The 53,594-nt window shown below is 58.5% G+C and carries 59 protein-coding genes, 1 tRNA gene, 1 other RNA gene and 2 riboswitches (1 of these 63 running past the window's edge); of the genes, 36 read left to right on the top strand and 25 right to left on the bottom strand.

The features are described from left to right. Positions 1–15: 15 nt before the first annotated feature. Positions 16–91: transfer RNA gene (locus ACKF11_RS14855), tRNA-Phe, on the bottom strand. A 167-nt stretch (positions 92–258) separates the two neighbouring features. Here ACKF11_RS14855 and cobT point away from each other — a divergent pair. From cobT to cobC, 3 genes are read left to right on the top strand one after another with little or no spacing between them, the layout of a single operon-like run. Continuing rightward, positions 259–1,326 carry a nicotinate-nucleotide--dimethylbenzimidazole phosphoribosyltransferase gene (gene cobT, locus ACKF11_RS14850; protein ID WP_407997701.1) on the top strand — a complete coding sequence of 356 codons (1,068 nt, stop codon included), beginning with the start codon at positions 259–261 and terminating at the stop codon, positions 1,324–1,326. Beyond that, a complete protein-coding gene (locus ACKF11_RS14845) occupies positions 1,323–2,069 on the top strand; it encodes an adenosylcobinamide-GDP ribazoletransferase (RefSeq protein ID WP_407997700.1) in 747 nt (248 codons plus the stop codon). The genes cobT and ACKF11_RS14845 overlap by 4 nt, the downstream gene beginning before the upstream one ends. Before the next feature lie 16 nt (positions 2,070–2,085). After that, a complete protein-coding gene (cobC, locus tag ACKF11_RS14840; protein WP_407997699.1) occupies positions 2,086–2,661 on the top strand; it encodes an alpha-ribazole phosphatase in 576 nt (191 codons plus the stop codon). A gap of 35 nt (positions 2,662–2,696) precedes the next feature. On the opposite strand, the gene cobD is transcribed toward cobC, so the two are convergent. After that, positions 2,697–3,677: a threonine-phosphate decarboxylase CobD gene (gene cobD, locus ACKF11_RS14835; protein WP_407997698.1), complete on the bottom strand. Its 981-nt coding sequence runs from the start codon at positions 3,675–3,677 to the stop codon at positions 2,697–2,699. Continuing rightward, on the bottom strand, positions 3,670–4,641 hold the full coding sequence (cbiB, locus tag ACKF11_RS14830) for an adenosylcobinamide-phosphate synthase CbiB (RefSeq protein ID WP_407997697.1): 972 nt from the start codon (positions 4,639–4,641) through the stop codon (positions 3,670–3,672). Before cbiB ends, cobD begins: the two co-directional genes overlap by 8 nt. 14 nt (positions 4,642–4,655) lie before the next feature. Here cbiB and ACKF11_RS14825 point away from each other — a divergent pair, with 14 nt between their 5' ends. From ACKF11_RS14825 to ACKF11_RS14805, 5 genes are all read left to right on the top strand, one after another. Further along, entirely contained in the window at positions 4,656–6,116 is a 1,461-nt protein-coding gene (locus ACKF11_RS14825; RefSeq protein ID WP_407997740.1) for a cobyric acid synthase, read from the top strand. Between the two features lie 21 nt (positions 6,117–6,137). Then, positions 6,138–8,006 (top strand): hypothetical protein, encoded by a 1,869-nt coding sequence (locus tag ACKF11_RS14820; protein ID WP_407997696.1) that lies wholly within the window; start codon positions 6,138–6,140, stop codon positions 8,004–8,006. Between the two features lie 487 nt (positions 8,007–8,493). After that, a complete protein-coding gene (locus tag ACKF11_RS14815) occupies positions 8,494–8,751 on the top strand; it encodes a ParD-like family protein (protein WP_309566998.1) in 258 nt (85 codons plus the stop codon). Continuing rightward, a complete protein-coding gene (gene map / locus ACKF11_RS14810) occupies positions 8,751–9,539 on the top strand; it encodes a type I methionyl aminopeptidase (protein WP_407997695.1) in 789 nt (262 codons plus the stop codon). Before ACKF11_RS14815 ends, map begins: the two co-directional genes overlap by 1 nt. Further along, the gene (locus ACKF11_RS14805; protein WP_407997694.1) at positions 9,536–9,997 is read left to right on the top strand and encodes a DUF2753 family protein; all 462 of its coding nucleotides are present in this window, start codon (positions 9,536–9,538) and stop codon (positions 9,995–9,997) included. Before map ends, ACKF11_RS14805 begins: the two co-directional genes overlap by 4 nt. Positions 9,998–10,021: 24 nt before the next feature. On the opposite strand, the gene ACKF11_RS14800 is transcribed toward ACKF11_RS14805, so the two are convergent. Next, entirely contained in the window at positions 10,022–10,441 is a 420-nt protein-coding gene (locus tag ACKF11_RS14800; protein WP_407997693.1) for a pyridoxamine 5'-phosphate oxidase family protein, read from the bottom strand. A 164-nt stretch (positions 10,442–10,605) separates the two neighbouring features. Here ACKF11_RS14800 and ACKF11_RS14795 point away from each other — a divergent pair, with 164 nt between their 5' ends. Next, on the top strand, positions 10,606–11,214 hold the full coding sequence (locus ACKF11_RS14795) for a hypothetical protein (RefSeq protein ID WP_407994431.1): 609 nt from the start codon (positions 10,606–10,608) through the stop codon (positions 11,212–11,214). On the opposite strand, the gene ACKF11_RS14790 is transcribed toward ACKF11_RS14795, so the two are convergent. Together ACKF11_RS14790 and ACKF11_RS14785 are read right to left on the bottom strand one after the other, a co-directional pair. After that, positions 11,201–12,631: a PepSY domain-containing protein gene (locus ACKF11_RS14790; RefSeq protein ID WP_407997692.1), complete on the bottom strand. Its 1,431-nt coding sequence runs from the start codon at positions 12,629–12,631 to the stop codon at positions 11,201–11,203. The two genes, ACKF11_RS14795 and ACKF11_RS14790, sit on opposite strands and share 14 nt — an antisense overlap. Before the next feature lie 22 nt (positions 12,632–12,653). Further along, on the bottom strand, positions 12,654–14,744 hold the full coding sequence (locus ACKF11_RS14785; RefSeq protein ID WP_407997691.1) for a TonB-dependent receptor: 2,091 nt from the start codon (positions 14,742–14,744) through the stop codon (positions 12,654–12,656). 209 nt (positions 14,745–14,953) lie between these two features. After that, a riboswitch (cobalamin riboswitch) is annotated at positions 14,954–15,165 on the bottom strand. Positions 15,166–15,291: 126 nt separating this feature from the next. Here ACKF11_RS14785 and ACKF11_RS15325 point away from each other — a divergent pair. From ACKF11_RS15325 to ACKF11_RS14775, 3 genes are read left to right on the top strand one after another with little or no spacing between them, the layout of a single operon-like run. Continuing rightward, the gene (locus tag ACKF11_RS15325) at positions 15,292–15,390 is read left to right on the top strand and encodes a hypothetical protein (protein ID WP_510338919.1); all 99 of its coding nucleotides are present in this window, start codon (positions 15,292–15,294) and stop codon (positions 15,388–15,390) included. Continuing rightward, on the top strand, positions 15,356–15,628 hold the full coding sequence (locus ACKF11_RS14780) for a dienelactone hydrolase family protein (RefSeq protein ID WP_407997690.1): 273 nt from the start codon (positions 15,356–15,358) through the stop codon (positions 15,626–15,628). Before ACKF11_RS15325 ends, ACKF11_RS14780 begins: the two co-directional genes overlap by 35 nt. Next, positions 15,615–16,049, top strand: coding sequence for a dienelactone hydrolase family protein (locus ACKF11_RS14775; RefSeq protein ID WP_407997689.1), 435 nt, complete (start codon positions 15,615–15,617; stop codon positions 16,047–16,049). The genes ACKF11_RS14780 and ACKF11_RS14775 overlap by 14 nt, the downstream gene beginning before the upstream one ends. A 15-nt stretch (positions 16,050–16,064) precedes the next feature. Here ACKF11_RS14775 and ACKF11_RS14770 read toward each other — a convergent pair whose 3' ends face one another. Next, a complete protein-coding gene (locus ACKF11_RS14770; RefSeq protein ID WP_407997688.1) occupies positions 16,065–16,277 on the bottom strand; it encodes an RNA-binding S4 domain-containing protein in 213 nt (70 codons plus the stop codon). 112 nt (positions 16,278–16,389) lie between these two features. Between ACKF11_RS14770 and ACKF11_RS14765 the strand changes: the two genes are divergently transcribed. Both ACKF11_RS14765 and ACKF11_RS14760 read left to right on the top strand, forming a co-directional pair. Beyond that, the gene (locus tag ACKF11_RS14765) at positions 16,390–17,016 is read left to right on the top strand and encodes a DUF4202 domain-containing protein (RefSeq protein WP_407997687.1); all 627 of its coding nucleotides are present in this window, start codon (positions 16,390–16,392) and stop codon (positions 17,014–17,016) included. Between the two features lie 41 nt (positions 17,017–17,057). Then, positions 17,058–17,288: a hypothetical protein gene (locus ACKF11_RS14760; protein ID WP_407997686.1), complete on the top strand. Its 231-nt coding sequence runs from the start codon at positions 17,058–17,060 to the stop codon at positions 17,286–17,288. Here the strand turns inward: ACKF11_RS14760 and cobU are convergent. The 10 genes from cobU to ACKF11_RS14710 all read right to left on the bottom strand — a co-directional run bounded on the left by cobU (position 17,285) and on the right by ACKF11_RS14710 (position 28,974). Then, the gene (cobU, locus tag ACKF11_RS14755; protein WP_407997685.1) at positions 17,285–17,821 is read right to left on the bottom strand and encodes a bifunctional adenosylcobinamide kinase/adenosylcobinamide-phosphate guanylyltransferase; all 537 of its coding nucleotides are present in this window, start codon (positions 17,819–17,821) and stop codon (positions 17,285–17,287) included. The two genes, ACKF11_RS14760 and cobU, sit on opposite strands and share 4 nt — an antisense overlap. Before the next feature lie 2 nt (positions 17,822–17,823). Beyond that, positions 17,824–18,639, bottom strand: a complete 816-nt coding sequence (locus ACKF11_RS14750; protein WP_407997684.1) for a cobalamin-binding protein — start codon at positions 18,637–18,639, stop codon at positions 17,824–17,826. Continuing rightward, positions 18,636–19,292 (bottom strand): 5,6-dimethylbenzimidazole synthase, encoded by a 657-nt coding sequence (gene bluB, locus ACKF11_RS14745; protein WP_407997683.1) that lies wholly within the window; start codon positions 19,290–19,292, stop codon positions 18,636–18,638. Before bluB ends, ACKF11_RS14750 begins: the two co-directional genes overlap by 4 nt. A gap of 167 nt (positions 19,293–19,459) precedes the next feature. Then, on the bottom strand, positions 19,460–19,774 hold the full coding sequence (locus tag ACKF11_RS14740) for a DUF2149 domain-containing protein (RefSeq protein ID WP_407997682.1): 315 nt from the start codon (positions 19,772–19,774) through the stop codon (positions 19,460–19,462). Then, on the bottom strand, positions 19,771–20,223 hold the full coding sequence (locus tag ACKF11_RS14735; protein WP_309567013.1) for a MotA/TolQ/ExbB proton channel family protein: 453 nt from the start codon (positions 20,221–20,223) through the stop codon (positions 19,771–19,773). The genes ACKF11_RS14740 and ACKF11_RS14735 overlap by 4 nt, the downstream gene beginning before the upstream one ends. 23 nt (positions 20,224–20,246) lie before the next feature. After that, the gene (locus ACKF11_RS14730) at positions 20,247–24,569 is read right to left on the bottom strand and encodes a cobaltochelatase subunit CobN (protein WP_407997681.1); all 4,323 of its coding nucleotides are present in this window, start codon (positions 24,567–24,569) and stop codon (positions 20,247–20,249) included. Further along, a complete protein-coding gene (locus tag ACKF11_RS14725; protein WP_407997680.1) occupies positions 24,566–25,843 on the bottom strand; it encodes a cobyrinic acid a,c-diamide synthase CobB in 1,278 nt (425 codons plus the stop codon). The genes ACKF11_RS14730 and ACKF11_RS14725 overlap by 4 nt, the downstream gene beginning before the upstream one ends. A gap of 4 nt (positions 25,844–25,847) precedes the next feature. Next, complete coding sequence (gene cobO, locus ACKF11_RS14720) at positions 25,848–26,462, bottom strand: cob(I)yrinic acid a,c-diamide adenosyltransferase (RefSeq protein WP_407997679.1); 615 nt, start codon at positions 26,460–26,462, stop codon at positions 25,848–25,850. Continuing rightward, positions 26,459–27,028: a hypothetical protein gene (locus tag ACKF11_RS14715; protein WP_407997678.1), complete on the bottom strand. Its 570-nt coding sequence runs from the start codon at positions 27,026–27,028 to the stop codon at positions 26,459–26,461. The genes cobO and ACKF11_RS14715 overlap by 4 nt, the downstream gene beginning before the upstream one ends. Before the next feature lie 74 nt (positions 27,029–27,102). After that, positions 27,103–28,974, bottom strand: coding sequence for a TonB-dependent receptor domain-containing protein (locus tag ACKF11_RS14710; protein ID WP_407997677.1), 1,872 nt, complete (start codon positions 28,972–28,974; stop codon positions 27,103–27,105). 116 nt (positions 28,975–29,090) lie between these two features. After that, positions 29,091–29,313, bottom strand: a riboswitch (cobalamin riboswitch). A gap of 117 nt (positions 29,314–29,430) precedes the next feature. Here ACKF11_RS14710 and ACKF11_RS14705 point away from each other — a divergent pair. The 3 genes from ACKF11_RS14705 (at position 29,431) to ssrS (ending at position 30,189) form a co-directional block, all read left to right on the top strand. Further along, positions 29,431–29,631 (top strand): hypothetical protein, encoded by a 201-nt coding sequence (locus ACKF11_RS14705; protein WP_407997676.1) that lies wholly within the window; start codon positions 29,431–29,433, stop codon positions 29,629–29,631. Beyond that, a complete protein-coding gene (locus ACKF11_RS14700) occupies positions 29,628–29,936 on the top strand; it encodes a cell division protein ZapA (RefSeq protein WP_407997675.1) in 309 nt (102 codons plus the stop codon). The genes ACKF11_RS14705 and ACKF11_RS14700 overlap by 4 nt, the downstream gene beginning before the upstream one ends. 72 nt (positions 29,937–30,008) lie before the next feature. After that, positions 30,009–30,189: non-coding RNA, 6S RNA (ssrS, locus tag ACKF11_RS15320), on the top strand. 31 nt (positions 30,190–30,220) lie between these two features. Here the strand turns inward: ssrS and ACKF11_RS14695 are convergent. Further along, positions 30,221–30,580, bottom strand: a complete 360-nt coding sequence (locus ACKF11_RS14695; RefSeq protein WP_407997674.1) for a DUF2237 family protein — start codon at positions 30,578–30,580, stop codon at positions 30,221–30,223. 67 nt (positions 30,581–30,647) lie between these two features. On the opposite strand from ACKF11_RS14695, the gene ACKF11_RS14690 reads away from it, so the two are divergent. Next, a complete protein-coding gene (locus tag ACKF11_RS14690) occupies positions 30,648–31,106 on the top strand; it encodes an EVE domain-containing protein (protein WP_407997673.1) in 459 nt (152 codons plus the stop codon). A gap of 69 nt (positions 31,107–31,175) precedes the next feature. Continuing rightward, positions 31,176–31,619 carry a ferric uptake regulation protein gene (locus ACKF11_RS14685; protein WP_407997672.1) on the top strand — a complete coding sequence of 148 codons (444 nt, stop codon included), beginning with the start codon at positions 31,176–31,178 and terminating at the stop codon, positions 31,617–31,619. Positions 31,620–31,681: 62 nt separating this feature from the next. Here ACKF11_RS14685 and ilvA read toward each other — a convergent pair whose 3' ends face one another. After that, complete coding sequence (ilvA, locus tag ACKF11_RS14680) at positions 31,682–33,193, bottom strand: threonine ammonia-lyase, biosynthetic (RefSeq protein ID WP_407997671.1); 1,512 nt, start codon at positions 33,191–33,193, stop codon at positions 31,682–31,684. Positions 33,194–33,365: 172 nt separating this feature from the next. Here ilvA and rpiA point away from each other — a divergent pair, with 172 nt between their 5' ends. The 3 genes from rpiA (at position 33,366) to ppx (ending at position 36,407) form a co-directional block, all read left to right on the top strand. Beyond that, positions 33,366–34,025: a ribose-5-phosphate isomerase RpiA gene (rpiA, locus tag ACKF11_RS14675; protein ID WP_407997670.1), complete on the top strand. Its 660-nt coding sequence runs from the start codon at positions 33,366–33,368 to the stop codon at positions 34,023–34,025. Positions 34,026–34,146: 121 nt separating this feature from the next. Then, entirely contained in the window at positions 34,147–34,854 is a 708-nt protein-coding gene (phoU, locus tag ACKF11_RS14670) for a phosphate signaling complex protein PhoU (protein ID WP_226757426.1), read from the top strand. Positions 34,855–34,907: 53 nt separating this feature from the next. Further along, positions 34,908–36,407: an exopolyphosphatase gene (gene ppx, locus ACKF11_RS14665; protein WP_407997669.1), complete on the top strand. Its 1,500-nt coding sequence runs from the start codon at positions 34,908–34,910 to the stop codon at positions 36,405–36,407. Positions 36,408–36,488: 81 nt separating this feature from the next. Here the strand turns inward: ppx and ppk1 are convergent, their stop codons facing one another. From ppk1 to ACKF11_RS14650, 3 genes are all read right to left on the bottom strand, one after another. Next, positions 36,489–38,570, bottom strand: coding sequence for a polyphosphate kinase 1 (gene ppk1, locus ACKF11_RS14660; protein WP_407997668.1), 2,082 nt, complete (start codon positions 38,568–38,570; stop codon positions 36,489–36,491). Positions 38,571–38,621: 51 nt separating this feature from the next. Then, on the bottom strand, positions 38,622–38,894 hold the full coding sequence (locus ACKF11_RS14655) for an oxidative damage protection protein (protein WP_309566872.1): 273 nt from the start codon (positions 38,892–38,894) through the stop codon (positions 38,622–38,624). A 90-nt stretch (positions 38,895–38,984) separates the two neighbouring features. Then, complete coding sequence (locus ACKF11_RS14650) at positions 38,985–40,985, bottom strand: TonB-dependent receptor (RefSeq protein WP_407997667.1); 2,001 nt, start codon at positions 40,983–40,985, stop codon at positions 38,985–38,987. Here ACKF11_RS14650 and ACKF11_RS14645 point away from each other — a divergent pair. Next, a complete protein-coding gene (locus ACKF11_RS14645) occupies positions 40,957–41,166 on the top strand; it encodes a hypothetical protein (RefSeq protein ID WP_407997741.1) in 210 nt (69 codons plus the stop codon). The genes ACKF11_RS14650 and ACKF11_RS14645 overlap by 29 nt on opposite strands. A gap of 26 nt (positions 41,167–41,192) precedes the next feature. On the opposite strand, the gene ACKF11_RS14640 is transcribed toward ACKF11_RS14645, so the two are convergent. From ACKF11_RS14640 to ACKF11_RS14630, 3 genes are all read right to left on the bottom strand, one after another. Next, positions 41,193–41,501, bottom strand: a complete 309-nt coding sequence (locus tag ACKF11_RS14640) for a hypothetical protein (protein ID WP_407997666.1) — start codon at positions 41,499–41,501, stop codon at positions 41,193–41,195. 105 nt (positions 41,502–41,606) lie between these two features. After that, positions 41,607–42,188: a superoxide dismutase gene (locus ACKF11_RS14635; RefSeq protein ID WP_407997665.1), complete on the bottom strand. Its 582-nt coding sequence runs from the start codon at positions 42,186–42,188 to the stop codon at positions 41,607–41,609. Between the two features lie 141 nt (positions 42,189–42,329). Continuing rightward, positions 42,330–43,415 carry an NAD(P)/FAD-dependent oxidoreductase gene (locus tag ACKF11_RS14630; protein ID WP_407997664.1) on the bottom strand — a complete coding sequence of 362 codons (1,086 nt, stop codon included), beginning with the start codon at positions 43,413–43,415 and terminating at the stop codon, positions 42,330–42,332. Positions 43,416–43,543: 128 nt separating this feature from the next. On the opposite strand from ACKF11_RS14630, the gene ACKF11_RS14625 reads away from it, so the two are divergent. The 13 genes from ACKF11_RS14625 to ACKF11_RS14565 all read left to right on the top strand — a co-directional run. Then, positions 43,544–44,542, top strand: coding sequence for a KpsF/GutQ family sugar-phosphate isomerase (locus tag ACKF11_RS14625; protein WP_407997663.1), 999 nt, complete (start codon positions 43,544–43,546; stop codon positions 44,540–44,542). A gap of 3 nt (positions 44,543–44,545) precedes the next feature. After that, positions 44,546–45,070, top strand: a complete 525-nt coding sequence (locus ACKF11_RS14620; RefSeq protein WP_309566885.1) for a KdsC family phosphatase — start codon at positions 44,546–44,548, stop codon at positions 45,068–45,070. Positions 45,071–45,079: 9 nt separating this feature from the next. Further along, entirely contained in the window at positions 45,080–45,793 is a 714-nt protein-coding gene (lptC, locus tag ACKF11_RS14615; RefSeq protein WP_407994470.1) for an LPS export ABC transporter periplasmic protein LptC, read from the top strand. Positions 45,794–45,851: 58 nt separating this feature from the next. Beyond that, on the top strand, positions 45,852–46,358 hold the full coding sequence (lptA, locus tag ACKF11_RS14610; protein ID WP_309566944.1) for a lipopolysaccharide transport periplasmic protein LptA: 507 nt from the start codon (positions 45,852–45,854) through the stop codon (positions 46,356–46,358). An 85-nt stretch (positions 46,359–46,443) separates the two neighbouring features. Continuing rightward, positions 46,444–47,166: an LPS export ABC transporter ATP-binding protein gene (gene lptB, locus ACKF11_RS14605; RefSeq protein WP_407997662.1), complete on the top strand. Its 723-nt coding sequence runs from the start codon at positions 46,444–46,446 to the stop codon at positions 47,164–47,166. A 19-nt stretch (positions 47,167–47,185) separates the two neighbouring features. After that, on the top strand, positions 47,186–48,652 hold the full coding sequence (locus ACKF11_RS14600; RefSeq protein ID WP_407997661.1) for an RNA polymerase factor sigma-54: 1,467 nt from the start codon (positions 47,186–47,188) through the stop codon (positions 48,650–48,652). Positions 48,653–48,681: 29 nt separating this feature from the next. Next, positions 48,682–49,008 carry a ribosome hibernation-promoting factor, HPF/YfiA family gene (hpf, locus tag ACKF11_RS14595; RefSeq protein WP_309566889.1) on the top strand — a complete coding sequence of 109 codons (327 nt, stop codon included), beginning with the start codon at positions 48,682–48,684 and terminating at the stop codon, positions 49,006–49,008. 109 nt (positions 49,009–49,117) lie between these two features. Continuing rightward, positions 49,118–50,077: an HPr(Ser) kinase/phosphatase gene (hprK, locus tag ACKF11_RS14590; protein WP_309566890.1), complete on the top strand. Its 960-nt coding sequence runs from the start codon at positions 49,118–49,120 to the stop codon at positions 50,075–50,077. Positions 50,078–50,080: 3 nt separating this feature from the next. Further along, positions 50,081–50,923: an RNase adapter RapZ gene (rapZ, locus tag ACKF11_RS14585; protein WP_309566891.1), complete on the top strand. Its 843-nt coding sequence runs from the start codon at positions 50,081–50,083 to the stop codon at positions 50,921–50,923. 47 nt (positions 50,924–50,970) lie between these two features. After that, the gene (locus tag ACKF11_RS14580) at positions 50,971–51,381 is read left to right on the top strand and encodes a PTS sugar transporter subunit IIA (protein ID WP_309566892.1); all 411 of its coding nucleotides are present in this window, start codon (positions 50,971–50,973) and stop codon (positions 51,379–51,381) included. Next, the gene (locus tag ACKF11_RS14575; protein WP_309566893.1) at positions 51,374–51,643 is read left to right on the top strand and encodes an HPr family phosphocarrier protein; all 270 of its coding nucleotides are present in this window, start codon (positions 51,374–51,376) and stop codon (positions 51,641–51,643) included. The genes ACKF11_RS14580 and ACKF11_RS14575 overlap by 8 nt, the downstream gene beginning before the upstream one ends. A 44-nt stretch (positions 51,644–51,687) precedes the next feature. After that, positions 51,688–53,427: a phosphoenolpyruvate--protein phosphotransferase gene (gene ptsP, locus ACKF11_RS14570; protein WP_407997660.1), complete on the top strand. Its 1,740-nt coding sequence runs from the start codon at positions 51,688–51,690 to the stop codon at positions 53,425–53,427. Positions 53,428–53,474: 47 nt separating this feature from the next. Next, on the top strand, positions 53,475–53,594 hold the start of the coding sequence (locus ACKF11_RS14565; RefSeq protein ID WP_309566895.1) for a DUF4870 domain-containing protein. Its footprint extends 222 nt past the window's final position; the window shows 120 of its 342 coding nt (coding positions 1–120); it begins with the start codon at positions 53,475–53,477; its stop codon lies beyond the right edge, outside the window.

Below are 53,594 nucleotides of genomic sequence, written 5' to 3'. Positions count from 1 at the left end.
TTGGGGTTCGAATTTTGGTGGCCAGGGGCAGAATCGAACTGCCGACACGCGGATTTTCAATCCGCTGCTCTACCAACTGAGCTACCTGGCCATACTACTTACTTATTACGTTGGCTCTTGAGCTCACGCAAGGCCAGCATTATAGCAAACTTCGGCGTTTCGTCTAGCTGGGATCGAAAAAATTCGTGTTTTATTCCCGTGGTTTAAAAAAGTTGCGTGCTCGGGTATGCTCCAGGCTTGATTTAAAAAGTAAATTTCATGAGTCACCAACCACTGCCATTGCCAGAATTTGCGATATCCCCATTGGACCACGGTCTGAAAGCCGCGCTGCAAGCCAAGATCGACAATAAAACCAAACCGAGAGGTGCATTGGGCCAGCTTGAAGGCCTGGCGTTGCAGCTTGGCCTGATCCAGCAATCATTGACGCCTGTCCTGCAACGTCCGGCCATGCTGGTGTTCGCGGGCGACCATGGGGTGGTCGAGGAAGGCGTCAGCCCATATCCAAAGGAAGTCACGCGGCAGATGGTGATGAACTTCCTGAATGGCGGCGCGGGGATCAATGTGTTTACGCGCCAGTATGGGATGCGGATCAGGATTGTGGATGCCGGGGTGTGCCATGAGTTCTCGGCGCATCCGGAGCTGATTCGTGCCAAGGTCAGCATGGGAACCAGTAACTTCCTCAAGATGCCCGCTATGTGCCCGTATATGTGCAACCAGGCCCTGGTCAACGGTTACAAGCTCGCACAGGCGGAAGCCGGTGCCGGCACCAATGTGATGGGGTTCGGTGAGATGGGAATCGGCAATACCACTTCCGCTTCGGCCATTGTCGCGGTGCTGTGCAATTTGCCGGTGGAGCAATGCGTCGGCCGCGGCACTGGCCTGGATGACGCCGGCGTGGCGCACAAGGCGGACGTGATCCGCCGGGCGATAGCACGCCATCAGGTGGACAATAAAGATCCTTTGGCGGTGCTGGCGACTTTTGGCGGATTCGAGATCGCCATGATGGTGGGCGCGATGTTGGGCGCTGCAGAACAGCGAGTCGCTCTGTTGGTCGACGGCTTTATCGCGACGGCAGCCTTGCTGGTGGCGAGCCGGATAGCTCCCGCTATATTGGAGTACTGTATTTTCGCGCACTGTTCCGACGAGGCGGGTCATAAACTGGTGCTGGAGCAACTGAAGGCCAAGCCTTTGCTCAACCTTGGCTTGCGCCTTGGAGAGGGGACTGGCGCTGCGCTGGCGTATCCGCTGGTGCAGGCCGCGGTGAATTTCCTCAATGAGATGGCGTCGTTCGACTCTGCCAACATCAGCCGGCAGGGTGCTTCATGAGCCAGCAATGGCGCTTGTTCCTCCTTGCATTGGGCTTTTTCACGCGCCTGCCGGTGCCCGCCATCCAGAATTTTGATTCCGCCGAGCTGAACGATGCGGCACGCTATTTCCCGCTGGTGGGCATTCTCGTCGGGTTGATGGCGGCGCTGGTATTGTATTTGAGCTTGCAAATATTGCCCGCAACGGTGGCTATCGTCCTCAGCATGGCGGCGACGGCATGGTTGACCGGCGCGTTCCATGAGGATGGGTTGGCGGATACCATGGACGGCCTGGGTGGCGGCTGGACGAAAGAACAAGCGCTGGCCATCATGAAGGATTCTCGCATCGGCAGCTATGGCGCGATAGCGCTTTTCCTGGCTTTGCTGCTTAAATTTGCCAGCCTTGACCATATCAGGATTGAATTGGTGCCGTTCGTCCTCTTAGCGGCCCATGCCGCGAGCCGGCTTGCCGCCGTGCTGGTGATGGCTACCCAGGAATACGTGCGGGAGGAGGGCAAAGCCAAGCCTTTGGCGGCCAAGCCGTCGGTCGCGAGCCTATGGATTGCCGCAGTGTCGGGCCTGGCGCCAATGGCATTGCTGCCGGCCAGGCTGTGGCTTGCGTTGCTGCCGGTCGTGCTTGTCTGGCTCTGGTTTAGCTTCAAGCTAAGGCAGCGCCTGGGAGGTTATACGGGCGATTGCCTGGGCGCCATGCAGCAGCTCACTGAGCTGGCGTTTTATCTCGGCGTTTTGATTCTGGCATCCTGATATGTGGAGTATGTAATTGGAAATTTACCTGGTGCGTCATACGACGCCGGATGTTCTGCCCGGCACATGCTACGGGCATAGCGATATTGACGTCACGGAGACGTTTCTTGCCGAGTTCGATGCGTTGTACCCCAAGCTCAAGCACCTCAAGCATCCCGCTATTTACAGCAGCCCCTTGCAACGCTGCATGAAGCTGGCCGAGTCGGTAGCCGCCACATTCAGCCCGCGGGTGGCGGTGCAAGCTGATGCCAGGCTCAAGGAGCTGAACTTCGGTGATTGGGAAATGCAATCCTGGAACGATATCCCGCGCGGGCTGGTGGACGTATGGGCGGAGGACCATGTGCGGCACGTGCCACCGAATGGGGAGTCCTTCCTGCAGCTTTCCCAGCGCGCGCAATCCTTTGTTGCAGATTTGCAGCATCATGAACGGCCGGCCCTGGTGTTCACGCATGCCGGCGTCATCCGGGCGCTGGCCGGCTATGCGCTGGACCTGCCGCTGGTGCATACCTTCAAGCTGCAGATCGACTATGCCAGCGTGAGCAAGATCATCGTGGAAGAACGGTTGACCAGGGTGGCCTACGTCAATCGCTGACGCGTTGGTGTTGGAATGCCTTAGGGTTGAGGTATCTAAAAATTTAAGTTGGCTAGCGCCGCTGCCAGTTTCTGCCAACCGTCCGCAGGGGGCAAGCCAATCCGCACTCCCTGCCGTGCCGGGAAATGCCGCGTCCAGACGCCTTGATGTGCCAATTGCGCATGCAGGTGCTCCGCATGCGCTAATTTCAACCACTGGAACAACGCGCAGCCATTGAGCGGCGGCAGGCCGGCCTGCTGCAGCATCTCCGCCAATTGCTGGCTTTCAGCCAGCATCCTTGCGCGGTTATGCTGCCGCCACGAATGGTCGGCCAGTGCGGCCTGGGCTACTATCCTAGCTGGGCCGGTGACGGTCCAGGGGCCTAATATATCAGCAGCACGGTCCAATAGCGATGGTTCTGCCAGCAGAAAGCCCACGCGCGCGCCGGCCAGGCCAAAGAATTTCCCCAGAGAGCGCAGGATGATGAGCCCGGGCTGATGGCTGTATGCCGCCAGGCTATGTTCTGGGGTGCTGTCCATGAAGGCTTCGTCCAAGATCAGCCAGCCCCCGTGCTGCGAGAGGGCTCGATGCCACTCCAGGAGCGCACCGGGCGCAATCAGGCGGGCAGTGGGATTGTTGGGGTTGCACGCTAGCAGCACATCGGTTTCAGCAAGGATGTTCGCGTCAGGCAAGTTGTCGATTTCATTGACTTGGTGCCCTTGCTGCCGCCATGCGTGGGCGTGCTCCGCATACATGGGGCCAAGCACGGTGACGCGGCATGGTCCGCGCATTCGCGGCAGGGTCTGGATCGCGGCCTGCGAGCCGGAGGTGGTCAGCAGGTACTGGGCGCCATAATAGTTTGCCGCGATGCGCTCGAGTTGCTGGTCGGTTTCCGGCAGGCGCTGCCACGCCGATGGGGGGATGTCCGGCACTGGGTAGCCGTGCGGGTTGATGCCGGTGGAAAGGTCCAGCCAATCCTCGGGTGCAATGCCGTATTGCTGGCTAGCTGCATGCAGGTTGCCGCCGTGCTCAAGCATGGTATCCCCCGATCAATGCATACATGACGAAAATGACCAGGCACCAGAGCGCGATGCTGCGATCCACCAGCCGCACCGCGGCATGGATGCTCGCAGCCGAGGCGGCTGGCCCGATTCCCAGCGTGGGGCGTACCTTGTCCTGCCCGTGGTAGCGCGCCTTGCCGCCCAGCGTTACGTGCAGCGCGCCTGCTCCTGCCGCCATCACCGGGCCTGCATTCGGGCTGTACCATCGCCCGCCCTGTTGCCGCCAACACGAGAATCCGCTCCTGGCATGCCCGCAAAGCGCGTAGCTCAAGGCGGTCAGCCTGGCGGGAATGAGGTTGAGCAGGTCGTCCAGCCGGGCGGCGGCCCAGCCGAAATACAGGAAGCGCGGCGTGCGGTAGCCCCACATGGCATCCAGCGTATTGGCGAGGCGGAACAGTAACGCGCCGCTGCCGCCGAGCAATACAAACCAGAAGATCGCGCCGAAAATCGCATCGTTGCCATTCTCCAGCACCGATTCCACGCTGGCAGTGGCAATTTCACGTTCATCAAGCGCTGCCGTGTCGCGGCTCACGATCATACCCACAGCATGGCGCGCGGCGGCCAAGTCCTGCTGTGCGAGCGCGTGGTAGATGCGCAGGGCATGCTCCTTGAGGCTGTGCGCGCCAATGGAGAAATACAGCAGCGCGATGTCGAGCAGCCAGCCAAAAGCGGGTAGCCATCGCTGGGCAAGGTGCGTGAGCCAGAAGGCCAAGACAAACGTCGGCAGCAACAATGCTAGCCAGACCAGTAGGCCCAGCAGGCGCGCGATGAAAGGCGCATGTTGGCGGTTGAGGCGTTTTTCCAGTGCTGACGCCAAGTTGCCGAAACCCACCAGCGGGTGCCAGCGTCCAGGCTCGCCCAGCCACAGGTCCACCAGGATGGCGGCGAGCAGCAGGGCTGGGGTTGCAAGAAAAGTAGTGGGATAATGGGCCAATGACATATGCCAACACATTGATGGTTCAGGGCACCACCTCGGATGCGGGCAAGAGCACGCTGGTGGCTGCGTTATGCCGAGTATTGTACCGCAGGGGCGTGCGCGTCGCGCCATTCAAACCGCAGAACATGGCGCTCAATTCCGCCGTGACCAGCGACGGCGGCGAGATCGGCCGCGCGCAGGCCGTGCAGGCGCAGGCGTGCGGCCTGTTGCCGCATACCGACATGAACCCAGTATTGCTCAAACCGAATACCGACACTGGCTGCCAAGTGATCATCCACGGCAAGGTGCTGACCAACCTCGAAGCAACGGCCTACCACGCCTACAAGCCTAAGGCCCGCGAAGCCGTACTGGCTTCATGGCAGCGCCTGCGCGAACAATATGAATGCATCATCGTCGAGGGCGCGGGCAGCCCGGCGGAAATCAATCTGCGGCAGAACGACATTGCCAACATGGGCTTCGCCGAGGCGGCGGATTGCCCGGTAATATTGATCGCCGATATCGACCGCGGCGGCGTGTTCGCCCATATCGTCGGCACCCTGGCGCTACTCTCCGAGTCGGAGAGAAAGCGCATCATCGGCTTCGTCATCAACCGTTTTCGCGGCGATATCGCGTTGCTGCAGCCCGGGCTAGACTGGCTGCAGCAGGAAACCGGCATTCCCGTGCTCGGCGTGTTGCCCTATCTGCGCAACTTGCATCTCGAAGCCGAGGATTCCGTGGCGAGAGATACGCCGGACAAGCCGCAGACCTGGCTGCGCGTGATTGCCCCGGTCCTGCCGCACGTCAGCAACCATACCGACATGGACGCCCTGCGCATGCACCCGCATGTCGATTTCCAGTTCATAGAGCTCAACGAGCCGGTGCCGCCAGCCGACCTCATCATCCTGCCGGGCAGCAAGAACGTGCGCGGCGACCTGGCCGCGCTGGAGTCCCACGGCTGGCGCGAGAAAATTGCCCGCCATCTGCGGTATGGCGGCAAGCTGCTGGGTATTTGCGGCGGATTCCAGATGCTGGGCAGAGAAATTCACGACCCGCATGCGTTGGAAGGCGATGCAGGCTCCAGTGCCGGATTTGGCTGGCTGGACATGGAAACCACCTTGACCAAGGAAAAACACCTTAAAGAAGTTGAAGGCAAACTCACTTTTGCGGATGCCACCGTCACTGGCTACGAAATCCACATGGGTGTCAGCCGTGGTCCGGCCTTAAAACATCCGTTGCTGTACCTTGGCACCCAGCCAGAGGGCGCTTTATCAGAGGATAAGCAGATAGCGGGCACTTACCTGCATGGTTTGTTCGACCACGCCGAAGCCACGCAAGCCTGGTTGGATTGGGCAGGCTATAACCAACTGAAGCAGTCACAAGAAGAAATCGCCCATTACGATTATGTGGCCTTACGTGAAGCTAGCCTGGAGCGCTTGGCGGATGAGGTGGAACAGCATTTGGATTGGGATAGGCTGCATGTATTTGTTGGCAATGAATAATTAAAAAGACAGGGTTGGGGAGTGAACGCTGTGGAGAGACTGGGTCGTTTTATTGTCCATGCTATGGTGGTGTTATTGGCAGTATTGGGTTTGTATACAGCTTCTCTGTATTTGAACAGGCTTGGGTATTGGGCCGTGTTCGGGATGCTGATACTGTTTACATTACCTGTGTTTGTCAGTTTCTCTGAAGGTATGCTGTTCAGGCGTCGTGCGATGCTAGAAAAAGCAGCCCTGCCTGATAGCTCCCTGAAACGTTGGTTCTGGGCAGGCAATATTGCAATTGCCATGCAGTTCTGTCGCGCGTTCTTCTGGGCAGTATTCCTATTGTGTTTGAGTACATTGTTGAGTGTGATGCAATGGTATGTGGTGGCGGTCGATGCACTATTGTTAGGGCTGCTTGCATATATTCTTAATAAACAGCTTTCCGCTCAGCTTAAAGCAGATTATCGGGGGGTATTTGTCAGAAACTGGCCATTATTGTTTTGGCTTAATACAGCTTTCATTGCCTTGGCTTTTTTCTATTTGGATTATGTTTATGGAGCGGTAGATACACGATCTGTAGATTGGACTCTATTGCTGGAACAGGCCAGGGCAAACCAGCTTGATTCTACGGCGACTCAATGGATTGGTTGGTTGATCGGATGGCTGGCAGCGATTGATCAGCTGATTTGGCATGTTGCGCAGAAGCTGATTCCCAATATCGAAATCGTTTCCGATATCTCGCTTTCGTTGATCAAGCTGATGCTTTGGCTGTTAGTGTTATTACCTGCCGGAGTCATAGCATATGCTTTGAATCATTATTTGCTCGGTATGTTAAGTATTGTCAGTCAAATGGGCAGGCAAGAACCACGGATGATTCGTGTCAGTGCGCCGATCAAGATCATCTGTGTGATGACTGTGGTATTGGCTTTTGCCTATTGGCAGTTACCTAACATGACATTCAAGCCCGTGATTGAGCAGGCGAATGGCATCTTGAATCCATGTGAAGTGGATGTGGTGAGAGCGGTAGCACTTCGCAATGCTGCCAGAGACGATATGCAGCAATCCATGCAGGTTGCTCGTGAGGTTGCCCATCAAGACATTGATCATCAGGTAAATCTTGCATTCAGAGGTGTTGAAAACCGGGTGGATAATTATCTGGATTGGTATTTTTCACTCTTTGCTGAATATGGTCGTTTGGGTACTGTAGCGATTAGCACAATGACAGGAAAATCTTTAGAAGATTTCTTGCAGGAGAAAATTCAGGACACTATGTTCAAGCGGGAGCCGGTTGATCAGATGCTGCAAGCCATTCCCCGGCAAGTGTTCAGACATTCAAGTCACTATGTGCAATATGCGGCTTCCATGATGCAAGGCCAGATGGTGCGCGAGGTTAGCCAAGCGCCTTGTGGCTTAAGCACGATACAATTACCAGTGTTAGAGAAGCTGGATTTTTCTCGTGACAGACAGCGTGCCATCACCGCATTGAGTGCGGGCGGCATAGTGGCTGTTGCCACGACTCATAGAGCATCTCGTTTAGCTAGCGCACTGGCACCGAGGATGACGTCAGGGTCTATCATTAGAAAACTGCTAGGGAAACGTGGTGGTGCAGCAGTAGGGAGTGGAGGCACTGCAATTGCTTTATGTGCTCCCGGTGGCCCACTGGCATTTGCATGTGGCGCTGTTGTGAGTGGTATTACTTGGTTTGCTGTTGATAAAGCGATGATTGCCTATGACGAAACGCGCTATCGCGAGCAGATGAAAACGGAAATCCTGGATTTGCTTACGGACCAGAAGAATGACATCAAAACTAAGTTAAAGGCTTCTCATGATGTTGCATTAACGCAAATGGTAAACCGGGTGCAGCAGAGCATAGACAGGGTTTTTATTCCCGCGAGGGATGGTGTGTAGGCTGTGTGGATAGTGCGTATATTTGGCTTTAGATTTGCATTAAAATGAGAACAATTCTTATTTTTTTGCTTGACCATGTCTTTCGACCAGGAGCGGCAATCGCTGCAACTTCTTTTGTTCCGCAAACCGAGCGTAACTTGAATAAGCGTGTGCTGGATCCACGCGTGGGTTGGCAAATTGAAACATGTTTGAAAAGGGAGTTTCTTGATGCAGGTTGAATGCATCAGCTGCCTTATTCCGTATCCGCGATAAAAATCGCGCGATGCAGGATACCTGATAACTCTTTAATATCTACGGTACACCGAGAAATGCTCTGTTGATGATGCGATGGAAATATTGAAGAGCATGATGTCGATGTTGTTGCGATAAATAAAAAAGCACTCTGTGGAGTGCTTTTTTATTGTGGATTCAGCCATGTCGGTATCAGTTCTTACTTTTTCTTGATAATATATGATTCATATATATTTTGTTTATCAAAAGGTTTGTGATGGGTATCGTTAAAATTTCCGACTCCATGCATGAAAACATCCGTTCAGCGAGCAACGCATTCAGCCGTTCGATCAATTCGCAAGCGGAGCATTGGTTGCGGGTGGGCATGCTGGCGGAAATGCATCCGCAATTGAGTTATACGGACATCTGCCGCTTGTTGTTGCAGATCGAGCAGAGTGGGGGCGAGGTGGGCAATGCCCTGAAACCGGCCGGGGGCGATGTGGCTTCCGTGATCAGTCTTAAGCGGACTGTGTGATGCGGGTTGTGCTGTATGGGGCGGATGATGTTGCAAAGGCGCGCATAGCCGGGCAAATGGCTGCCCAGGTGCTTGCCATGGTCAAGGAGCATGTGGCGCCGGGCGTGACGACGGAAGATCTTGACCGCATTTGCCACGAATATATCGTGCATGAGCTGAAGGCGATTCCCGCCAACCTTGGCTACAGCGGTTTTCCCAAGACTATCTGCACATCCGTCAACCATGTGGTCTGCCATGGCATTCCTTCCGGGAAACAAGTGTTGCGGGATGGCGATATCCTCAATATCGATGTCGCGGTCATCAAGGATGGCTGGTATGGCGATACCAGCCGCATGTATCTGATCGGCAATGCTGCGCCGGAGGCGGTGCGGCTGGTGCAGGCTGCCTATGACGCGATGCGGGCCGGCATTTTGCAGGTGAAGCCGGGCAATACCCTGGGCGACGTGGGATATGCAATCCAGCAGGCGGCACATGCGCAGGGGTTCAGCGTGGTGCGTGAATATTGCGGCCACGGTGTCGGCCAGGTCTATCATGACGAGCCGCAGGTGCTGAATTACGGTCAGCCGGGCAAGGGGCTCAGGCTCAAGCCTGGTATGATTTTCACGGTAGAGCCCATGGTCAATGCCGGCAAGGCCGCTACCAGGACATTGCAGGACGAGTGGACGGTTGTGACGCAGGACAAGGGTTGGTCGGCCCAGTGGGAACATATGGTGGCAGTGACCGAAGAAGGATTTGAGCTGCTGACCGATTGGCCGGATGGGTTGGGACCCTATCAGGAAATTGCATGATGCGATCTCCAGCTTGTATGTCTTTTTATGGCGCTTTGCGTGCCTGGGAAAAACTGATGGGCATGGCTGCTGCCGTGCTCAATCAGGATGGCGTGCAAGCTGGCATCCGTTACCAGCACGCATTGGTGCTGGCTGAGGAAATGCTGGAGGCATGCAGTGTCGCAGGCGATGACGAGGTCGCCCAATACGGCGATGCGGTGGTTGCGGCTTATGTCGTCGCGCAACATAATCTCGCCGATATTTACCGTAGGAAAAATGCGCAGGCTTTGGCGGGAGGGCATTATCAGGAAGCTTTTCAGCGCTTGGATGCCTTATGTAAAGACATGGCCGCGCCTGAAGGTTTGCGCCTTTTCGCGGCCAGGCACATGACGCGCGCATTGGGCGAGTGGGTCGCACACCAGCAGCAGTGTGGAAACTATCCAGCCAGTACAGGGCAGCGTATTGAGCGGCCCAATTGACTGGCTGGGTTTTGTTGGCCGGGCTTATCTGGCGCTGGCTGGCTCGTCGAGTTTCTTGCCTGCGTCCGGTCCGGACTTCAATGTATAGATATCGTCGATATGGATCAGGACCGCGAATTTCGGCGTTTTCATGCCGTTCTTTTCCGCGAATGCCAGCGCATTGTCGTAAGGCGCAGTGCCTGCGCTGAATAGCTCGGGTGTGCCGACGATGCGGTAGCCATCCAGGGCGGGGCGGTCAATCACGGCAATCGCCATTTTCGAGCCGTCGCGTATGTTTTGCAAGGTCTGGCCACCGGTGTTCTCATTGTAGATCAAGGTCTGGTCGTCATAGACCCGCAGCGAACGCTTGGGGCCTATGTCCGGCAGTCCATCCTTGCTTACCGTGGCTTGAACCGGCAGTTCCTTGGCCAGCATGGCCTTGATTGAATCGTTGAGTATTTTCATTTGTATTCCCTAGTATTGCGCATTGCTTGGTTAAAAAAACCGGATAACTACCGCATCATATCAAAATATACGTTTCGTTTATATATTGTATATTATCTTGGCGGGACACAGTGCTTGCCGGCATGGTTTAATCTCACCTTGCTTCAATGACCGGAACAGCCCTCATGACCGTTGCACAAACATCGCCAGAAACCAGGAAAACAAATGACCCAGGCAAGAAGGCCGGCATCATCGCCTTGTTGTTGTCTGTCTTCTGCGTGCCGTTGCTTGGTGTCGTGGTGGGGATATTCGCCCTGCTCAAATCGCGCGCCGCCGGACAAGGCAATTTGTTTGCCATCCTCGCCATTGGCATCAACCTGGCCTATACGGTGCTGCTGGTACTATTCCTGGTCAGCGCCAACTATGTATCCAAGGGAAAAGCGGAGCAGCAGCAACAGGAAGAGGCGCTTGAAGCGTTGGCTTTGCAGCGGCATGGCCCCGTGGATACCGACCGTATCGCCCAGGAGCTGCATGGCAAGCTGGAAGCGTTCCGCGAAACGCATGGCGCCTACCCTTCCTACGGCCAGTTGCTTTCCGAGCGCGGCGCTTTGGCTTTGACCGATGAGCAGCGCGAAGTGCTGGTGAATACGGCGACACCGCGCAGCACGCGCGTGGGCTTCCAGGCCTGCGTGGCGTCCAACGGCGTGGGCAGCGGCGCCATCCTCAGGCCGGGCTCAGGCAACCCGCCGTTGGTAGCTGGCAACTGCACCAACATGGCGGCTAGGCGCGAGTAAGACGGCGCCAGCCCATGACCATGCCTGCGGCGGTGAGGATGACGCCGCCGATCGAGAACAGGATCACGACGATCCAGCGCGGGATCTCGGCATTGTCGAACGGTGCGAAATCGAGGCGGTGCAGCGCCGCAAACAGCCAGCGATAAGTGCGGCTGTTATTGTCCTGCGATGCCACGATGCGCGTAGTGGCTGGGTCGATGTAATAGCTGGTGGCGGAAATGTCATCCAGGTCGATGCGGATGACCGGGGAGGCAGCCTCCAACCGTTTGCCGTAGTAATACCTGTCGCCATGCTCCAGCCAGGTGGCAGCCTTGATCCCTGCATGCGGCAGCATGCCTGCCGCCTGTGCCGTGAATGCTGCCGCCGCGAACGGGGCGAGCGGCGCCCCGCTGGCGGCGTCCAGCATCCAGGTGCGATGCTGTGCAAGGCCGAGCAGGATAGGCCTGCCAGCAAAATATATCCATTCGATCTCGCCAATTTTCTCCGTCGCGCCTATCTGCGCCGGCAATGCCGGCAACGGCCCGTACGGCGGTTTTCCTGCCCAGTGCCGCGATTCTTGCTCGCTCAGCTTCTTGCCTGAGAACATATCGAACGGCTTCATCGACAGCCAGCCGCTGAACAGCCATGTCAGGCACAGCACCCCTGCGAGCAGGCCGGAAACATGGTGCCACTTGGCCCAGCCGCGATATGGCGTCATGCGGCCTCCCTTGTAGCGGCGACGCAGGCGCAGGCGGTCTATCCCCAGCCAGATGCCCATCAGGCTCATCGCCGTGGCGGGGAACGACAGCCACATGACGACCTGACGCCAAGCCTGGGTATAATCGAAGCGGAGCGGAGTGAAATATATCCAGTGGATGACGGAGCCCAGCCAGTTCCAGGCGCGCTCGCTACGCGAGGTATCCAGCACGACTTCGGCCGTGCGGCTGGACAAATACAGCACATTCCCGTTGCTGAAGGTCACGCGATGCAAAGGCCGGTGGGCATGGAGAGAGGACGAGATCGACCATTGGTCGCGCTCGATCAATTCTGTATTGATGATGGATGCGCCAGGCAGGAACGCCTGGGCAGAGATGCGGACGTCATTGGGCGTGACGCTCAGCTTCTCGCCGCTGTCTGCCCAGACGGCATGCCAAGTGTCCTGGTATAAGGCATGGTAAAGCGGCCGCCCATTATGCATGGCAAGCCGGAGCTTGTCCGGCTCCCCACCTAGCATGACCCCCACCTGGGCCGGCGCTATGTGTACCAAGCCAGGCGCAACCGTCTCCAGGCGGGGAATCCGTTCTTCCTGCATGAGCTTGGGGTAGGCCACGAACAGCATGACCACCCCGGAAATGAACCAGAGCAGCACCAGCACCCCAAGCGCTATCCCCAGCCAGCGATGCCAGAGGTGGAGGTTGCGCATGGTGAAGAGTTTCATGGTGCTGTACGTACTCAGGAGCCTAGTAACGGAATTCCGCAGTCAGTTCGAGCTGGCGCGGTGCGCCGATGATTTGCTGGGTACTGCCGTAGGCCAATGCTGCATAGAATTTGTCAGTCAGGTTGCGGATATTGGCGCGTAGCGTCATTTGCTTGTTGACATGCCAGGCCGCGCTTGCGTCATACACGGTATAGCCCGCAAGGGTAATCTCATTGGCATTGTTTGCATAGCGTTTGCCTACATAACGCGCACCTATGCCAGCTTCCCATTCAGATGCCTGATAATAGAGCCAAGCATTTGCCACTTTTTCTGGGACATTGGTTGGGGTATTGCCTGCGCGTGAAATGCCGGTGCTACCTTCTCTCAACTCATCATATCTCGCATTCAATAATGCAGCATTGAAATCCAGACGCCAGTGTTCAACAGGGTACAACGTGGTGGAGAATTCAATTCCTCGCGAGGATTGTTGACCGCCTTGCACGGAAATGGAAGGGGTAACGGGGTCTTGGGTAATGATATTGTCCTTGGCGATATGGTAGGCAGCCAAAGACCACTCTCCCTTGAGGTTCTGCAATGCTTGTTTGATACCAATTTCGGCCTGACGTGAACGTGTCAGGTCGAATTCGCCATTGGCAAGGTTGAGTCCCAATAGGTTTGTGATCGGATCGGTTCCTCGACTGGTTTGGGCGTAGAGCGAAGTATCTGCAGTCAAGTCGAATACTGCTCCGACTCTCCAGGTTTCAGGAGTGAATTGTTTGTCACTATCTGCTGCGCCACGATAGTCGCGCCGTTCAGTATCAATGTAATCGCGGCGTATTCCGGCAACCAATTTGAGGCGGTCGGTTGCATTCCACGCATTTTCAAGGAAGAAAGCCTGTTGTTTGAGATCTGCATCGTAATTGCGCAAAACTGAAGTCGTGCTGAGGAAAGTGCCGGTATATCCAGCTACAGGAATGACGTCAGTTGCGCTATTGCCGGAGTTGCTTGCATGCCGGAAATCGGTTTTTGAGATTTCCCATCCTGCAGAAAAACGGTTCAAATGACCCCATAATGTGTCTTCGTGAATGATTTCCAGGCGATTGCCAATTTGCTTCTGGGTGTGAGTGATGGCGAGAAAAGTACCCCTGCGTACTGTGCCGGCTACGGGATTCAAGGTATAACTTTCCGCATTTTGCCATTCGCGGTCAGATTTGAACCAATAAGTTTCATTACGTAGTTTCAGGCGCTCTGAAATTTCCCATTCAATCTTGGCACGTGCGCGCGTGTCCTCAAAATCCATTTTGTTATCGGCTACGTTGTAGTTCTTGCTACGAAGAGAATGCGTGATTTTTCCATAGCGCAGAGGAGACCCATAGTTTGCGGTAGGGGAATCTTCTGCATGATCCAGAGTAAAGCCAATTCTGAGGTTGTCCGTAGGTGTGAACAGCAATGAAGTCATGAGTTTTTTGCTGTCGTAATCACCACGGCTGATATAGCCGTCGCCACCTAATACGGACGCATCAATACGGAATGCGCCGATTTCGCCAATGGCACCAGTGCCGCCCAATGCTGCACGATAAGCGCCATAGGAGCCAGCACCAACGAGCGCTTCAATGGATGCTTCACGGCTTGCCTGTTTACGGACGCTATTGACAATGCCACCTGCCGCACCATCGCCAAACAATACGGAGGCCGGGCCGCGCAAGACTTCGATGCGTTCATAGCCCCATGTATCCGAGGGGTAGGTCAGTGTCCCAGCTCCAGTCATTAAGCGTACACCGTCTTCTGCCTGCGCAACGGAGTTGTTGCCAGTGAAACCGCGAGACGAGAAGGATTGACCGTTGCCAGGCGTGCTGATATCCGTAATGCCAGTAGTCCGGGTCACCGCCTCACGCAATGTGATATCGCCGCGCTGGCGAATGGTTTGCGCATCCAGACTTTCTACGCTGGCTGGTGTTTCCTGAGCAGACAGGCCAAGACGGCTGCCGGTGACGGTTTTCTTTTTCAGGTTAAGTCCGGGCTTGTCTTGTGTTGCCTTGACTTGTACTTCTTCCAAGGTAGCATCTTTCGCCAGCGCCCCGCTGGAGAATATGGCCATTAAGGCTGTTGCCAGGATGTAGTTGCTATTTTTCATTATTGCTCCCAAATTGATGGTTCAGCATGACAAACTGTCATGTGTAAATCAGCCATATGGTCGGAGCAGGGAGAGAAATGCATGCAAAGCGGCTGCAACGGCAATTCGACCTGAGGCACCAATGGCAACCCAAGTCTGCAACGCATCAATAATGTCGAATGAAAATGGTGAACATTCGCCGATTCCAGGACACCCCGCCCTTGCTCGAACAACATAGCTGACTTGCGGCAGGTCTCCTGACTCTCGGGTCATCGTCTTGTTTGTAGCCTTCCCAGATTATTATCCAGTGGCAAGAGTGGCAAACAGACTCACCGATTACAGTTGCGGGGGCAGTTCCGGATTACGATCGTCGTGTCTTCACCGGATTCCCTATTATTCTCCTTGTTGACAACAAGGAAAAACCGTAAGTGCAGCGGATTTTAATTTGTATCGGACATTAAATCAATCAAAGCCAAGGTTGTTCTATGATTATAAAAAGAATTTTTTGCTATGGACTTGAGGGATCGATATGAGAGATATGCGTAAATGATCGTAGGAGGAAAAAGCAATGCAACGTAAAACCATTCGAGATTTTGATCCTGAAGTGATCAAGGCCTATGACGAATATGCGCATGGCGAAATCAGCCGCCGCGGTTTCTTCTCCTGACGGCAATGGCAAGGTCAAGGGCTACCTGGTTAAGCCAGTCAGGCACACCGGCAAACTACCTGTGGTGCTGGTATTGCATGAGAACCGCGGCCTCAATCCCCATATCCAGGACATCGCCCGCCGTGTCGCACTGGATAACTTCATTGCTTTCGCGCCTGATGCATTGGCGCCGCTGGGTGGCTATCCCGGCGATGAGGACAAGGCCCGTGAATTGTTTGGCTACGTTGGATCAAACTAAGACTCGCGAAGATATCATTGCCGCTGCCGCGGCGTTAAAGCAGCTGCCCGAGGGCAATGGCAAACTTGGCGTGGTCGGGTTTTGCTATGGAGGCGGCATTGCCAATTTTCTGGCGACGCGGCTGTCGTATTTGGACGCTGCTGTGCCGTTTTATGGTGCTCACCCGCCTGCAGAAGATGTTGCCAAAATCAAGGCACCGCTGTTGATTCAATTGGCGGAACTGGACGAGCGCATCACTTCCGGCTGGCCTGCCTATGAAACTGCACTCAAGGCAACCGGCGTGAACTATCAGGCGTATATCTATCCCGGCGTGCAGCATGCTTTCAACAACGACACGACACCGCGTTACGACGAAGCGGCTGCCAAATTGGCCTGGCAGCGCACCATAGCCTTCTTCAACCAGTATTTGCGCGACTCGTAGGAATAAGCAGGTGGCTCAAATCCGCGCTACTACAGAGATAGTCTGCCCCATGCATTCCACCACCTGGCCTGCGCGGATTTTCGCGGTCTTGCGCGTTTCCGGCTGGCCGTCCACTTGCACTAGCCCCTCCGCTACCATAGCCTTGCCCTGGCCCCCTGAATCGGCGATGCCTGCCAGCTTGAGTAAGTTGCAAAGTTCGATATAGTCGTCGCGCAGCGTGAATTCCATGATGGTGCCTTGTGTTGAATGCCTGCGATTACACCATGTTTTGCATGGCAATGAAACGAGCAGGGCGGGTGTTTCGCGTAAAATGGCATCAACCCATTCAGGAAAGTATTCCATGCAAGTCGATGCCCAGTTCGGCCCAACATTTTCCCAGGCGATGCAGGCCTTTGATGCACGCAATGCCCAGGACCCCAACCAGACGCTGGTGAACGGCGTGGCTGTTCCCAAGGAGCTGGCTTACGCCCGGCGCATGACGGAGATGTTGCAGCGCTACCGCCCGGATGCCTCCGAGGCATTGCAACTGGCTGCGCGCTGCCAGCACATCGAGCGTTGGACCTTGCCGCGCGACGCCTATCCGATGACCAAACCGGGCTATCATCAGTGGCGGCGCAAGCTCAAGCAGTACCATGCCGAAGTCGCGCGCGAGATCATGCAGCAGGCCGGATATGACGAGGAAACGATACTCCGCGTGGCTGCATTGGTCAGCAAGGAAGCGCCGCTGGCCGATGCCGAGATGCAGGTGCTGGAGGACGTGGTCGTGATGGTGTTCGTCGAATATTACCTTGAAGAGTTCGTCGGCCAGCACCCGGAATACGATGTGCCGAAATGGAAGGATATCCTGCGCAAGACCTTGCGCAAGGTGTCCAAAGCCGGGCACCAGGCCTTGCTGACCCAGGTGAAATTGCCCCAGGCGCTGGTGCCGCTGATCCAGGAAGTGATGAGGGAGGAAGGCTGGCTGTGAGCCTGCGTGAGCGGCAGCTTGCTTTGCCCGTGGGGGAGGCATTGCTCAGAATAGTCCTGCACGATGTGCTGGTGCTGTTGACAGGCCTGGAGGCAGGCAAGTTGCGCTTCCGTGTTCTCGGCTCGGCCAATTCGGACGAGCCGCCTCTTTATCGTTTGTCGGAGGTCGTGTTGGATGAGCGGCTACAGCCCGATCACGACCTCATTGTCGAGCAGGCCATTGCGTTGTTTGCACAATATACTGGCGCACGCGTCATTGGCCTGAAACGTTAGGCTTTCAATACCAGCGGCAAACCGGCCGCAATAAAGCTGACCTTGTTGCAGAGTGAGGCAACTGCTTGGTTGAGGCGGCCTGCCTCGTCCTGGAATTGCCTGTTGATTTCTCCCAGCGGCACGATGCCCATGCCGACCTCGTTGCTCACCAGCAGTATCTTGCCGGGCAGTGACGGGAGCGCATCGAGCAGGGCGGCGCGTTCGCGTTGCCAGTCCACGCCTTCGGGCGGTGCGCAGTCCGGGCAGATGCACTGGGCGAGCCACAGCGTCAGGCAGTCGACGAGCAGGCAGCGGCCCGGCGCGGCCTGCTGCTGCAAGGCCTCCGCCAGCTTGTGCGGCACTTCCATAGTCTGCCAGTGCGCAGGGCGGCGTTGCTGGTGCTGGCTGACGCGATGGCCGAATTCGTTGTCGTACACCTGGGCAGTGGCGATATATACCACTTCCAGGCTGCTTTCATGGGCGAGCTTCTCCGCATAGGCGCTCTTGCCCGAGCGTGCGCCGCCGAGGATGAGATGGTGGTCGTGTGCGTTCATGTTCAACTCCAATGCTTGCTGTGCGCCTGGCTTACGCCCCAGCGCTGCATGATGGCTTGCAATTGCGGCAGCCCATGCTGGATGGCGGAAGGGCCGGGTTGCAGGATGTCGGCCGACTTGATTTCATGCACTTGCCCGGATTGCACGGCGGGAATGGCCTGCCATCCCGGCCGGGCCAGCACGTGTTCCGGCTGGAATTTCTTGCCGCACCATGAGCCGATGATGATGTCCGGCTGCCGCCGGACGACTTCGCCCGGGTCGGCAATGATGCGCTCCTTGGCGGACTTGCAGGCGGCTAATTCTGCAAAGCAGTCGCTGCCGCCCGCAATCTCGATCAGCTCTGCCACCCACTGGATGCCGCTGATCAAGGGATCATTCCATTCCTCGAAATACACCTTGGGGGCAACAGGCAGGTAGCGCGCGGTTTCGGCAGCTTGCTGCATGCGCTGGCGCAATCCGGCAATCAGTGCGTTTGCACGGTCGGCGGCATAGGTCAGGGCGCCCAGCGTCGCAATCATGTCCAGGATGCCTTGTACCGAACGCTGGTTGAACACATGCACTTCCGTCCCGGCGCGTACCAGGTCGGCGGCAATATCGGCCTGCAGGTTGGAAAAGGCCAGCACCAGGTCCGGCTTTACCGCGAGAATCTTCTCGATCTTGGCGCTGCTGAATCCTGAAATCTTGGGTTTTTCCTGCCTTGCAATCGCCGGGCGGTTGGTGAACCCCGAGATGCCGACGATGCGCTCCTGCTCGCCCAGCAGGTAGAGCACTTCGGTGGTTTCCGCCGTCAGGCAGGCAATGCGCCGCGGGCCTTTCATTCGCTGTCTATCCAGCTGTTTTCCATCATCAATTCCGACAAGGGGCGTTCCTTGGCCCAGCCTTCCTCCACCAGCATCGGGGTTTTGTAGAACTCGTCAACCTGGCCCAGGCAGAGGATGGCGATGGGCTTGGCGCCTTCGGGCATATTGAGTATCTTGGCTAGCTTGACGGGGTCAAATATGGACACCCAGCCCATGCCCAATCCTTCCGCGCGCGCTGCCAGCCAAAGGTTCTGGATGGCGCAGGCGACCGAAGCCAGGTCCATCTCCGGCAAGGTGCGGCGGCCGAAGATATAGCGCTCGCGATGGTCGCATAATCCGGCCACCAAAAGCTCGCCGCATTGCATGATGCCTTCCACCTTCAGGCGCAGGAATTCCGACTCCCGCTCGCCCAGCGCATGGGCGGTCTGCATGCGCTCTTCCTGCACCAGGTCGTAGATGCCCCGGCGTACTTGATCGCTGGTGATGCGGATGAAGCGCCAAGGCTGCATCAGGCCGACGCTGGGCGCGTGATGCGCCGCATCCAGCAGCTTGTGCAGGATTTCCGGCTCTATTCCTCCAGGCTTGAAGTGCCGCATGTCGCGGCGCTGGTGGATGGCGCGGTAGACTCCGGCGATCTCGGGCTCGGTAAAGGCGAATTCGTTGCTGGACATTGCGTGATTGGAGCGAAGTTGGATATTCAAGCAGCCAGTATAAAGCGATTAATCAATTGGTGAAGCGCTAAGAGCCTGTTCCACATCTTTTCATCGAGCACGCATGGCATCAGTACGCGTCCGATCAAGGCAACGTACCCATGAAAAGATGTGGAATAGGCTCTAACTCAAGGCTGGGGTGCCGGATGCTCGATCAGCACCAGTTTCCCTGTCTTGGGGTCTCGATAGACCTGCCCGACAGCCTGGTAGCCGCTGCCAGCGGCACTGTCGCCAGTGGTTTCCGGCGCCTCGATTTCCTTGCCTTGCTCGATCTCCCTGGGCGTGGTCAGCATGGCTTGTCCTCCGGCGCTCAAGGCGGCCAGCAGGCCACAGGCGAACACCAGCATCACGTCCACCAGGTTGACCAGGCTGGCGCGCGGGTCTTCGTCGTCGTGGTCGAAACGGCTTTTGAGGCGCAGCTTGCTTACGCTGGCTTTGCTCATGGCCGGGTTTCCGGCGACTGGCCTTCCAAGGCCTCCAGTACATCCTCGTACCAGCGGCGGCGCAGCTTGCCGACCACCAGGCCGATGATACCTGCAATCAACCCCAATACGGTGGCGTCGAACGCGGTGGTGACGGCTTGCGCCAATTGCGCGGGGTTGCCCTGGCCGAGCGCGGCCAGCCCTGGCCCGAGCGGGATGATGGTGGCCATCAGGCCGAGCATAGGCGGGATGCGCGAAAGCAGGTCGGCGCGCTCCAGCCGATGGCGGGCCAGCTTGACCACGGCATCGGCATTGCCCGAATTGCGCATGGCCTTGAGGCCGAACAGGCGCTCGCCCAAGGCCAATCCGGCTTCCAGCACGGCAAGGATGACGGAGGCCGCCAGGATGGCGATGACCGGCTTCAGCAGCCAGGTGATCGCGTGGTGCAGGGTATCGAGTTCAAATGACATGATGACATTCTATCCGTATGAGGTTAAAGCCTGGGTTTGCGGATGCCGAACCATAAGCCGGCAGCGAATACCGGCAACAGCGCCAGCCACCAATACCAATATTCGCGTACTGATTTGACCGCAACTTCGAAAGCGCGTGGCGGCGGGGAGGGCCGGGCGGGTTCCGGTTCCGGCTGAGCGGCGGGCTTGGCTTCTGGCAATTTTACCGGCGCTGCTTTTTCCGGCAGAGGCTCCGCGTCTTCTGCCTCGATAGCGGTCTGTTCCGCAACCGCGGCACTGGCATCCGCATAGCCAGGGTGTATGTCCCCGCGCGCCTTGGCTAGCGTTTGCTGCAATGCGGCGGCGGTGTCGCCGTCCAGGTATTGGCCCAGCCATCGCCACATTGGGTGGTTGGGCGAGGTATGCCCGCTGCCGGGCAGGCCGTTCCTATTGACCAGCCGCGCCAGCTCGCCGCCCAGCTCCCGCAGGGTCTGTTCATCGGTATGCCAGAAGCCTTTTTCCGCCGCCACCATCATGATGGCGAGCATGTGCGCCTTGACCTGCGCATTGTGCTTATGTTCGAGGAAAGGCTTGAGCCCGAGCTGCAGGCTGTCGTCCATGTAGACCTTCTTCACTTCGTCCCAGGCCCAGTCCTTGATGATGTCGGGCCGGGTGACCTGCCAGCCCCAGAGGTTTTCCATGAATTCCTGCCCCATGGTGCGCGCGCCCGCATAGCCGTGCTGCATCAGCGGGCGTATCCAGGCCGGGTTGAGGTAGCGCGCGCGCAATTCCATCAATAGGGCGGTTTCCAGCGGGTCGTCGCTGAGGTTGTCCGGATCGGTGTGGTTGAGGATGCGCGCGGTGGGGCGCTTGCCGGTCACGGTTTCGGTCGCGAGCGACAGGCCGCCGAGGTAGTCGAAGGCGTCGTTGTTGTCCATCAGGCCGTAGAGGTTAGAGGCGCGGCCGTGATAGGTGTTGGCGATGCTGGTGAGCGCGGTCTTGAATATGTCCTGCGCTGGCTGGCCCTGGGCATCCAGTCCATAGGCATGGCCCATGCGCGTGAGATAGGCCTGGCCGAGCTCGCTGCGGTTCTTCCAGGTGCCCGAGCGCTCGGTGAGGCGGTTGACGCCGGTGCCGTAAGCGCCCGGCGCGTCGCCGAAAATACGCCAGGCGGCCTCGCGCCCGGCTTGCGGCAATGCCATGCCTTGCTGTTGATGCGCCTGAGTGCGGCGTATCCACTGCAGGGCAACGCCGTTGCCCGAAAGCGGCTCGTCGCCTTCCGCCATGCCAGCGCCCAACGGCGACAAGGCTTCTTCCAGCGCAGGCTGCAAGGCAGGATATTGCGCACGGATGGCCTTGGCAGACGCGGCGAGCGCGAGGCGGCCGCCGGTATCTATCCATTGCATGAGGTTGGGGTAGAGGTCGCGGAACAAGCCGGAGGTGGTGACGATCACGTCATGACGCGCAATCCCCGGCTTGAGCTGCATGCGCTGCACGATGCCGCGCGCATTCCATTCCGGCTCTATGCCCATCAGGCTGAGGATGAAGCTCACCATCACGCCCTCGTCGCGCACGGCGTCCGATGCCCAGAGGATCACGCCTTCGCTGTCCTGCACGCTGTCGCGCTTGCGTACCTTGGCGGCCATGCTGGCGCCGATCTGGAAGCCGAGGCGGGTCGGCAGCACGTCGCCGTCCAGTGCATGAAAGTTGCGCCCGGTGGGCAAGGCGTCGGGCGAGCGCAAGGGATCGTTGCCCTTGCCGGGCGGCACGAAGCCGCCTTCGAGCGCATGCAGCAGGCTCTGCATTTCCAGGCGCGGCGAGGCCGCCAGCTTGTCGCGGGTTTCCGCGCTGACGCCTTGCTCATGGCCGCGCGCCATGGAATCCAGCATCAATGCCAGCGATTCTTCCGACCAATCCTTGCCGAAGATATGCAGGCCATGCGGCATGAATTTCTCCTGCAGCTTGGTCAAGTAGTGGCCGATTTCGTGCGCAAGCAGGTCATCGTCGGTCTGCTCATAGCCGATGCCGCGCACTTCCAGCACGTCGGCCATGCTGGCTTCCAGCTCGGCGCGCAACTGCAGCGCTTCCACCAAGCGGCGCATTTCGCGCGCGGCTTCCACCTTCATGGTCTCGGAGCTGGAGGACTCGTAGCTTTCCACCACCTGGCGCAATTCCAGCAGGCGGTCATAGAGCGGCGTCGAGGTCAGCGGCGGCGTGAGGTGGTCCACCATCACGGCCAGGCCGCGGCGCTTGGATTGCGTGCCTTCGCCCACGCCGTCGACGATATAGGGATAGATGCCCGGCAGGTCGCCCGCGATCAACCGTGAGTAATCGCTCGCTGCCAGCCCGACCGCCTTGCCGGGCAGGAATTCATAGGTGGAGTGGCGGCCGATATGCACCAGTGCATCCGCCTTGAACACGCTGCGTAGCCAGTGGTAATAGCCCAGGTATTGGTGCGGTGGCGGAATGGTAGTGTTGGCGTGCAGCAACTCCTCGTCCACTTCCCAGCCGCGCGGCGGCTGCGGGCCGATGAAAATGTTGCCGAACTGCACGCCGGGAACCAGAATCTGGCGGTCATGCACCATGACCTTGCCCGGCGCGGGCCCCCAGCCGCGCATGCCCTCGATACCCAAACCTGCAAGCCGGGTTTTCTGCAAGGCCAGCGCGTTGCAATCGGTGTGCTTTTCCAGGCACTGCAAATAGCCGTGGTTGAGCGCCTCAAGCTGCTTGAGCGCATTGTCGCGCTGCGGATGGTCCGCGCCTTCAAGCAGGTGGCGCAGCTCGTGCATGGCCTTGTCGAGGCGGTTGCGCGCGATGTCGATCTCCCCGGCGCGTTGCGCCGCTACCAGGTCGGCATGCAGCTTGCCGAGCGGGCCTTCCACCATCTCCCCGCGCACTTGCGCAGGCAGGGTGCCGAACCAGTTGAGGTAGGCGGCAGTGTCAAGCTTGTTGACGTGCTGGCTCATCTCAGCCAGCGCGGCCCGGTCTTCCGGCAGGTTGACGCCGCGCTCCTGCATCAGGTCGAGCAACGCTTCCGGCGAAGCGGGCAATTCGCCGGTGTTATAGCCCGCACGCTTCAATGCGTGCAACATCTCGAACAACGAGGCGGGTACGTCGAGGTTGTCCGCGCCGATGTTCTGGCGGCCGGGCGGATGGTTGTAGTAGATCAGCGCGACCTTCTTTGCGGCGTTCGGCTTGCTGCGCAACTGCTGCCAATTGATGCTGCGCCTGACCAGCGACTGTACTTCGGCAGGCAGGATCTGCGGCAGCTTCAGCTCGACGCCGGTGAGCTTGTCTATGGTGGCAGGTCCGGCCGCGGCCACGACCAGCGGCTGCGAGCTGCCCTGGATTTCCGGCATGGCGACGCGGTATTGCACCGAATTGATCGGCAGGCCGTCTTCCGAAAGCTGCCAGGCATTGGCGCCGCGGTCGGTCAGACGGATGGCCTTGTACACAGGCACGTCGAGTTGGCCCAGGAGTTCGGTCACGGCCTCGCGGCCCTCGGCGGCGCCGACGACAAAGTCCTGCAATACCACCAGCCCGCTGGGTGCGGCGGGCGCAAGCAGGGTTTTCAAGTTGGCGATGGCGTCGCGAGAGGCCTCGCCCCAGCGCGCCATGATGGCGATGCAGGGCTGGCCCTGCTTCTCGCTCGCGGCGCAGATGGCATCCACGGGTTGCGGATCGCTGGTGCTGAGGTCGAGCACGGCAAGCACAGGCTGATTGTTGTCTATCCTGGGCTGGCTGACTTCCCGGCCGCCCTGGCGCAAGCGCACCAGCGGTTCAGGCTGTATTGCAGGCAAGCTGGCGGAAGGATGCAGCAGATAGCGCATGAAGGCGTTGAGATTGCCGTTGCCGCCCGCCTGCCAGAGATCGTGCAGGCCCAGCCATTGCCGCGCGGCAGCATGTTGCTGCGCGAGGTTGGCGACTTTTTCAGAAAGATTGTTCTGCGTCAGCGTCAGGCTCTTTGCGTGGGAAAAACTGCTGACGGCTTCCCCTTGCCAGCGGCTTTGCAGCGAGAGTGCGCTTTCGCCGTTGAAGGCGATGAAGTTGCGCGGCTTACTGGCGCCAAGCTGTTGCAATTGGCTTTGCAGTTGCTGAGATGCCTCGCCGTAGACCGCCACGGAGAATACCGCGTCGGCGTCGCGCAGCCAGCGCTGCAGGGTCTTACCGTCGGCAGCGAGCACCTGGGATTGCGTGCGCAGGATGATGCGGTCCTGTTTGCCGGATTGCTGCAGGGCTTGCTTTGCCGCCTCGGCCGCGGCAGGGGCGGTGCGGTCGGACACCATGCCGAACAACGTGGCGGCCTGGACAGGTGCCTGGCTGGTGACGAGAACAATCCCGAGCAGGGCTGGAAAGAAATGCTTCATGAGGCAAATAACCGGGCAACTGCCGCAGGGTTGGATGGGAAATAGAAATGCAGGTAGCTCGCCGTGAGGCTGCCGTGGCGATAGATAACCTCGCCCGGCTTGCCGCGCTGGGTGATTGCCTGTGCGTAGGGCGTCAACGCCGTCTCAAGGCTGGAGTAATGGAAGGTATGCGCATGCAGCCTGCCTTCCGGCAACTCTGCGAATTGCACGCCCAGCCCCTGGAACCGCGGCTGCATGTTGCAATCGCCGGGCAGCAGGCCGAAGCCGGACTGCTGATTGATGCTGTCCGTCACCGCCATCATGCCGCCGCATTCCGCCAATATCGGCAGCGCTTGCCGCCAAGTCTGCTGCAAGGCCGTGCGCATGGCTTGGTTGCTGCTCAGCTTTGCAAGATGCAGCTCGGGATAGCCGCCCGGCAGCCAGATGGCGTCAATTCCTGTAGGCAATGCCTCGTCATGCAGCGGCGAGAAGAAGATGGTGTCCGCCCCCAGCGCATGCAGGCAATCGAGGTTGGCGGGATAGATGAAGCAAAAGGCTTCGTCGCGCGCGACGGCGATGGTTTTGCCTGCGAGCAATCGCTGCACATCGTTGGCAGGGGGGAGGGGCGCGAAAACGGTTTCAGGCGGCAAGGGCAACGCGCCTGATTCCGTCAGCAACGCCGCGGCCTGCGCGATGCGCTGCTCCAGGCCGTCGATTTCATCGGCGCGGAACAGGCCCAGGTGCCGTTCCGGCAACGCAAGCGCTTCCTGTTTCTGCAATGCGCCCAGCCAGGGAATATCCGGCGGCAGGCTGTCGCGCAGCAAAACGCCATGCCCGGCGCTGCCGGTGCGGTTGGCGATCACGCCTGCGGGGATGAGTTCAGGCCGGTGGGCAAACAGCCCCGCAGCCAATGCGCCGAAAGTCTGCGCCATACCGCTCGCGTCGATAGCGAGCGCAACGGGGAGCTGGAACCGTGCCGCGATGTCGGCGCTGCTCGGGCTGCCGTCATACAGGCCCATTACGCCTTCCACCAGGACGACGTCGGCTTGCTGCGCGGCCTGGTATAGCCGGGCGGCAATGTCTTCCGCGCCGCACATGGCAAGGTCGAGGTTGTAAACCGGCCTGCCTGTCGCGGTATGCAGGATCATCGGGTCGAGGAAGTCCGGCCCGCACTTGAAGGCTTGTACTGTCAGGCCCTGGTTGCGCCATGCACGCGCCAGCGCGGCAGATATTAAAGTTTTTCCTTGATTGGAGGCTGGCGCGGACAGCAGCAACGCCGGGCGACTGGCTGCCATGACTTTACCACTCCACCCCTGGCATCGCCTGCACGCCGTTCTTGAAAGCATGCTTGACCATGGTCATGTCGGTGACGGTATCGGCCTGCTCGATGAGTTCGGGCTGGGCGGCGCGGCCGGTGACGACCACATGCTGCATGGCGGGACGGGCGGCGATGTCGGCCAATACTTGCTTCAAGTCGAGGTAATGGTATTTGAGGACGATGTTGAGCTCGTCGAGGATGACCACGCCTACGCTTTCATCCTTGAGCGCGGCTTGCGCGGCTTGCCAGCCTTGTTGGGCAGCGGCGACGTCGCGCTCGCGGTTCTGGGTTTCCCAGGTGAAGCCTTCGCCCATCACATGCCAGGTGACATTGGGCTGGTTGCAGAAGAAGGCTTCCTCGCCGGTGTCGGAACGGCCCTTGACGAACTGCACTACCACGGCTTTCATGCCATGGCCGAGCGCGCGGGCGAGCAGGCCGAAGGCGGCAGTGGATTTGCCCTTGCCGTTGCCGGTATTGACCAGGAACAGGCCGCGCTCGATACGTGCGGCCTCTATCTTGGCATCGATGACGGTTTTCTTGCGCGCCATTCTTTCGGAATGGCGCTGGTTGAGGTCTGGTTTTTCCTGGTCGGTCATGCGGTTCGTTTGTGATCAGCGTAGAGCGCCTTCACCACAATATGGATGATGGCGGCAGTCGCCACGTAAAACGCCAACGTGCCCAACGAGGATGGATAGTACTTGGCGATGCGCGGCAGGAATTCGGCCAGGGTGGGGTCGGCATAGCGGCCGGAGAAGAAATAGAAGCCGCCGCTGGAGAACAGGTGGCAGACAAAGCTGCTGGCGACGACAGTGGCTGCCAGCGTGGCAAGGCGCTTGAAGGCAAACTGGTAGCGTTTGGCGAACCAGCGGCCGCCGAGCCAGAGGCTGCCGTAGGCAGGCAACAGGAAGCCGTAGGCCGGCGAAGTGCAGAAGCCGTCCACGCCGCCCCAGGTCACGGCGGCGAAATCGAGCGCGGCGGCCAGGCCGAGCAGGGCAGGGAATGTCCAGGCCGGGCGCAGGTAGACCCCGGCCAGGAAGAATACCGCCCAGGATGCGCTGGGCAGGTGGTTGATCGCGGCGAAATGATGGCCGCGGGTCACGATGAGCAAGGCGGCCAGTACGAGGCCGATCATGATCTGGTGATTCTTGTTGAGTGTCAGCATGGTTGTCTTCCTTGGGGCTGGGTCAATGATCAAAAACACTGAATTTTAACCGAAATCCGCAGCCGCCAGAGGATTTACAACGTAGGCGCATAGCGCACGGATACAAACAGGTTGGCGCCAAACGTGCCGTAATCCTTCGCCAATTCGTACTTGCGGTCGAACAGGTTGTTGACGCGCGTATTCACGGACCAGTCGTCGTTGATGCGGTAGTTGCCGTATAGGTTGACCAGGGTATAGCCGGAGAGGCGTTCAGTGTTGGACGTATCGTTGAAACGATGACCGGATGTGATAATTTCACTTCCCCACTCCCAAGCGCCAAATGATTTGGCGAGAGACAGTGCCCCATGCTCTTTTGCTCTGCGAGGTAGCAGGTTGCCATTCCCGGCATCTTCAGGACGCTGGAAATCAGCATTTGCTCTAATAATAAATCCTGCAATTGATGTTCGCAGATTCAATGTGAGGCCTCGTAACCTTGCCTGGTCGATATTGACTGTTTGCCGGAAGTTGCCCGATGCCGTGCGGGTAATCAGGTTGTCGATATCATTGTGGTAATACAACACGCCGGCCGCATGCTGGCCGTTTTCATACTGCAATCCGATTTCCTTGTTGCGGGACTCTTCAGGTTTGAGGTCGGGATTGCTGGCATAAGTCACGCCACCGAAAGCGGTCGCGGGAGCATAGAGCTGGTTGAATGTTGGCGCGGCGAAAGCGGTGCCAAAGCTGGCGTTGGCTTTCCACTGTGGTGTGATTTGATAGGCGTAGCCGATATTGCCAGTGGTTTTGTTGCCAAACTGGGAGTTGTCATCATTGCGCAGGTTGATCTGGACGCGGTGTTGATCAAATTGTCTTTGCCAGCCGGCGAGATAGGATTGGATATCCCGCTCCGTCACCAGCAGGGCGGGCGTGGCGTTGGATTCGACTTTCTGCTCCCGCCGTTCCACGCCGATGTTGAATACCCCGGCTTTCGTAGTCAATATGTTGTGCCAGATGTATTGATCCTGGGTGGTCTTGATCATGCTTTCGGTAGTTGATGCCGGACGTTTGGTGTAGGACGATAGATCGTCAATGCTTCTTGCAATGCTGAATGTGCTGGCCCATGCATCGGTGAAACGGTTTTTACTGAATAGGGTATAACTCGACAAGGTCTGGTCAAGGAAGTAATCATATCTGGCGGTAGTGCGTGAGGATCCGCCATCATTGAAATTCCGGCTGTCGGTCACCAGAATGTTCAGCCCAATTTCGTGGTTTTCCGTGAGGTGCTGGCTGATGTTCGCACTGAGGTTCTGGTTGCGAAAACCATCGGCATCTGCGTTATAACTGACCGCATTTTTGTTGCGAACGGCATTGATGCCATGCACATGGGTCATGCCGCCTTGCAGGCTGTAGCTGGTATTGCCTATGCGGCCGTTTACGCCTGCTTCGCCGATTGCCGTACCGTAGGTGCCGAGTCCTACTGATGCATTGAATTTAGGCGCGCCTTGGCCTTTCTTGGTGAATATCTGGATGATGCCGCCAATGGCGTCAGCTCCATACATGCTGCTGGCCGGTCCGCGCAGGATTTCCACATGATCAATCTGGCTCAGGGGAATGTGTTGAATGGCAGTTTCGCCGGTAGTGGCAGAGCTGATGCGTACGCCGTCAATCAGAATCAGAGTGTGCGTAGGGTTGGCGCCGCGCATGTAGATATTGGTCGATTTGCCAACGCCGCCGTTACTGCTCATTTCGATGCCAGGCTGCATCGCCAGTAACTCTGCCAGCGTGGACTGGCCAGCCTTTTGTATTTGCTCGGCTGTAATGACGGATACATCACCGATTACCTCGCTGCTTTTCTGTTCAGTACGCGAAGCCGTGACAATAGTGTCTTCCAACCGGAGATCGGCAGCATTGGCCGCCAGGGGTAGGGAATAGATTGCGGCAAGGGCGGTGCCCAGGGAAAATCGGAACATCAAACTGCAAACTCCATAAGGCTCTCGCGGCCCCGCGAGAGCTGGTAACGAATGAGAGTGTGCAGGGGGCATGATCCGTCGCCGGATGGTCATCGGTCAGCCGCATCCCCGCAGCACTTCCTAGTCGTCTTCAGGCCGGTCTCCGGGCTTGCAAGATCAGTGATATGCCGCCTTCCCATGAAAACCTCTCACAGTGGCATGTTGGCATACCGGCTTGCTTACCGTTGCGGGGGCAGCACAGGCATTGTGGATCGCATCGTCGGGATGCCACGCACCTGTTTCCCAGTTTCACCCTTGCGCCATGAACAGGCCAAGGACACCTCAAAACTTGCTATTGATTATAAATGATTCGCTCTTTATGCGGTGAAATAAGTTTTCAATATAAGATATTGTAAACATGCCATAAATTCTTGGGTGCAGTTGACCATGTGCTGATTTTGCAATTATAGTGGCGCCATGAATGCTGATTTGATCACGTTGGAAGAAAAGCTCGCGCGGCTGATATCCCTATGCCAATTGTTGCGGGCTGAAAATCTTGAGCTCCGTCAGGAGCTTGTGCGCTCCCAGGATGACAACAAGCAGATGAAGGAAAACATGGAGCTTGCCAGCCAGAAGCTGCAGGCCCTGATCGAGCGTCTTCCGGAGGGAACCGTATGAGCAGCGTGCGTGGCGTCGATGTCAGCATCATGGGGCGCGAGCTGACGATCGCGTGTACTGACGATGAGCGCGAGGCTTTGTTGCGCTCGGTCGATTATCTCGACAAGAAAATGCGCGAAATCCGCGATACCGGCAAGGTGGTCGGTGCCGAGAAGATTGCCATCATGGCGGCGCTCAATATCGCGCATGAGCTGTTGACGACCGATGCCGGCGGTTTTGACATTGGCGATTTCAAGCGTAGAATTGCTTCCATGCAGGAGCAGATTGACACTGTCGTCGGCGACGATCAAAACCAGCTGTTTTAAAGCGGTTTTTAATCCAAGACAGTTCAACTGCCACAAGTTTTCAGAGGCCGGATGATCCCGTCCTCTTCCCTTTGTTCCCTGCGGTGCTGTTCGGGCCATAGATTCCTTGAACCATAAATTTGGCTTTGGTTTCGGTCTGTTAAGTAACAGTGTGCGCGCTCCGATGCGGGTGTACCTAACGTAGCTTTAGGTCGTTACCACTTGAACCGTACAGGTTCAGGATGCCGGTCCGGATGGCATTTGCGGGGAACTCCATTCAGTTGTCACGCCTTATGGGCAGGCCGTTATCTCAAGGCGTGGTATTCCAGGTCGGCAAGGCTGACAATATCCAATGCACGCTCGTGGGATGCTTCCAGCACCACGGGCGGCGCATAGCCCGCCTCGGCGGCTTCGTGCCAGCGCGATGCGCACAGGCACCAGCGCTCGCCCGACGTCAGCCCGGGGAAGCCGTATTCCGGCCGCGGTGTGCTGAGGTCGTTTCCCCTAGAAAGCGAGAATGCGAGGAATTCCTCGGTCATCATGGCGCACACGGTATGGCTGCCGATGTCTTCGGGCCCGGTTTCACAGCTGCCGCTGCGTGTGAAGCCGGTGATCGGGTCCATGCTGCAAGGTTGTAATGTAGTGCCAAGGACGTTGCGGGCCATGCTGGAGATTCTGAATTTGAATGCGACTCGGGTTATGATACGGAATCTGTGTTGATTTGAGAATTTCATGCGTTACTGGTTGATGAAATCCGAGCCATCAGACGTGTCGATCGATGACCTGGCTTCCTTCCCCGATCAAACGGTAGATTGGTACGGGGTGCGCAATTACCAGGCGCGCAACTTCATGCGAGACCAGATGAAGGTCGGCGATGGCGTATTGTTCTATCATTCCAATTGTGCGGAACCTGGCATCGTGGGCATTGCCGAAGTCAGCAAGCTGGCTTATCCCGACCGCCTGCAGTTTATCGAGGGCCATAAGTACTATGACCCCAAGGCGACGCCGGAGAGTCCGCGCTGGTTCAATGTGGATGTGAGGCTGGTGCGCAAGACGCGCTTGTTGAGCTTGAAAGAATTGCGTGAAACGCCGGAGCTGCAGAATCTGCGCATCCTGCAGCGCGGCAACCGGCTCTCGATTACGCCGGTGGACCCCAGGGACTGGGAGTTCATCATGAAACTACTTGCCTGATGCTTGGCATCATCCCAATGCGTGATATGCTATTGCGGCGTCAGGATTCAATTGATTAAGGAGATGATAGTGGGAACGAAAAAAGAAGACGGAGTAGGGGATCCGCATCAGGATTTGAGAAACAGTGGCCTGAAAATCACGTTGCCACGTCTCAAGGTGCTGGATATCTTCCGTAACAGCGAGCAACGCCACCTGGCGGCTGAAGATGTATACCGGATCCTGATCACCGAGCATTCCGAGTTCGGCTTGGCTACCGTGTATCGCGTATTGGCGCAATTCGAGCAGACTGGGCTCTTGAAGAAAAGCCAGTTGGGCAACAACAAGGCCGTGTATGAGCTGAACGATGGCGAAGAGCACCATGGCCACTTGGTTAGCACCAGCACCGGTGAAGTGCGCGAATTCTATGACCTCGGCATCGAAGAGCGCCTCAAGGTGATCGTCCGCGAGCTAGGCTACGAGCTCACCGATTACGATATCACCGCATACGGCACGCCTTTGGCTGACAAAGCCTGATTCAAGCTTAGGATATGCAAAAAGCCCGCCAATCGGCGGGCTTTTCATTTGGGTGTCGGAACTTAGCCGAGGAACAGTTTGTAAGCCGGGTTGTTGCTTTCCTCCCAGTACGGGTAGCCCAGGTTCTGCAGGAAATCGGTGAATGCCTGTTCCTCGCCGGGCGGCACCTGCATGCCGACCAGCACCCTGCCGAAATCCGCGCCATGGTTGCGGTAATGGAACAGGCTGATGTTCCAGTCATGACGCATGCTGTCGAGGAAATTCATCAGCGCCCCGGGTTTTTCCGGGAACTCGAAGCGGTAGACCTGCTCGTGCTCTGCCTGCGGCGCATGGCCGCCTACCAGGTGGCGCAGGTGCAGTTTTGCCACTTCATTCTCGCTCAGGTCCAATGCCGGCAGGCCATGCTCCTGCAATTGCGCGACCAGCGTGCCGGATTCGCTGGGATCCTGGATGGCGACGCCGACATAGATATGCGCGGCCGTGGCGTCGGCATAGCGGTAGTTGAACTCGGTGATGTTGCGGTTGCCGATCAGCCGGCAGAACTTCTTGAATGAGCCTGGAGTTTCGGGAATGGTCACGGCCAGCACCGCTTCGCGCTTCTCGCCGATTTCCGCGCGCTCGGCGACGAAGCGCAGGCGGTCGAAGCTCATGTTTGCGCCTGAGGCGACCGCCACCAATGCCTTGTCCTGCAGGCCATGCTGCTGGGCGTAGGCTTTGAGGCCGGCCAGCGCCAGGGCGCCCGTCGGCTCGAGGATGGCGCGCGTATCCTCGAATACGTCCTTGATCGCCGCGCAGATGGCGTCGTTGTCGACCAGGATCATGTCGTCGACATATTGCTGGCATAGGCGGAAAGTCTCTTCGCCGACCAGCTTGACCGCCTTGCCGTCCGCAAACAGGCCGACCTGGTCCAATGTGACCCGTTCGCCTCGTTGCAGCGAAACCGTCATCGCATTGGCGTCGTTGACCTCGACGCCGATGATCCTGATCTCGGGGCGTACTGCCTTGATATAGGCGGCCACGCCGGCGATCAGGCCGCCGCCGCCGACCGGGCAGAAAATCGCCTCGATAGGGCCGGGGTTGTCCTGCAATATCTCCACCGCCACGGTGCCTTGCCCCGCGATCACGTCAGGATCGTCGAAGGGGTGGACGAAAGTGAGCTGCTGCTCGTCCATGAGCTTCAGGGCGTGGTTGTACGAATCCGTGTAGGATTCGCCAGCCAGCACCACTTCGGCGCCGCGGTTGCGCACGGCATCGACCTTGATGCCGGGCGTGGTGACCGGCATGACGATGACGGCGCGGCAGCCCGCGTTCTTGGCGGCCAGGGCCACGCCCTGCGCATGGTTGCCTGCCGAAGCGGTGATCACGCCGCGCGACAATGCCTCGGCGGAGAGCTGCGCCATCTTGTTGTAGGCGCCGCGCAGCTTGAATGAAAATACGGGCTGCATATCCTCGCGTTTTAGCAGTACCTGGTTGTGGATGCGTCGGGAAATGTTGGGAAGCAGGTCCAACGGGGTTTTGCTCGCGACGTCGTAAACGCGGGCGGATTTGATTTTCTGCAGGTAATCGATTTTCATTGGGGACGCTGTCCAGGGCTGCACTGTATAGTGCGGCAGTGTATGATTGAGGGGTTTGGTTCACAAAGAACCTGAATTATAAAGAAAACACGGGGCCTGCAAAATGTTGCGCTGGCTCATACAGCGTTTGAAAGCCCCGATTTGGTCACAAATAAGCAAAAGGTTTAAATAAATGGCTACACAAGACGAATTGAAGCAACAGGTTGCCAAGGCGGCCGTCGAATACGTGAAGGGCGGCATTATCGGCGTAGGCACGGGCTCCACGGCCAATTTCTTTATCGATGAGCTGGCCAAGGTCAAGGACCGCATCGACGGCGCCGTCGCCAGCTCCGAAGCGACTGCCCAGCGCCTGCGCGGCCATGGTATCGAAGTGTTCGACCTCAATGACGTGGACGGCATGGAAATCTACGTCGACGGCGCGGACGAGATCACCGAGCAAATGCATATGCTCAAGGGCGGCGGCGGCGCGCTGACACGCGAGAAGATCGTGGCGGCCTGTGCCAAGGATTTCATCTGTATCTGCGACCAGAGCAAGCTGGTGTCCGTGCTGGGCAAGTTCCCGCTGCCCGTCGAGGTGATCCCGATGGCGCGCGAGCATGTGGCGCGCGAGCTGGTGAAGCTGGGCGGCCAGCCCAAGCTGCGCGACTTCACTACCGACAACGGCAACGTGATCCTGGACGTGCATGGCCTGACCATCGCCGACCCGGTGGAACTGGAAACCAAGATCAACGCCATCGTCGGCGTCGTGACCAACGGCCTGTTCGCTTCCCGTCCAGCTAATGTGCTGCTGCTGGCGACAGCGGACGGCGTCAAGACATTGACCGCCAAGTAATCGACGCGCACCAGTTCAACATGAAATTGTCATAATCGGCAATTACACTACAACGTTGACTCAAAACACTGGCCGGAACTAGCGCAGTCCGGCCAGTTTCAATCACGGAAGGGATCGCGTTATGCAATTTGAACATACATACAAGCAATACGATGCCGAGCTGGAATCAGTCCGTGCAAAAGTGCTCGAAATGGGCGGTTTGGTCGAGCAGCAAATCGTCAATGCGCTGGAAGCCCTGGTGACTGTCAACCTCACCTTGGCAGACAAGGTGATTGCCAATGACCACAAGGTGAATGCGCTTGAAGTCCAGGTGGACGAGGACTGCAGCCACATCATCGCGCGCCGCCAGCCTGCCGCGGGCGACCTGCGCATGATCATGATGGTGGTCAAGACCATTACCGACCTGGAGCGGATCGGCGACGAGGCGACCAAGATTGCCCGCGTGGCGCAGAAAGTGTCCGAGTCCGGCCGTCTCTATACGCCGCGTTTCAACGAGATCAAGACCATGGTCGGCCATGTGCGTGAAATGCTGCGCACCGCGCTGGACGCCTTTGCGCGCCTGGACGTGACCAAGACTGTGGACGTGGCGCGCCAGGACGAGCAGGTGGACGAGCAGTTCCGTGCCGCGATGCGTCAGCTGATCACCTTCATGCTGGAAGACCCGCGCACCATTTCCATGTCGCTGGAGGTCCTGTTTGTCGCCAAGGCCATCGAACGTATCGGCGACCATGCCAAGAATATTGCCGAATACGTGATCTACATGGTAAAAGGTAAGGACGTACGCCATACCACGGTGCAGGAGATGGAGCGCGAAGCTCAGGAACCCTGATGTCAGCCGCCGTGATGGCGGCAACGGTTTAGCGTTTTACAAGAAGGTCGAACTTGCCTACCAAAAAATCGGATTTTCCTGAGATCGCGGCAGTCGATCTGGGTTCCAACAGCTTCCGTCTGCAACTCGCACGGGTTGCAGACGGCCACCTCATTTTCCATGACTCCTTGCGTGAAGCCGTCCGCCTAGGCGCGGGGCTGGATGCGAAGAACAACCTGAGTGCCGATGCCCAGCAACGGGCGATCGACTGTCTCAAGCGTTTTGGCGAACGCTTGCGTGGATTGCCTGTGCAGGCGGTGCGTGCGGTTGCCACCAATACCTTCCGCGTTGCGCGCAATGCACCCAACCTGATGGAAGAAGCGCAGGCCGCGCTCGGATTCCCCATCGAAATCATCGCAGGCCGTGAAGAAGCGCGCATGATTTTCGTCGGCGTCAGCCACAGCCTGCCCCCTGCCACGCACAAGCGCCTGGTGATCGACATCGGCGGCGGCTCTACCGAGTTCATCATCGGGCAGGGTATCGAACCCATCGAAATGGAAAGCCTGTATATGGGCTGCGTCAGCTACAGCCTGCGCTATTTCCCCGACGGCAAGCTCACGGAAAGCGCGTTCGAACGCGCGCGGATTGCCGCTGCCGCGGAAATCCAGAGCATACGCAAGCATTTCATTGCGGAAGGCTGGGACGAAGCGGTCGGCTCGTCCGGGACGGCCAAGGCCTTGGGCGAAATCATCCGCCTGAGCGGCTTGAGCGAAGGCGAAATTACCAGGGAGGGCCTGGAGTTTCTGCGCGAGCAATTGATCAAGGTCAAGGACATCAAAAAGATAGACTTGCCTGGCTTGAGTGCCGACCGCGCGGCGGTGCTGCCAGGCGGGCTGGCCATCATGACGGCGGCATTCGACGCCCTCAAGATCGAACGCATGACAACGGCGAACAGCGCCCTGCGCGAAGGCGTGCTTTATGAACTGCTTGGCCGCCTGCATGACCAGGATGTTCGTGAGATCACGGTTTCAAGCTTCATGCGGCGCTACCATGTAGAGCCCGATCAGGCCGAGCGCGTGCGCGAAATGGCATTGCGCCTGCTGGCGCAATGCGCCGGCCAATTGCAGCAATGGGATGAAGAAACGGCGGCACAATACCTGACCTGGGCCGCATACCTGCACGAGATTGGTGTCTCCATCGCACATGCGGGTTATCACAAGCATTCCGCCTATATAGTCGAGAATGCCGACATGCCGGGCTTCTCCAACATGGAGCAGGAGACGCTGGGCCTGCTGGTCAAAGCGCACCGGCGCTCCCTTGCCAAGCTTGAGGCCGACCTGATCGGACACCATGACCGCTTGCTGTTGATCCTGATTTTGCGACTGGCCGTGCTGTTCCACCGCAATCGACAGCCCGACCATTACCCGGAGCCAGCATTGTCGATCCTGAAGTCCGGCTACCAGCTCAATATTGACTCTGCATGGCTCAAGGAGAACCCTCTGACGGAAGCGGAGCTATTCAATGAAGTGGCCTACTGGAAAGAGATCGGCCTGAGCCTGGAGCTGGTTTCCTGAGATAGCATCTTGCTGCACATGCGTAATAACGAGAAAAAGGCCGGATGTTCCGGCCTTTCTGTTACTGGAGTGCGCACTCGCTCAGGCGTCAGGCAATATTTCCTGGCCATACTCCGCCATGAGGAACTGCTGTGCTGAAAAGCTGGCGCGGCGGCTCGGCTTGAGCTCGTAATTGCCGTCGGGCTGCATTTCCCAGGCGTTGGAGTTGTCCTTGAGGTAGGGCTCCAGGCCTTCCTTGAAAACGCGCTTCTTCACCTTGGCATCCAGCAATGGGAAGCATACTTCGATACGGCGGAAGAAGTTGCGGTACATCCAGTCCGCGCTCGACAGGTAGATGTGCTCGGCGCCGTTGTCGTAGAAGTAGAAGATGCGGGTGTGCTCGAGGAAGCGGCCGACGATGGAGCGCACCTTGATGTTTTCCGATACGCCGGGGATGCCGGGACGCAAGGCGCAAACGCCTCGCACGATGAGCTCGATCTGCACGCCGGCGCTGGAAGCATCGTACAGGGCGCGGATCACGTCGGGATCGAGCAGTGCGTTCATCTTGGCAATGATGCGCGCTTTCTTGCCGGACTTGGCAATCTCGGCTTCATTCTGGATCGCTTTGATCGTGCGCTGGTGCAGGGTGAACGGCGACTGCCAGAGATGGCGTAGCTTGCTGGCCCGTCCCAGGCCGGTCAACTGGGCGAATACGTCGTTCACGTCCTCGCTGATTTCTTCCTGGCAGGTGAGCAGCCCGAAGTCGGTATATAGGCGCGCGGTGCGCTGGTGGTAATTGCCGGTGGCAATATGCACATAGCGCCGCAGCTTGTCTTCGTCGCGCCGCACGACCATGGCCATCTTGGCGTGGGTCTTGTGTCCGACCACGCCATAGACGACGTGGGCGCCGGCATTTTCCAGCTTGGCCGCCCAGTTGATGTTGGCTTCTTCATCAAAGCGCGCCAGCAGCTCCACGACCACGGTGACTTCCTTGCCGCGCTGCGCCGCGTCGATCAGGGACTGCATCAGCGTCGAGTCGGCGCTGGTGCGGTAGAACGTCTGCTTGATCGCCAGCACTTGCGGGTCTTCGGCGGCCTGCGTGATGAACTCCACGACCGGGTTGAACGACTGGAACGGGTGGTGCAGCAGGATATCCTGCTTGCGGATGGCCTTGAAGATGTCCGGGTCCTTGGCCATTTCCTTCGGCAGGCTGGGCGTATAGAGCGGGTATTTCAGGTCTGGGCGGTCCACGCTGTCCGGAATCTGCATGAGGCGGACGAGGTTGACGAGGCCGTTGACTTGGTAAAGGTCGTCCTGGCTCAGGCCGAATTGCCCCAACAGAAAGGCGGACATTTCCGTCGGGCAGCTGTCGGCTACTTCCAGTCGTACCGCATCGCCATATTGCCGGTGGGTCAATTCGCCCTGCAGCGCAAGGCGCAAATCCTTGGTTTCCTCATCGTCCAGGATCAGGTCGCTGTCGCGCGTGACGCGGAACTGGTAGCAACCTTTCACCGTCATGCCGGAAAACAGTTCGTTGACGTGGGCATGTAGGATGGAGGACAGGAACACGAAGCCGTGGTCGCAACCCGCGATGTCGCGCGGCAGGCGGATGACGCGCGGCAGCGCGCGAGGCGCCTGTACGATGGCGACGCCGGAATTGCGGCCAAACGCGTCCTTGCCTTCCAGCTCGACGGCAAAGTTCAGGCTCTTGTTGAGCACGCGCGGGAAAGGGTGCGCCGGATCCAGCCCGATGGGCGTGAGGATGGGCATCAGCTCACGGAAGAAGTAAGCCGCGATCCACTCGCGCTGCACATCGCTCCAGTCCCCGCGGCGGATAAAACGGATTTCCTGGGCGGCAAGCTGGGGCAGCACCACCTCGTTGAGGATCTTGTATTGGTGGTCCACCATTTCGTGGGCCAGGTTGCTGACCTTGGCGAGCGCCTGCTTGGGCAGCATGCCGTCGGCGCCTACGTGCGGGGAGTTGTACTTGATCTGGTTCTTGAGGCCCGCCACGCGCACCTCGAAGAACTCGTCCATATTGCTGCTGAAAATGCAGAGAAATTTGAGGCGCTCAAGCAGGGGAACGTTTTCGTCTTCAGCCTGGGCCAATACGCGACGGTTGAAGGCCAGGATGCCTAGTTCGCGATTGATGAAATATTCGGGACTCAATTTGACGGGCAACATGATGAAAACCTCACTGTATGCCCGCAATATGACATTTTAATGAAAAATGGTTCAACTATTGGGCGGGACGTAGCCTGAAGCGGTATCCGCGCCATCGCCGAAGAAATAGGCCTCGGTCTGTTGCGCGAGGTATTTGCGTGCTTGCGGGTCGGCTAGGCTCAGGCGGTTTTCGTTCACCAGCATGGTTTGCTGCTTGAGCCAGCCGGCCCAGGCTTCCTTGGAGACATGTTCGAAAATACGCTTGCCGAGCTCGCCGGGATAAGGGGGAAAGTCCAGGCCGTCAGCATTGCGGCCCAGCTTAACGCAGAAAACGGTACGTGCCATGATGTCGATCTTTGTTGAAGTGAATCAAGACCGACATCATAGCGCAAGCTGCCCGCGGCGGCGATACCGCGGCAGCCTGAGGCGCTGTAGCTAGAACTCCCCGCGCAGGCCGACGAGCAGCGAGCGGCCGCCCATGGGCGCGATATCCTTGAGGATGGAGGTATGGTCGCGTATGGTCTGGTCCAGCAGGTTGTATGCCTTGGCGAAAGCCTCTAGCTGGAAATACTGCGAGGTGGGCAGCTTGTAGGTCAGCGTGGCGTTGACCAGGGTGTACCCATCCGTGGCGAGCTCGTTCGCATCGGTGCGGTCCTGCTTGAAGGCGCGCAATACATCCAGGCGTGAGCCGAAACGGTTGAAGCGGTAATCCAGCCCGAAGCCCAGCTTCAACGGCGAGATGCGCGGCAGCGAGTCGCCGGTGTCGCGGTTGGTGGCGCGCACGTAGTCGCCGCGCAGGTTCAGGTCCAGCGAGCCGACCTGCTCATAGACTCGGAACTTGCCTTCGGCTTCCAGGCCCTTGAATGTCGCCTTGGCGCCCGTGAACCTCGCTTCGGTTATTTCGGAATCGGCCTGTCCCGGGATACCGTCCTCGTTTACCAGCTCTCCGCTGTTGAATAGCCCGATGAAATTGCTGAACCGGGTGTAATAGGCGCCAATGTGGAAGGAGTCGTGGTTCTGCTTCCAGCGCAACTGGGCGTCTATGCCGTTCGAGCGCTCTTTCTTGAGGTCGCTGGAGCCGACTTCATACTGGTCGGTCGCCACATGCTCGCCGTCGGCATACAGTTCGAAGTAGCTGGGTGCACGTTCGTTGTGCGACAGGTTGGCGGTGACGGACCACTGTTCGTCCAGCTTGAACAGCGCGCCGGCGGCAAAGCTGTATGGCGTGAAGGATTTCGACTGGCTGGGCCCGAACTCGTCTCCGCCCTTGGATTCGATCTTGGCATGCTCTACACGGCCGCCGAAAGTCAGCTTGAGCGCGTCCAGCGGCAGCTCTTCATACAAGTAGACCGCACGCGTATTGGTGCGGTTGGACGGCACGAAGGCTTCCTCGCCCAGCGCCTGGAAGCGGGAGTTGTGGAACTGCATGCCGACCACGCCGTTGAGCGGGCCGATATTGCCGTGGGTGGCTTCGATCGAGCCTTCCACGCCGCGGTTCTTGAAGGTGGTGCCCACTTCGCCGTCTTCCAACTCCTGGTGCTCGTAGTCGGTATAGGCCATGCGTACCTTGACCTTGCTGATGATGCTGCCCAGGTCGCGCAGTTCGGAGGCAAAGTCCCAGCGATCGCTCTTCATGTCGATGAGGACATCCGGTTCCGCCACTGTGCCGTATTTGCTGTTGAAGGTGGAGTAGGACATGCCGACATAGCCGTTTTCCAGCGCTATCGAAGCGCCGATCGCGCCGCCGTCGGCATCCGAGCCGCTGTTAACCAGGCGGCCCTTGTGTTCCCGCGCCTCCCCGGTTTGCTCGCTCTTGCGGCGCGACATGGCGTAGCCAGGGATATCGAGATCGTCGGTTTTGCGCTTGTAGGCGTCCGCGTGCACGGTGAGCACGCCATTGCCGGCATCGACGACGACCGCGCCATTTTTCTGGTTTTCCGCGCCGCCGAACCTTACTTCGCTGCGTCCGGTGACGCCGTCGATGGCCTCCTTTGGAATGCGGTGGTCAATCGCGTTCACCACGCCGCCCACTGCGCTGCCGCCGTAAAGCAGGGCTGCAGGGCCGCGCACCACGTCGATCTGCTCGATCACCAGCGGGTCCAGCGCTACGGCATGGTCAAAGCTCAGGCTGGAGGCGTCCAGAATGCCGACGCCGTTCTGCATCATGCGCACGCGCTCCCCATCCAGGCCGCGGATGATGGGACGCGAGGCGTTGGGGCCGAAATAGGTGGAGGAAACGCCGGGAATGGATTTCAGGGTTTCGCCCAATGTACTTTCGCGCTGCAGCGAGAGCTCGCGGCCGCTCAGGGTGGAGACCGGGACGACCATGTCGTCGGAGGCGACGCCCAGCGGGTTCGCGGTGACGGCGACGGTAGGCAGCTCGATTTCCCCTGCCGCGTGTGCAGGCATGGAAATCAGGGTGCTGCTGAAGGCCATGGTGATGGCGGTTAGGATTTTCTTTGGCGCAATTGGTGCGGGCGCAACTGCTGTATTGATGGCTTTTGTCTCAGGGTTCTGCATCTCGAATCTCGCATTTCAATTTATTCAACAGGCCGTGCGTAAGCACGACCGCGGCTTCCCCAAGCCGGGGAAGCGCAATGGCAGGCATATCCTTTGACTCAGGCGAGGATATGCCGGGGCTGGCTAGATGGAGATTGCTGGCGGCGCGCGCGAGATATAGGCAACAGTGCGTTCGTTGCGCGGTTCAATGCTGACGGGCGCAACAAAGCCGGTGTGGCTGGCGCTGAAATGGAGCGCTGGCTGCGTTGCGGGAATAAAGCTTTCCAGGCTGCCTAGCCCCAGGCATTGTTCGCAGGCATTGTGCTGCGGCGCCTGGTCCTTGGCATGGGTAAGCTGGTCGTGGATGTGCCAGATTTCGTGCGCTGCAATGCTTTGCTGGCTAAATAGCAGCAAGAGCGAAAGTACATAACCAAGCAGGATTTTGCGCAACATGGTTGCGATTCTAGCAGGCTATCGTGAAAAAAAGAAACGGCTAGGACCAAGAATGGCCTAGCCGCTTTGTCTTTAGAGCGGTTTGCGAGTGCTGTCTGCGAGAGTTTATGCCTTGAAGTTGGCGGCCACAAAGTCCCAATTCACGATGTTCCAGAACTCTTCCGCATACTTCGGGCGCGCGTTGCGGTAATCGACGTAATAGGCATGCTCCCAGACGTCGATGGTCAGCAACGGGGTCTGGCCCTTGGTCAAGGGAGTTTCGGCGTTGCTGGTGCTTTCCAGGCTCAGGCTGCCATCGGCGTTCTTGACCAGCCATGCCCAGCCGGCGCCGAATGTGGTGATGGCTTTTTGCGTGAATTGCTTCTTGAATTCTTCGAAAGAGCCGAACGCCTTGTCGATCGCCGCTGCCAGCTCGCCGGTGGGCTCGCCGCCGCCGTTAGGCTTGAAGCAATTCCAGTAGAAGGTGTGGTTCCACACCTGGGCCGCATTGTTGAAGATGCCGCCGGAGGATTTCTTCACGATCTCTTCCAAGCTGGCGTTCTCGAACTCGGTTCCCTGAATCAGGTTGTTGAGATTGGTCACATAGGCCTGGTGGTGCTTGCCGTAGTGAAAGTCGATGGTTTCGGCCGAAATGACGGGTTCCAAGGCATCCTTGGCGTACGGTAATGGAGGGAGCTGATGCGCCATGCTTATTCCTTTTTTTGTTAGGTTGATAGGATTTGGCCGGCATTTTGCCATAAGAAGAAAATAGCTGAGGTAGCGCGAATCATTCTCGAAATCAATCAGGTGGCGGCTAGGTCGGTGCTTGATCTATATCTGCGCTGTGGGCTATTGGGGCAGGGAGAAGGGAGCCGGGTCGGTCCAGGGCGTTTCGGCGCAGATTAGTGCGGCCACCAGGCTGGCGCTCGCCGGGCCCATGGTCAGTCCGTAGCGGAAATGCCCGGTATTGAGGTAGAGGTTTTCCACATCGGGGTGCGGGCCGATCACGGGTAGGTTCTCGGGCGTGCCGGGACGCAGGCCGCTCCAGTGCTTGATGATGGGAAGTGTCTCGAGTTCCGGCATCAGGGCTTTCGCCTTGGCGCGGATTTCGTCGCGGACGGCATCCGTCACGGATGGATCGAACCCGACGTCTTCGAGGGTGCTGCCGGCCAGCAGGTAGCCATCGCGGCGCGGCACCAGGTAGAAATCCTCGCGGAAAACCACGGCGCTGGGGGTGCGTTCCGGTTTGTAGAGCAATATCTGCCCGCGCATGGGCTTGATCTGCAGCTTGCTGGCGACTTCCTTGAGGAGGTCGAAGCTCCACGCTCCCGAGGTGACGACGAAGCGGTCTGCCTCCAGCAACTCACCTGCCGTGGTACGCCACGCGGCGAGCCTGGTCACATCGGAGGAAAGCGGCATCAGCTCGGTGTGCTCCAGCAGCCGCACATCGTTATTCTCCAGCCATGTGCGCAGGGCATGCATGAGGCAAGGGGGGCGGACCTGGTTGACTTCGGGCAGCCACAGCGCATCTTGCCCGCTGGGAGATTGCACGCCAAAGTCTTCAGCCCTGGCCGCCTCTGCCTTGAGCTGGTAACGGTTACACCAGGCCAGCGCCGCCTCGCGGTCGAATGGCGGCAGCAGCAGGAAGCCGGAATTGAGCATTTGCGGGTCTATGCCGGTCTCGCTGAACAGGCGTGCGCAGATCTCCGTATACCGCGATGCGCCATAGTGGGTGAGGGTGTTGACGTGGTCCGAATACATCCATGGCAACAGCGGGAACATGATGCCCGTGCCTGCCCAGGAGGACTCTCCCGATGTCTGGCTTGCGATCTTATTGCGCTCGACGATGGTGACCTTGCAGCCGCGGGAAACCAGTTCCATGGCGGTGAGGCAGCCGACGATGCCGCCGCCGGCGATCAGTACGTGCTGGCTCATGATGTGTGTTTCCGGGAGATGGGGGTATGGAGGCGGCTAGGCTGGAATAAATTAATCACGCAAAAATTATGCCGACTTTGCCGGCATATCCTTTATTCAGGGAACATTCCCTTTTATACTTGGCACATATGGGAATTTCCAAGTTAAAGACGAGCAATAGCGCAACCGCACCACTGCAACTTGCGCGCGAGGTCTTGTCCATCGAGGCGCGGGAAGTGCAGGCATTGGCCGAGCGCCTGGATGAGAACTTCGTCAACGCAGTCGAGCTTATTTTACAATGCCGGGGCCGAGTTGTCGTGACCGGCATCGGCAAGTCCGGGCATATCGGCAACAAGATCGCCGCTACGTTGGCCAGTACCGGCACGCCGGCTTTTTTCATGCATCCCGCCGAGGCGAGCCACGGCGACCTGGGCATGATCACCCGGGATGACGTGGTGATCGCCCTGTCCAATTCCGGTGAGGCGGATGAACTGCTGGCGCTGTTGCCGCCATTGAAGCGCATCGGCGCCCCCATCATCAGCATCTCGGGCAACCGTCACTCGACCCTGTCCAAGGCGGCGGCGATTTTCCTCGACGCCCACGTGTCGCAGGAGGCCTGTCCGCTGGGGCTCGCCCCCACGGCGAGCACGACGGCAGCGCTGGCGCTGGGCGATGCCCTGGCCGTGACCTTGCTGGATCAGCGCGGGTTCTCGCGCGAGGATTTCGCATTGGCCCATCCTGGCGGCTCGATCGGGCGGCGCTTGCTGCTGCATGTGCAGGACATCATGCGCAGCGGAAAGGATATCCCCGGCATACCAAGCAGCAGCAGCCTCAAGGACGGCCTGCTGGAAATGTCGCGCAAGGGTCTGGGCATGACCGCGGTGCTGGATGCGGCAGGCAAGCCGGTCGGCATATTCACGGACGGCGACTTGCGCCGGGCTTTCGAGGCCGGGATCGACATCCACGGCACCAGCATGGGCGACGTCATGCATGAACATCCGCAGGTCATTGCCCCGGAACAGCTGGCGGTCGATGCCGTGGCTTTGATGGAGCAATATTCAATAAGCAGCCTGCTGGTCGTCGACCGGCAGGGCAACCTGGTCGGCGCACTCAATATGCACGACTTACTCATGGCAAAGGTGGTTTAGAAGTTGATTTCCTTAGAAGAACGCGCAAAGCGCATCAAGATTGCAGTGTTTGACGTTGACGGTGTCCTGACCAATGGCGGCTTGATGCTGGGGGATGACGGGTTGGAATACAAGGTGTTTCATTCCCAGGACGGCCTGGGAATGAAGATGCTCAAGCATACCGGCGTCCGCATGGCCTACATCACGGGCCGCAAGTCCAACGTGGTGGTGAAGCGCGCCGAGAATACCGGCGTGCAGATCATCTACCAGGGCATAGACGACAAGCTCGAGGCGTTCAACGACTTGCTCGAAAAGCAAGGGGTGTCCGCCGAGGAATGCCTGTTCATGGGGGACGACGTGATCGACATTCCGCCCATGCGCCGCGCCGGGCTGGCGATCACCGTGCCGCATGCGATGCCGCTGGTCAAGGAGTATGCCCATTACACCACAGAGCGCCAGGCCGGGTTCGGCGCCGTGCGCGAAGTCTGCGAACTGCTCATGAAGGCGCAAGGCACCTTCGATGCGCAAATGGCGCCTTATTTAAAGTAAATACGAGATATGCAAGGACGTAGCAATACCATCCTGTTTCCGCTTGCCGTACTCGGGCTGCTGGCCCTGATTACGCTGTGGATCGACCGCACGGTGCAGCCGCCGGAGCTGCGCGTGGATGGGACGACGCGTCACGACCCCGATTACATCCTGAACAATTTCGTCACGACCAAGACGGATGCGACAGGGTCGATCAGCCACATCCTCAAGGCTTCTGAAATGCGGCATTACCCGGACGACGATACTACCGAGCTGGAAAACCCGCATTTCACCCAGTTTGGGGTGGGCAAGCCCACCACGACGATAGAGGGCAAGCGCGGACATGTGTCCAGCAAAGGCGATGTCGTGGAGTTCCGCGATGATGTGCGCGTGGTGCGGCCGGCGTTCGGCGACCGGCAAGAAATGACGCTGACGACGGAATATCTGCGCGTGGAACCGGATAGCGAGATTGCATCGACCGACCAGCCTGTGGTGATTACCCAGGGGCCGAAAAGCGTGGTGCGCGCGGTCGGGATGGTCTATGACAAGAAAAACCAGACCATCCAGCTCAACAAGCGGGTGCGCAGCCATTATGAGCGTCCGGCCGCCGGCAAGCGCACGAGCAGCAAGCCAAAAGCGGCAAGCAAGACCAAGCAGGCGGCAGCCAAGCCTGCGGCTTCCAAGAACAGCAAGACGACATCCGGTAACAGCAACAATGCCAAGCAGCCCACTAAAACCAAGTAGAACGACATTCTTCAGCGGAGACCCTATGCGCAACCTGCGTTATTCATTATTGCTTGCCATGTTGGCCGGCATGCTGTCTGCAACGGCACATGCCGAAAAGGCCGACCGGGAAAAGCCGATCGAGCTGGAGGCCGACTCCGTGCAGGTCAATGATGCCAAGAAGACCAGCACCTATACCGGCAACGTCATCCTGACCCAGGGCACGCTGGTGATCCGCGGCGACAGGCTGATCGTGCGCGAGGACAAGGAGGGATTCCAGCACAGCACGTCCTACGGCAATCCCACCACCTTTAGGCAGAAGCGCGACGGCAAGAACGAATACATGGAGGGCAGCGCCCAGCGGATAGAGTATGATGGACGCATGGACAAGGTGCAGCTGTTTACCAAGGCATGGGTCAAGCGCGGCGAGGATATCGTGCATGGGGACTACATCATGTATGACGCCAATGCCGAATATGCGGAAGTCATCAGCGGCGGCTCGCAAGCGGCGACACCTGCAACACCCACTGGCCGAGTGCGTGCCATTATCCAGCCCAAGAAGAAACCCGCGGCAGAAACTCCCTGAGCTCGATGGCTATTGGAGGGCCTGTGCTTGATGCAGGCCGAAGCAACTGCGCTTTATAGAGACGGCATCGATAGATATTGCATAAATGAGTGAATTGATCGTAGAAAGCTTACGCAAGAAATACAAGTCGCGCACCGTGGTGCAGGATATTTCCCTGCAGCTCAACAGCGGCGAGGTGGTCGGGCTGCTCGGGCCGAACGGCGCGGGCAAGACCACTAGTTTCTACATGATGGTGGGCCTGGTGCCACTCGATGGCGGACGCATATTGCTGGACGGCAAGGACCTGAGCCGGATGCCCATCCACCAGCGCGCGCGCATGGGCCTGGCCTATCTGCCGCAGGAGCCGTCGATCTTCCGCAAGATGACCGTCACGGAAAACATCCAGGCTATCCTTGAATTGCAGAACATGACGGCCGAGCAGCAGAAGGAACAGCTTGAATCCCTGCTGCAGGAGCTCCATATCACCCATATACGCAACAGCATGGCGGTGAGCCTGTCCGGCGGCGAGCGCCGCCGGGTGGAAATCGCCCGATGTCTGGCGACCAACCCCAGCTTCATCCTGCTGGACGAGCCGTTTGCCGGGATCGACCCGATTGCCGTGCTGGACATCCAGAAGATCGTACGTTTCCTGACCGAGCGCAATATCGGGGTGCTGATCACGGACCATAATGTCCGTGAAACATTGGGCATATGCGATCGCGCCTACATCGTGAATGAAGGCCGCGTATTCGCATCGGGGAAGCCCAGCGAGATCATACATAACGAAAGTGTAAGAGAAGTTTACTTGGGCAAGGATTTCCGCCTGTAGTCAACGCAGAATTAGAGAGATGAAACAAAGCCTACAGCTAAAATTTTCCCAAAACCTGGCATTGACGCCGCAGTTGCAGCAGTCGATCAAGCTGTTGCAGCTGTCTTCACAGGAACTCAACCAGGAGCTGGAGTCGCTGCTGCAGGCCAACCCTTTGCTGGAGCGCGTAGACGGCCCGGACGGCGCTGCCGAAATGTCCGAAAGCTACAGCCCTGCTCCGGATGCCGCAGTCGCCGCCCCCGCCAGCGAGGCGCCTGCGCCAGCCAGCGAGGAGTTGCCGCGCGTTGACGAATTCGGCGGCGGGGACGACTACTTCGAATCTTTCCAGAGCAGCAACCGCTGGGAGGAAGGCGGCGCCAACAATGACGACGACAACGACTTCAGCTTCCAGGAAGCGGTCAACCTCACCCTGCGCGAGCACCTGTTGAGTCAGATCAAGCTGTTGCCGCTGTCCGAGCGCGACCAGACCCTGGCGATGGTGCTGGTGGACGCCATCAACGACGACGGCTACCTCGAGCAGTCGCTGGAAGAACTGGCCGAGCTGCTGCCGGAAGAGCTCGAAATCGACCTGCTCGAACTCGAAACCGCGCTCAAGCATATCCAGAACCTGGATCCCCCTGGTATTGGCGCCCGCAACCTTGCGGAGTGCTTGGCATTGCAACTGCGCGCCCTGCCCGCAGAAACGCCTTTTGTTGATCTGGCGATCAAGGTTGCAGAGCAACACTTGCCTTTGCTGGCGAGCCGCGATTACACGCGCCTGCGCAAGCTGCTACATTGCGACGACGACGTCCTGAAAACGGTGCAGCAGCTGGTGACCCAGCTCAACCCGCGCCCGGGCGGCGAGTTTAGCCATATCACCTCGGATCATTACATCCAGCACGAAATCGTGGTGAAGAAGGTCAAGGGTATTTGGATCGCCAGCCTCAATGACGAAGTGGTGCCCAAGCTGCGCATCAACCAGCTTTATGCCGGCATCCTGAAACGTAATCGCGATAGCTCCAGTCAATACCTCATGAGCCAGATGCAGGAAGCGAAATGGATGATCAAGAACATCCAGCAGCGTTTTTCCACCATCCTGCGCGTGTCGCAGGCGATTGTGGACAGGCAGCGCAACTTCTTCGAGCATGGCGAAGTCGCCATGCGTCCGCTGGTGCTGCGCGAGATCGCCGACGAGTTGGGCCTGCATGAATCCACCGTGTCGCGCGTGACGACGAGGAAGTACATGCTCACACCGCGCGGCGTGTACGAGTTGAAGTATTTCTTCGGCAGCCATGTTGCGACGGAGTCTGGCGGTGCTTGCTCCGCCACGGCGATCCGCGCGTTGATCAAGCAGATGGTGAGCGAGGAAAACCCGAAGAAGCCGCTGTCTGACAACCAGATTACCGACATCCTTGGCAAACAAGGCATAGTTGTTGCAAGAAGAACCATAGCGAAATACCGCGAGTCTCTACAGATACCCGCGGCCAACCAGCGCAAGTCGCTTTGATTTGCGCGTTTTCAAGTAAGGAGAGCGTTATGAATTTGCACCTGACAGGACATCACCTCGACGTTACCCCAGCCCTGCGCGAATATGTGCAGTCCAAGCTGGCCCGACTCAGCAATCACTTTGACCATGTGATTGACCTCAAGGTCACGCTGAGCGTGGAGAAACTGGTGCAAAAGGCGGAAGCCACCTTGCATGTGCCGGGCAACGACCTGCACGCGGAATGCGGGGCGGAAAGCATGTACAGCGCGATTGACTCGCTGGCGGACAAGCTGGACCGCCAGGTAGTGAAGCATAAGGAAAAAGTCAGCAACCACAACCAGGCATCCGGAGGTCTGAAGCACCAGGCGGTCGAGTAACCTCCTCGTGAAATGCTGCAAAAGAGTGCCAAGTCTGTTTTTCATGCATGGATTTGGCGCTCTTGCAGCATATCCTTCCGCTTGTTCATTCCCAAGGTATTAAGCACACATGGCTGAAATCAGTGTTACCCAGCTTTACAAGGATACGCGCCGCAAGCTCAAGCTGAAATGGGTAGCAGGGTTAGCCGGCGGCGATAACCCCCTGACCAGTGAAACCGTGACCAAGCCGTCCCTGGCGCTGGTTGGTCATCTGAATTTCGTGCATCCCAACCGCGTGCAGGTGCTGGGGTGCGCAGAGATGGATTATTTGCGCAGCCTCAAGGCGCGAGAATTGTTCCAGGCCATCAAAAACCTGTTCTCAGCCGACTTGGCGGCCATCATCGTGGCCAATGGCGAAGAAGCGCCGGACGAACTGGTGGCCGCCTCCGACGAGTTCAGCACCCCATTGTTTACCTCCCCGTTGCGCAGCCCCGGCCTCATGGATGTATTGAGCCACTATCTTGCCCAGGCCGTGGCGGTATCGGAAAGCCTGCACGGCGTGTTCATGGAAGTGCAGGGCTTCGGCCTCATGATCAAGGGCACCCCGGCGATCGGCAAGAGCGAGCTGGCGCTGGAGCTGATCTCGCGTGGGCACCGCCTGGTGGCGGATGATATCGTCGATTTCTACCGTATCGCCCCTGACCGGCTCGAAGGGCGTTGCCCGCCGTTGCTGCAGGATTTCCTCGAGGTGCGTGGATTGGGCGTACTCAATATCCGCGCCTTGTTCGGCGACAACGCCGTCAAGCCGACCAAGCCGCTCGACTTGATCGTGCAACTGGAAATGGCCGATACCATGGTGCCGCTGGACCGGCTCAAGATCAAATCCCAGCATGAAAAAATCCTTGAGGTCAAAATTCCCAAGGTCGTGATCCCGGTGGCCGCCGGGCGCAATATCGCCGTGCTGGTGGAGGTGGCCGTGCGCAACCACATGCTGCTGCTGCGCGGCATCAACGGCACTAAGCAGTTCATGCAGCGCCAGCACCGAGAAATGGCGCGTACTTCCCGGAAACTCAAGCCAGAGGCGGAATAGGCCATGCAGCTTGTGATCGTGACCGGTCTTTCGGGTTCAGGCAAGAGCATCGTACTCAAGATGCTGGAGGACAGCGGCTACTATTGCATCGACAACCTGCCTGCCACCTTGCTGCCCCAGGCTTCGGAGCACCTGAGCCAGGGCAACCACGAACGGGTGGCGATCAGCATCGATACCCGCAGCGCCTCGCTCGAGGCGCTGCCCGGCAACATCCGCAAGCTCAAGGGCGAGGGTATCGAAGTACAGGTGCTTTTCTTGGAGGCCAATGTCGAGACCCTGGTCAAGCGCTACAGCGAAACGCGCCGCCGCCATCCATTGAGCAGCGATACCAGCACCCTGGCGGAAAGCATCAGCCACGAGCGCCATTTGCTGGAGCCGTTGGTGGACCTGGGGTTGCGCATCGATACCAGCAGCCTCAGCGCCAACGCCTTGCGCAACTGGGTCAAGGAATTCGTGACGCAGAAGAACGGCGAACTGATCCTGCTGTTCTCTTCATTCGGCTTCAAGCATGGCATTCCGCTGGACGCGGATTACGTGTTTGACGTGCGTTGCCTGCCCAACCCCTATTATGATCTGGAGCTCAGGCCGCAGACGGGGCAAGACAAGCCTGTATGTGACTTTCTCGAATGTCACGACAGCGTGCACGGCATGTACGACGATATCCGTGGTTTTATCGAGCGCTGGCTACCCAGCTTCATTGCCGACAACCGCAGCTACCTGACCGTGGCGATCGGCTGCACGGGCGGCCAGCACCGTTCGGTCTATTTCGCAGAGCGCCTGGCCGCGCATTTCCGTCATCAGCAATACCGCGTGCTGGTACGGCATAGGTCACTGGAGAAAAACTAGGCTGGCGTCGCCAGCCGGAGAGCTCCTGAGGATACGGGATACAAAGCATGATAGGTATACTCATCATTGCCCACGGAACGCTGGGCGAAAGCCTGATTCACTGTGCAAGCCACGTCATGGGCTCGCGCCCGCCGTTATTGAGGCAGCTCGGCGTCGGCACGCATGACGACCCGGGCGGGCTGCTGCCGCAGGCCCAACAAATGATCAGGGAGCTGGACGAGGGGCAGGGGGTGCTGATACTTTCCGATATCTACGGGGCCACGCCCTGCAACCTAGTGACGAAGTTGCTGATCCCGGGCCATGTCGAGGGCGTAGCCGGGGTCAACCTGCCCATGCTGGTGCGGGCGCTCACCTACCGGCAGGGCAACGGCATCATGACCCTGGTGGAGAAATCCATCAGCGGCGGGCGTGACGGGGTGGTACATTTTTCCAAGGACGCATGTAAGCATCATGATTAAACAAGAAATAGAAATCATCAACAAACTGGGCTTGCACGCCCGCGCATCGACCAAGCTCACGCAGACTGCCAGCCAGCATGCCTGCGAAATCTGGATCGAGCGCAACGGTAGGCGGGTCAACGCCAAGAGCATCATGGGCGTGATGATGCTGGCGGCAAGCAAGGGGAGCAAAGTGACGCTCGAAACCAACGGCAGCGACGAGCAGGCCGCCATGGATGCCCTCGTGAAACTCATCAACGACCGTTTCGGCGAGCCGGAATAACCGTCCCGACCATGTTTTTCCTCCCCCCTCAGGAATAACCTTCCATGGCCCAGAGCAGCAAGGTCAGTTTCTCCATGCACGGCGTCGGCGTGTCGGGCGGCATCGCCATCGGCAACGCCCACCTCGTCACCAACGCCCTGGTCGAGGTGGTGCATTACCAGATCCCGAAAAAGGCGCTGGTCGCTGAAATCATCCGCTTCGAACAAGCGCTGGAGCGTGTCAGGCACGACCTGGAAGCGGTGCGCGAGCAGTTGCCGGCCAACGCGCCGGCCGAGCTGGCGGCCTTCATCAACACGCACTTGATGATCCTGGCCGACAAGCACTTGTCGGAAGAGCCCAAGGCCATCATCGAGCAGGAGCTGTGCAATGCCGAATGGGCATTGAAGCAGCAGATGCACGAGCTGGTGGCGCAATTCGAGCTGATCGAGGACGAATACCTGCGCGAGCGCAAGCAGGACGTGGTGCAGGTGGTGGAGCGCATCATTAAGGTCTTGCTTGGGCATCCCAGCGAGTCGGTGCGCCCGGACGAAAGCGCGCAGATACTCGTGGCATACGACGTGTCGCCTGCCGACGCCATCCAGTTCAAGCACCACCAGTTTGCCGCGTTCATTACCGACGTGGGCGGCGCGACCTCGCATACCGCCATTCTCGCGCGTAGCCTGAGCATCCCGTCGATTGTGGCGCTGCACCGCGCTCGCGACTTGATCCGCGACGGCGAGCTCATCATCGTCGACGGCAACCATGGCATCGTCATCGTCAACCCGGATAAGGATACCCTGGCCGAATACCGCCTGCGCCAGGAGGAATGGGAGCTGGAGCAGCAAAAGCTCAAGCGCCTCAAGCTGACCAAGGCGGTGACCCTGGACGGGGTTGAAGTCGAGCTGCACGCCAACATCGAAGTGCCTTCCGACGTCGCCAAGGCCAAGGCAGTGGGCGCTACCGGCATCGGGCTTTACAGAACCGAGTTCCTATTCATGAACCAGCGCGAGATGCCGGACGAGGAAGAACAGTTCGCGGCCTATCGCACGGTGGCGGAAATGATGAAGGGCATGCCGGTGACGATCCGCACCCTCGACCTGGGCGCCGACAAGCAGATGAACCCGGATGCCGCGCGCAGCTGCACCAATCCCGCGCTGGGTTTGCGCGCCATCCGCCTCTGCCTGTCCGAACCGCAGATTTTCCATACCCAGTTGCGCGCCATCCTGCGCGCATCGCATTACGGCAAGATCAAGATCCTGATTCCCATGCTGTCGTCGCTGCTGGAATTGAGGCAGACGACCATCTTGCTGGAACGCGCCAAGGAAAGCCTGCGCGCGGAAAACGTCCCGTTCGACGAAGGGATCAAGCTGGGCGGCATGATCGAGATTCCCGCAGCGGCTATCAATGCCGAGGCTTTTGCGCGCGAACTGGATTTCCTCTCCATAGGCACCAATGACCTGATCCAGTATTCATTGGCAATCGACCGTACCGACGACTCGGTATCGCATCTCTACAAGCCTTCGCATCCCGCCGTGCTCAAGCTGATCGAGATGACGATCAAGGCCGGCAACAAGCTGGGCAAGCCGGTATCGGTGTGCGGCGAAATGGCGGGCGACATCCATTTCACGCGGCTATTGCTCAGCATGGGCTTGCGCCAGTTCTCCATGCACCCGTCGCACGTGCTGACCATCAAGCGCCAGGTGCTGCAGACCGAGCTGCAGGCCATTGCCGCGCTGGCACGCAAGATCATGAACGCCTACGATATGGACAAGATCGAACCTTTGCTGGAAAAACTCAATCAGTAGTCCATATACTGCTGTTTCGGCCATTCATTTCTGAGGGGAATTCCACCATGAGCAACCTGATTCCAGTTCCCAGCGCGGACGAAAAGAACATCGCCGTGGTCACCCATCTGGCGGGCACGGTGTTCAGCCTGTTTCCTGCACTTTTCGTCTGGCTGCTGAAAAAGGAC

Source organism: Methylobacillus draconifructus, from assembly GCF_045984385.1.
Taxonomy (GTDB): Bacteria; Pseudomonadota; Gammaproteobacteria; order Burkholderiales; family Methylophilaceae; genus Methylobacillus; species Methylobacillus flagellatus_A.
The sequence above is the reverse complement of the archived record's forward strand: the minus strand, read 5'-3'. Positions and strand labels throughout refer to the sequence as shown.

Excerpts from the sequence above, each read along its gene's own strand:
- cobO (WP_407997679.1), bottom strand. The coding sequence starts at position 26,462 with ATGACCGACCAGGAAAAACCAGACCTCAACCAGCGCCATTCCGAAAGA.
- ACKF11_RS14715 (WP_407997678.1), bottom strand. The coding sequence starts at position 27,028 with ATGCTGACACTCAACAAGAATCACCAGATCATGATCGGCCTCGTACTG.
- map (WP_407997695.1), top strand. The coding sequence starts at position 8,751 with ATGCGGGTTGTGCTGTATGGGGCGGATGATGTTGCAAAGGCGCGCATA.
- ACKF11_RS14730 (WP_407997681.1), bottom strand. The coding sequence starts at position 24,569 with ATGAAGCATTTCTTTCCAGCCCTGCTCGGGATTGTTCTCGTCACCAGC.
- lptA (WP_309566944.1), top strand. The coding sequence starts at position 45,852 with ATGTTGGCCGGCATGCTGTCTGCAACGGCACATGCCGAAAAGGCCGAC.
- hpf (WP_309566889.1), top strand. The coding sequence starts at position 48,682 with ATGAATTTGCACCTGACAGGACATCACCTCGACGTTACCCCAGCCCTG.
- ACKF11_RS14765 (WP_407997687.1), top strand. The coding sequence starts at position 16,390 with ATGCAAGTCGATGCCCAGTTCGGCCCAACATTTTCCCAGGCGATGCAG.
- rpiA (WP_407997670.1), top strand. The coding sequence starts at position 33,366 with ATGGCTACACAAGACGAATTGAAGCAACAGGTTGCCAAGGCGGCCGTC.
- ACKF11_RS14690 (WP_407997673.1), top strand. The coding sequence starts at position 30,648 with ATGCGTTACTGGTTGATGAAATCCGAGCCATCAGACGTGTCGATCGAT.
- ACKF11_RS14780 (WP_407997690.1), top strand. The coding sequence starts at position 15,356 with ATGGCGAAATCAGCCGCCGCGGTTTCTTCTCCTGACGGCAATGGCAAG.
- phoU (WP_226757426.1), top strand. The coding sequence starts at position 34,147 with ATGCAATTTGAACATACATACAAGCAATACGATGCCGAGCTGGAATCA.
- bluB (WP_407997683.1), bottom strand. The coding sequence starts at position 19,292 with ATGTCCAGCAACGAATTCGCCTTTACCGAGCCCGAGATCGCCGGAGTC.
- ppk1 (WP_407997668.1), bottom strand. The coding sequence starts at position 38,570 with ATGTTGCCCGTCAAATTGAGTCCCGAATATTTCATCAATCGCGAACTA.
- lptC (WP_407994470.1), top strand. The coding sequence starts at position 45,080 with ATGCAAGGACGTAGCAATACCATCCTGTTTCCGCTTGCCGTACTCGGG.
- ACKF11_RS14630 (WP_407997664.1), bottom strand. The coding sequence starts at position 43,415 with ATGAGCCAGCACGTACTGATCGCCGGCGGCGGCATCGTCGGCTGCCTC.
- ACKF11_RS14795 (WP_407994431.1), top strand. The coding sequence starts at position 10,606 with ATGACCGTTGCACAAACATCGCCAGAAACCAGGAAAACAAATGACCCA.
- ACKF11_RS14725 (WP_407997680.1), bottom strand. The coding sequence starts at position 25,843 with ATGGCAGCCAGTCGCCCGGCGTTGCTGCTGTCCGCGCCAGCCTCCAAT.
- ACKF11_RS14705 (WP_407997676.1), top strand. The coding sequence starts at position 29,431 with ATGAATGCTGATTTGATCACGTTGGAAGAAAAGCTCGCGCGGCTGATA.
- cobT (WP_407997701.1), top strand. The coding sequence starts at position 259 with ATGAGTCACCAACCACTGCCATTGCCAGAATTTGCGATATCCCCATTG.
- ACKF11_RS14805 (WP_407997694.1), top strand. The coding sequence starts at position 9,536 with ATGATGCGATCTCCAGCTTGTATGTCTTTTTATGGCGCTTTGCGTGCC.
- ACKF11_RS14625 (WP_407997663.1), top strand. The coding sequence starts at position 43,544 with ATGGGAATTTCCAAGTTAAAGACGAGCAATAGCGCAACCGCACCACTG.
- ACKF11_RS14790 (WP_407997692.1), bottom strand. The coding sequence starts at position 12,631 with ATGAAACTCTTCACCATGCGCAACCTCCACCTCTGGCATCGCTGGCTG.
- ACKF11_RS14645 (WP_407997741.1), top strand. The coding sequence starts at position 40,957 with ATGGAAATCAGGGTGCTGCTGAAGGCCATGGTGATGGCGGTTAGGATT.
- ACKF11_RS14635 (WP_407997665.1), bottom strand. The coding sequence starts at position 42,188 with ATGGCGCATCAGCTCCCTCCATTACCGTACGCCAAGGATGCCTTGGAA.
- hprK (WP_309566890.1), top strand. The coding sequence starts at position 49,118 with ATGGCTGAAATCAGTGTTACCCAGCTTTACAAGGATACGCGCCGCAAG.
- ACKF11_RS14575 (WP_309566893.1), top strand. The coding sequence starts at position 51,374 with ATGATTAAACAAGAAATAGAAATCATCAACAAACTGGGCTTGCACGCC.
- ACKF11_RS14785 (WP_407997691.1), bottom strand. The coding sequence starts at position 14,744 with ATGAAAAATAGCAACTACATCCTGGCAACAGCCTTAATGGCCATATTC.
- ptsP (WP_407997660.1), top strand. The coding sequence starts at position 51,688 with ATGGCCCAGAGCAGCAAGGTCAGTTTCTCCATGCACGGCGTCGGCGTG.
- rapZ (WP_309566891.1), top strand. The coding sequence starts at position 50,081 with ATGCAGCTTGTGATCGTGACCGGTCTTTCGGGTTCAGGCAAGAGCATC.
- ACKF11_RS15325 (WP_510338919.1), top strand. The coding sequence starts at position 15,292 with ATGCAACGTAAAACCATTCGAGATTTTGATCCTGAAGTGATCAAGGCC.
- ACKF11_RS14695 (WP_407997674.1), bottom strand. The coding sequence starts at position 30,580 with ATGGCCCGCAACGTCCTTGGCACTACATTACAACCTTGCAGCATGGAC.
- cobU (WP_407997685.1), bottom strand. The coding sequence starts at position 17,821 with ATGAACGCACACGACCACCATCTCATCCTCGGCGGCGCACGCTCGGGC.
- ACKF11_RS14655 (WP_309566872.1), bottom strand. The coding sequence starts at position 38,894 with ATGGCACGTACCGTTTTCTGCGTTAAGCTGGGCCGCAATGCTGACGGC.
- ACKF11_RS14640 (WP_407997666.1), bottom strand. The coding sequence starts at position 41,501 with ATGTTGCGCAAAATCCTGCTTGGTTATGTACTTTCGCTCTTGCTGCTA.
- ACKF11_RS14580 (WP_309566892.1), top strand. The coding sequence starts at position 50,971 with ATGATAGGTATACTCATCATTGCCCACGGAACGCTGGGCGAAAGCCTG.
- ilvA (WP_407997671.1), bottom strand. The coding sequence starts at position 33,193 with ATGAAAATCGATTACCTGCAGAAAATCAAATCCGCCCGCGTTTACGAC.
- ACKF11_RS14740 (WP_407997682.1), bottom strand. The coding sequence starts at position 19,774 with ATGAGCAAAGCCAGCGTAAGCAAGCTGCGCCTCAAAAGCCGTTTCGAC.
- cobD (WP_407997698.1), bottom strand. The coding sequence starts at position 3,677 with ATGCTTGAGCACGGCGGCAACCTGCATGCAGCTAGCCAGCAATACGGC.
- ACKF11_RS14815 (WP_309566998.1), top strand. The coding sequence starts at position 8,494 with ATGGGTATCGTTAAAATTTCCGACTCCATGCATGAAAACATCCGTTCA.
- ACKF11_RS14845 (WP_407997700.1), top strand. The coding sequence starts at position 1,323 with ATGAGCCAGCAATGGCGCTTGTTCCTCCTTGCATTGGGCTTTTTCACG.
- ACKF11_RS14770 (WP_407997688.1), bottom strand. The coding sequence starts at position 16,277 with ATGGAATTCACGCTGCGCGACGACTATATCGAACTTTGCAACTTACTC.
- lptB (WP_407997662.1), top strand. The coding sequence starts at position 46,444 with ATGAGTGAATTGATCGTAGAAAGCTTACGCAAGAAATACAAGTCGCGC.
- ACKF11_RS14735 (WP_309567013.1), bottom strand. The coding sequence starts at position 20,223 with ATGTCATTTGAACTCGATACCCTGCACCACGCGATCACCTGGCTGCTG.
- ACKF11_RS14800 (WP_407997693.1), bottom strand. The coding sequence starts at position 10,441 with ATGAAAATACTCAACGATTCAATCAAGGCCATGCTGGCCAAGGAACTG.
- ACKF11_RS14750 (WP_407997684.1), bottom strand. The coding sequence starts at position 18,639 with ATGAAAGGCCCGCGGCGCATTGCCTGCCTGACGGCGGAAACCACCGAA.
- ACKF11_RS14825 (WP_407997740.1), top strand. The coding sequence starts at position 4,656 with ATGGTTCAGGGCACCACCTCGGATGCGGGCAAGAGCACGCTGGTGGCT.
- ACKF11_RS14700 (WP_407997675.1), top strand. The coding sequence starts at position 29,628 with ATGAGCAGCGTGCGTGGCGTCGATGTCAGCATCATGGGGCGCGAGCTG.
- ACKF11_RS14600 (WP_407997661.1), top strand. The coding sequence starts at position 47,186 with ATGAAACAAAGCCTACAGCTAAAATTTTCCCAAAACCTGGCATTGACG.
- ACKF11_RS14710 (WP_407997677.1), bottom strand. The coding sequence starts at position 28,974 with ATGTTCCGATTTTCCCTGGGCACCGCCCTTGCCGCAATCTATTCCCTA.
- cbiB (WP_407997697.1), bottom strand. The coding sequence starts at position 4,641 with ATGTCATTGGCCCATTATCCCACTACTTTTCTTGCAACCCCAGCCCTG.
- ACKF11_RS14650 (WP_407997667.1), bottom strand. The coding sequence starts at position 40,985 with ATGGCCTTCAGCAGCACCCTGATTTCCATGCCTGCACACGCGGCAGGG.